The 57671-nt window shown below is 42.2% G+C and carries 51 protein-coding genes (1 of these 51 running past the window's edge); 2 read left to right on the forward strand and 49 right to left on the reverse strand.

Annotated features, from left to right (window positions below; translation table 11 throughout):
* Window positions 1-748: 748 nt before the first annotated feature.
* Window positions 749-1594 carry a hypothetical protein gene (locus tag V7R39_RS11895; RefSeq protein WP_334030901.1) on the forward strand — a complete coding sequence of 282 codons (846 nt, stop codon included), beginning with the start codon at window positions 749-751 and terminating at the stop codon, window positions 1592-1594.
* 182 nt (window positions 1595-1776) lie between these two features.
* On the opposite strand, the gene V7R39_RS11900 is transcribed toward V7R39_RS11895, so the two are convergent.
* Genes V7R39_RS11900 through V7R39_RS11910 form a run of 3 tightly spaced genes read right to left on the reverse strand, consistent with a single transcriptional unit; the run spans window position 1777 to window position 5957 of the window.
* Entirely contained in the window at window positions 1777-3216 is a 1440-nt protein-coding gene (locus tag V7R39_RS11900) for a TolC family protein (RefSeq protein ID WP_334030902.1), read from the reverse strand.
* Window positions 3213-4262, reverse strand: coding sequence for an HlyD family secretion protein (locus V7R39_RS11905; RefSeq protein WP_334030904.1), 1050 nt, complete (start codon window positions 4260-4262; stop codon window positions 3213-3215). The genes V7R39_RS11900 and V7R39_RS11905 overlap by 4 nt, the downstream gene beginning before the upstream one ends.
* Complete coding sequence (locus V7R39_RS11910; protein ID WP_334030906.1) at window positions 4263-5957, reverse strand: ABC transporter ATP-binding protein; 1695 nt, start codon at window positions 5955-5957, stop codon at window positions 4263-4265.
* Window positions 5958-6064: 107 nt separating this feature from the next.
* Between V7R39_RS11910 and V7R39_RS11915 the strand changes: the two genes are divergently transcribed.
* On the forward strand, window positions 6065-6964 hold the full coding sequence (locus tag V7R39_RS11915; RefSeq protein WP_334030908.1) for a LysR family transcriptional regulator: 900 nt from the start codon (window positions 6065-6067) through the stop codon (window positions 6962-6964).
* Window positions 6965-7004: 40 nt separating this feature from the next.
* Here the strand turns inward: V7R39_RS11915 and V7R39_RS11920 are convergent, their stop codons facing one another.
* The 46 genes from V7R39_RS11920 to rnr form a co-directional block, all read right to left on the reverse strand.
* The gene (locus tag V7R39_RS11920) at window positions 7005-7187 is read right to left on the reverse strand and encodes a hypothetical protein (RefSeq protein ID WP_163106917.1); all 183 of its coding nucleotides are present in this window, start codon (window positions 7185-7187) and stop codon (window positions 7005-7007) included.
* Window positions 7188-7399: 212 nt separating this feature from the next.
* Window positions 7400-8587, reverse strand: a complete 1188-nt coding sequence (locus V7R39_RS11925) for a nucleotide sugar dehydrogenase (RefSeq protein ID WP_334031082.1) — start codon at window positions 8585-8587, stop codon at window positions 7400-7402.
* Between the two features lie 181 nt (window positions 8588-8768).
* Window positions 8769-10442: a glycosyltransferase family 2 protein gene (locus V7R39_RS11930; protein ID WP_334030911.1), complete on the reverse strand. Its 1674-nt coding sequence runs from the start codon at window positions 10440-10442 to the stop codon at window positions 8769-8771.
* Between the two features lie 87 nt (window positions 10443-10529).
* Window positions 10530-11612, reverse strand: coding sequence for a dTDP-glucose 4,6-dehydratase (gene rfbB / locus V7R39_RS11935; RefSeq protein WP_334030913.1), 1083 nt, complete (start codon window positions 11610-11612; stop codon window positions 10530-10532).
* A 59-nt stretch (window positions 11613-11671) separates the two neighbouring features.
* Window positions 11672-12535 (reverse strand): dTDP-4-dehydrorhamnose reductase, encoded by an 864-nt coding sequence (gene rfbD / locus V7R39_RS11940; RefSeq protein WP_334030914.1) that lies wholly within the window; start codon window positions 12533-12535, stop codon window positions 11672-11674.
* Between the two features lie 29 nt (window positions 12536-12564).
* Entirely contained in the window at window positions 12565-13119 is a 555-nt protein-coding gene (rfbC, locus tag V7R39_RS11945) for a dTDP-4-dehydrorhamnose 3,5-epimerase (RefSeq protein WP_334030916.1), read from the reverse strand.
* Window positions 13120-13149: 30 nt separating this feature from the next.
* Window positions 13150-14034 (reverse strand): glucose-1-phosphate thymidylyltransferase RfbA, encoded by an 885-nt coding sequence (gene rfbA / locus V7R39_RS11950; RefSeq protein WP_334030918.1) that lies wholly within the window; start codon window positions 14032-14034, stop codon window positions 13150-13152.
* Between the two features lie 245 nt (window positions 14035-14279).
* The gene (locus V7R39_RS11955; protein WP_334030919.1) at window positions 14280-15593 is read right to left on the reverse strand and encodes an alginate O-acetyltransferase AlgX-related protein; all 1314 of its coding nucleotides are present in this window, start codon (window positions 15591-15593) and stop codon (window positions 14280-14282) included.
* Between the two features lie 21 nt (window positions 15594-15614).
* On the reverse strand, window positions 15615-16334 hold the full coding sequence (locus V7R39_RS11960; protein ID WP_334030921.1) for a hypothetical protein: 720 nt from the start codon (window positions 16332-16334) through the stop codon (window positions 15615-15617).
* 112 nt (window positions 16335-16446) lie between these two features.
* Window positions 16447-19251: a glycosyltransferase gene (locus tag V7R39_RS11965; RefSeq protein WP_334030922.1), complete on the reverse strand. Its 2805-nt coding sequence runs from the start codon at window positions 19249-19251 to the stop codon at window positions 16447-16449.
* A gap of 3 nt (window positions 19252-19254) precedes the next feature.
* Window positions 19255-21222, reverse strand: coding sequence for a glycosyltransferase family 2 protein (locus V7R39_RS11970; protein WP_334030923.1), 1968 nt, complete (start codon window positions 21220-21222; stop codon window positions 19255-19257).
* Window positions 21223-21369: 147 nt separating this feature from the next.
* The gene (locus V7R39_RS11975) at window positions 21370-22110 is read right to left on the reverse strand and encodes a glycosyltransferase family 25 protein (protein ID WP_334030925.1); all 741 of its coding nucleotides are present in this window, start codon (window positions 22108-22110) and stop codon (window positions 21370-21372) included.
* Window positions 22111-22309: 199 nt separating this feature from the next.
* Entirely contained in the window at window positions 22310-24148 is a 1839-nt protein-coding gene (locus tag V7R39_RS11980; RefSeq protein WP_334030926.1) for a DUF6492 family protein, read from the reverse strand.
* A gap of 34 nt (window positions 24149-24182) precedes the next feature.
* Window positions 24183-26549, reverse strand: coding sequence for a glycosyltransferase (locus V7R39_RS11985; protein ID WP_334030928.1), 2367 nt, complete (start codon window positions 26547-26549; stop codon window positions 24183-24185).
* A gap of 58 nt (window positions 26550-26607) precedes the next feature.
* Complete coding sequence (locus tag V7R39_RS11990) at window positions 26608-27306, reverse strand: glycosyl transferase family 1 (RefSeq protein ID WP_334030929.1); 699 nt, start codon at window positions 27304-27306, stop codon at window positions 26608-26610.
* A 160-nt stretch (window positions 27307-27466) separates the two neighbouring features.
* Window positions 27467-28597, reverse strand: coding sequence for a DUF2264 domain-containing protein (locus tag V7R39_RS11995; protein ID WP_334030931.1), 1131 nt, complete (start codon window positions 28595-28597; stop codon window positions 27467-27469).
* 68 nt (window positions 28598-28665) lie between these two features.
* Complete coding sequence (locus tag V7R39_RS12000) at window positions 28666-30315, reverse strand: hypothetical protein (RefSeq protein ID WP_334030933.1); 1650 nt, start codon at window positions 30313-30315, stop codon at window positions 28666-28668.
* A gap of 12 nt (window positions 30316-30327) precedes the next feature.
* The gene (locus V7R39_RS12005; protein WP_334030935.1) at window positions 30328-31020 is read right to left on the reverse strand and encodes a hypothetical protein; all 693 of its coding nucleotides are present in this window, start codon (window positions 31018-31020) and stop codon (window positions 30328-30330) included.
* The gene (locus V7R39_RS12010) at window positions 31017-32558 is read right to left on the reverse strand and encodes a glycosyltransferase family 2 protein (protein WP_334030936.1); all 1542 of its coding nucleotides are present in this window, start codon (window positions 32556-32558) and stop codon (window positions 31017-31019) included. The genes V7R39_RS12005 and V7R39_RS12010 overlap by 4 nt, the downstream gene beginning before the upstream one ends.
* A gap of 1 nt (window position 32559) precedes the next feature.
* On the reverse strand, window positions 32560-34545 hold the full coding sequence (locus tag V7R39_RS12015; RefSeq protein ID WP_334030937.1) for a hypothetical protein: 1986 nt from the start codon (window positions 34543-34545) through the stop codon (window positions 32560-32562).
* The gene (locus tag V7R39_RS12020) at window positions 34538-35902 is read right to left on the reverse strand and encodes a hypothetical protein (RefSeq protein ID WP_334030939.1); all 1365 of its coding nucleotides are present in this window, start codon (window positions 35900-35902) and stop codon (window positions 34538-34540) included. Before V7R39_RS12020 ends, V7R39_RS12015 begins: the two co-directional genes overlap by 8 nt.
* 646 nt (window positions 35903-36548) lie before the next feature.
* The gene (locus V7R39_RS12025) at window positions 36549-37955 is read right to left on the reverse strand and encodes a mannose-1-phosphate guanylyltransferase/mannose-6-phosphate isomerase (RefSeq protein WP_334030941.1); all 1407 of its coding nucleotides are present in this window, start codon (window positions 37953-37955) and stop codon (window positions 36549-36551) included.
* Window positions 37956-38148: 193 nt separating this feature from the next.
* Window positions 38149-39609 carry a phosphomannomutase CpsG gene (locus tag V7R39_RS12030; RefSeq protein ID WP_334030943.1) on the reverse strand — a complete coding sequence of 487 codons (1461 nt, stop codon included), beginning with the start codon at window positions 39607-39609 and terminating at the stop codon, window positions 38149-38151.
* Window positions 39610-39818: 209 nt separating this feature from the next.
* A complete protein-coding gene (locus V7R39_RS12035) occupies window positions 39819-40370 on the reverse strand; it encodes a flagellin (RefSeq protein WP_334030945.1) in 552 nt (183 codons plus the stop codon).
* A 274-nt stretch (window positions 40371-40644) separates the two neighbouring features.
* Window positions 40645-41046 (reverse strand): 50S ribosomal protein L17, encoded by a 402-nt coding sequence (rplQ, locus tag V7R39_RS12040; RefSeq protein WP_032094882.1) that lies wholly within the window; start codon window positions 41044-41046, stop codon window positions 40645-40647.
* 41 nt (window positions 41047-41087) lie between these two features.
* Window positions 41088-42077: a DNA-directed RNA polymerase subunit alpha gene (locus V7R39_RS12045; RefSeq protein ID WP_032094883.1), complete on the reverse strand. Its 990-nt coding sequence runs from the start codon at window positions 42075-42077 to the stop codon at window positions 41088-41090.
* Between the two features lie 19 nt (window positions 42078-42096).
* A complete protein-coding gene (rpsD, locus tag V7R39_RS12050) occupies window positions 42097-42717 on the reverse strand; it encodes a 30S ribosomal protein S4 (RefSeq protein ID WP_032094884.1) in 621 nt (206 codons plus the stop codon).
* Window positions 42718-42741: 24 nt separating this feature from the next.
* Window positions 42742-43134, reverse strand: coding sequence for a 30S ribosomal protein S11 (rpsK, locus tag V7R39_RS12055; protein WP_013786215.1), 393 nt, complete (start codon window positions 43132-43134; stop codon window positions 42742-42744).
* A gap of 14 nt (window positions 43135-43148) precedes the next feature.
* Window positions 43149-43505, reverse strand: coding sequence for a 30S ribosomal protein S13 (gene rpsM, locus V7R39_RS12060; protein WP_032094885.1), 357 nt, complete (start codon window positions 43503-43505; stop codon window positions 43149-43151).
* Between the two features lie 174 nt (window positions 43506-43679).
* Entirely contained in the window at window positions 43680-43793 is a 114-nt protein-coding gene (rpmJ, locus tag V7R39_RS12065; protein ID WP_013786217.1) for a 50S ribosomal protein L36, read from the reverse strand.
* Between the two features lie 37 nt (window positions 43794-43830).
* The gene (gene secY / locus V7R39_RS12070; protein ID WP_032094886.1) at window positions 43831-45150 is read right to left on the reverse strand and encodes a preprotein translocase subunit SecY; all 1320 of its coding nucleotides are present in this window, start codon (window positions 45148-45150) and stop codon (window positions 43831-43833) included.
* Between the two features lie 5 nt (window positions 45151-45155).
* Window positions 45156-45590: a 50S ribosomal protein L15 gene (gene rplO, locus V7R39_RS12075; protein WP_032094887.1), complete on the reverse strand. Its 435-nt coding sequence runs from the start codon at window positions 45588-45590 to the stop codon at window positions 45156-45158.
* 4 nt (window positions 45591-45594) lie between these two features.
* The gene (gene rpmD / locus V7R39_RS12080; protein ID WP_032094888.1) at window positions 45595-45774 is read right to left on the reverse strand and encodes a 50S ribosomal protein L30; all 180 of its coding nucleotides are present in this window, start codon (window positions 45772-45774) and stop codon (window positions 45595-45597) included.
* A gap of 6 nt (window positions 45775-45780) precedes the next feature.
* Window positions 45781-46281 (reverse strand): 30S ribosomal protein S5, encoded by a 501-nt coding sequence (gene rpsE, locus V7R39_RS12085; RefSeq protein ID WP_032094889.1) that lies wholly within the window; start codon window positions 46279-46281, stop codon window positions 45781-45783.
* A gap of 9 nt (window positions 46282-46290) precedes the next feature.
* Window positions 46291-46644, reverse strand: a complete 354-nt coding sequence (rplR, locus tag V7R39_RS12090) for a 50S ribosomal protein L18 (protein ID WP_032094986.1) — start codon at window positions 46642-46644, stop codon at window positions 46291-46293.
* 12 nt (window positions 46645-46656) lie between these two features.
* Window positions 46657-47190: a 50S ribosomal protein L6 gene (gene rplF, locus V7R39_RS12095; RefSeq protein WP_163106891.1), complete on the reverse strand. Its 534-nt coding sequence runs from the start codon at window positions 47188-47190 to the stop codon at window positions 46657-46659.
* A 13-nt stretch (window positions 47191-47203) separates the two neighbouring features.
* Window positions 47204-47596, reverse strand: a complete 393-nt coding sequence (gene rpsH / locus V7R39_RS12100; RefSeq protein WP_032094891.1) for a 30S ribosomal protein S8 — start codon at window positions 47594-47596, stop codon at window positions 47204-47206.
* Between the two features lie 13 nt (window positions 47597-47609).
* On the reverse strand, window positions 47610-47915 hold the full coding sequence (rpsN, locus tag V7R39_RS12105; protein ID WP_032094892.1) for a 30S ribosomal protein S14: 306 nt from the start codon (window positions 47913-47915) through the stop codon (window positions 47610-47612).
* Between the two features lie 12 nt (window positions 47916-47927).
* Window positions 47928-48467, reverse strand: coding sequence for a 50S ribosomal protein L5 (gene rplE / locus V7R39_RS12110; protein ID WP_032094893.1), 540 nt, complete (start codon window positions 48465-48467; stop codon window positions 47928-47930).
* A 17-nt stretch (window positions 48468-48484) separates the two neighbouring features.
* Window positions 48485-48799: a 50S ribosomal protein L24 gene (gene rplX / locus V7R39_RS12115; protein ID WP_032094894.1), complete on the reverse strand. Its 315-nt coding sequence runs from the start codon at window positions 48797-48799 to the stop codon at window positions 48485-48487.
* 12 nt (window positions 48800-48811) lie between these two features.
* Window positions 48812-49180 carry a 50S ribosomal protein L14 gene (gene rplN, locus V7R39_RS12120; protein WP_032094895.1) on the reverse strand — a complete coding sequence of 123 codons (369 nt, stop codon included), beginning with the start codon at window positions 49178-49180 and terminating at the stop codon, window positions 48812-48814.
* A gap of 463 nt (window positions 49181-49643) precedes the next feature.
* Window positions 49644-51104: a DUF4397 domain-containing protein gene (locus V7R39_RS12125; protein ID WP_334030950.1), complete on the reverse strand. Its 1461-nt coding sequence runs from the start codon at window positions 51102-51104 to the stop codon at window positions 49644-49646.
* Between the two features lie 349 nt (window positions 51105-51453).
* Window positions 51454-53124, reverse strand: a complete 1671-nt coding sequence (locus tag V7R39_RS12130; protein WP_334030951.1) for a S8 family serine peptidase — start codon at window positions 53122-53124, stop codon at window positions 51454-51456.
* 797 nt (window positions 53125-53921) lie between these two features.
* Window positions 53922-54899 carry a transposase gene (locus V7R39_RS12135; protein ID WP_334030952.1) on the reverse strand — a complete coding sequence of 326 codons (978 nt, stop codon included), beginning with the start codon at window positions 54897-54899 and terminating at the stop codon, window positions 53922-53924.
* A gap of 219 nt (window positions 54900-55118) precedes the next feature.
* A complete protein-coding gene (gene rlmB / locus V7R39_RS12140; protein ID WP_334030953.1) occupies window positions 55119-55859 on the reverse strand; it encodes a 23S rRNA (guanosine(2251)-2'-O)-methyltransferase RlmB in 741 nt (246 codons plus the stop codon).
* On the reverse strand, window positions 55860-57671 hold the 3' portion of the coding sequence (rnr, locus tag V7R39_RS12145) for a ribonuclease R (protein WP_334030955.1). It continues 570 nt past the right edge of the window; 1812 of the gene's 2382 nt are visible here — the last part of the coding sequence; the start codon falls outside the window, past its right edge; it ends in the stop codon at window positions 55860-55862.

The raw sequence follows: 57671 nt of genomic DNA on the forward strand, positions 1-57671 counted from the left end.
CGTTTGAGTGAGGTGCGCATTATACGCTGGAAGTTTTTGCTGTCAACACTTTTTGAAAATTTATTTTCTTAATGCTAACTTCGAAACTCCCGTCTTTACTGCCTTAAAAAGCTAGTAGAGACTAACTTCGTGGTCACTGCCGTTTGGCTTTTCCCCCGAAGCGGATGCGCATTTTAGGGATCTGAGCGCTCACGTCAACCCTTATTCATAAAAAAGTAATAAAAAGTCGATAATAGTGAACCTAACGCCTATTTTTTAGTCAGATGTGATAATTAGTAGACAATGTGGACTAATTACTAATAGGATGAGACTTCAGATCCTATATAGTAGTTACCACTAAGTGGTAAACGATCGCTGCCGATAACCGCTTTATATATGTTATCGAACGTCGCTTTTTACATAAAAGCGATAGAAACAAATAAGGGCCGGGTGCAAAAACCAAACGATATCGAACGAATATCGAATTCGTTGAGTAACGCACACACCTTTATAGTATGTACTTGTATTGCTTGTACCTTTATACCGTTAGCTTTGTGTGTAACATGTACGGCGTGCCTCTTACAGTGACTCTTTCACAGTCAAGTGGGTAACCTGTCTAAGTTATTTACAGTAGTTAATACCTATATATGTGTACGGCTCTAAGTATGTAGTTAGGGCGCATTCATACAAGCGCTTTGCCATAGCTACTACAACAGCGAGTACAGCAGCATCGTTATAAAGCTACGCAATAATTATAAAAGGTGGATTTATGTCAAGAACGCTAACAATTCTGTCGGCATCACTGTTATCAGCTGGTTTTCTCAGTATCGGTGTTGCTACATCAGCAAATGCACAGGAAGCGTCGCAAGAAGTTTCACCCCTTACAGCATCTAACGAATCTGCGGGCCCTTCAGTAGTGCCAAAGGATGAAGTAAGTCAATCGACTAAGTTTCAAACCGCTTTTTTAAAGCGCCAAGTAGATCAGACTATGTCAGTGGGAAGAGCAATAAGCTCTATCGCTGGTCACTATCCGCAGGACATCGTGCTAGTAGTAGACATTGCATTAGACACATACCCTGATAAATACAGAGAGATCATCTTCGCTGCAATATCGGCGCAACCTTCGTCTACCGAAGAAATTGTTAAGCTTGCTATCGAGAAAGAAGTGAGTAGCTGTCCGAATATCGTTAAGCTAGCTATAACAGCAGAACCGACCTACGTGGATTTTGTCGTTCACGCTGCTGCAATGGCTACACCAGAAGAACTTGATGAAATAGTACGTGTTGCCGTGCTTACTCAGCCAGACTCTGCCGACAGTATTGTGCAAACACTTTCGCAAGAGCATCCAAACAAAATTGTCGAGATAATGACAAGTGCGCTTAACGCGGTACCGTTTGTTGGTGAGTATGTTGTTGACGCTTTGTTAGCCGTATTCCCTAATAAAGCGGAAAAGGTAGTAGAGACTGCTGTTCGCGAGTCATCGCAACAACGTGAACAGATAATGCGTATTTTAAATACTGCGAACAACTCTGGCGTATCTCAGATAAAGCTTAAAGAATATGCTCTGTCTGCAGGACTAAGCGAAAGTGACTTTGCTACTGCCGTAGGCAATTAGGTTGATATCGCGTTTGGGGCTTTGATTTATAGCAATACAGGTAACGTTAGTTACCTGTATTGCTGATAAAAGTCGTCATAACGGACTCAACAAAATTCAAAACTAGTTTTTAGCTGAAACAAATACGTTCACACACCAACACAGCGCACCTTATCCCGCTCTCATTAAAGACATTGAACGCACTATTTCATTTCATACAGCATGGCTGCTTCTTTATAAAGCATGAGTTCTGCCTTCAATAAATCCACTTTGGCCTTTATTTCTTTTATCTGCGCCTTAATTTCGTTTTGCGCTCTAGCATTTAACACAAACATGTCGCTATCACCGGCATCAAACCGCGTTCTCTCTACCCGTGACAATGTTCTAGCAAGTGACGCATTTTCGCTTTGTAGCGCAGCAATGTCTTTTGCTTGAGTCCAATATACATAAGCTTGTTCGAAGCGTTGCATGATCGACTGCTGGATTGAGGTAAATTTATGTCCTAACTCCCGCTGCTTAGATAATAACTGTGAGCGCTCCGCTTTGGCCTTTCGGTTACCAAGTGGATAAGAAAACGAAAGGCCCAGTTTCGTCTCTGTACCTTCTAGTGTTTCAGAGCCTGCCCCGACATCACGAGCAATAGACGCTTGTAAATCGAGCTTTGGCAGTAAGGCATTATTGGCTAGCGCAGTTTTGTTTTTTACCACCTGCTGCTCTAACTGCATCACATCAAGCTCTGGGTGTTGGCGCAAAGCTTTACGCAATGCCATAATTTGTGCGTCGCCCACCCAAAAGGGCCATTCAATATCATTTGGCGGAGTATCAGCATTAAACGACATCATGTCGCCTTGGGGAGAGCGCCAATAGAACGACAACATTTGAGCATGAGCGTCGCGCTTTTGCTTAAGTTCGGCAAGTAACAATCGCTGCTGCATTATATTTGCTTGAAACTCTACCAACACAATATTGGCAAGGTCGCCCTGTTCAACACGTGTGGTCAACGCTTTTTCCCGATCTTGGGCAGTAACAAGCAAATTATCTACCGCCTTAATTTGCAGCGCACTTTCATACCACGATATGTACTCAGTAACCCCTTTATAAATAAAGTTATTGAGCATACTGGTGGCTTGCGCTTCCCACTGCGCCGTAGCAAGCCCTGCATTTCGAAGCTCGGTTCTACGCTTATCTATTTCACGATTTTGTAGCAACGACATAGCAACACCAACGCTCGCCTCTCCAGCAGAAAGTGTATCGTAACCACCTTCGTAAGCAGGGAAGTCGCCAGCAGCAATACGATACTCGGTAAATACATTGGCATTATAGTCTTCAACCGGGTTTGTAAAACGCTGAGTTAAGTTCGTTCCGTCGTAAAACCCGCTCACGCGGCTTTTTGTTTTCTGCTCTATGAATGGGTCGAAACTGCTTCGCGCAATTTCCACTTCAGCGGCCGCCTGGTAATTGCCTTCGTTAATCGCCAGTACATAGGGATGGTACTGAGTCATGCTATCTATGAATTCATTAATACTGGGCGCAGGAACCTGGCTGGCTGTGTTTTCTATTGCATGTACGCTCGGTATACCACTCAATGTTAAAGCAACCACGGCTGAATTAAGAAAGTAACTGAGCTTCACTTTATTGCTCATAACTGACCGCTTCCTTTCGCAGTGGCGGTAGTTTGTGGCTGTACTGTAGGTTTAGGTGGGAAATTATTGAGCTGACGCCACATTTCGTAACCTAAGCGAACTTCTTCAAGCAATATCCACGCTCTTACCTGGCTACCCAAGCGTGCTGAACTTTCTGACGGCCAAGCTACATCATCTTTATCGGGTTTTATCCATACTTGAAACTCCCCCATGGTATTCGCCACCGGCTCTACATAGACCACTTCCCCGCCGAAGGTACCTATTGCAGCGCCAGGCCAACCACTGAACTGGAACACCGGCCACCCGTCAAATTGTATACGCGCTTTTGCGCCTGGTGTTACTAACGGAGCATCTAGCCCCCTAACCGTTATTCTTACACTGCGTTTTGCATCAGCTGGGATAAACTGACCTAAAATGTCTCCTGATTTTACGAAAGTGGATACTCCGCCAGATAACAACCTCACCACTGTGCCGTCAACCGGCGCCACTTTGGTTTGCGTAGACTGACGGGATAGCGTCATACTTACATCGTTAATTTCTGTTACCGACGCCGCCGCTTTCGCTCGCAACTCTTCCACTTTTATTTGAGCGTTCTCCACTTCTTTGCGCGACACTAGCCCCTGCTTTTCGAGGCTTATCTGACGCTGCAGGTTGTTTTCAGCGTTTCGCACAGCCGTTTCATTAGCTTGATTTTTTAAGTTGGCCGCGGCTAACTGCGACTCTAATTTTTCTAGACGCTGTGCATCTATATCAATAAGCGTAACGATTGGCGCACCCGCTTTTATCTGCTGGCCTTCCCTTACATGCCACTCCTTCACCTGCCCATCGACCAGCGCGTTGATAGGCTGCATACGATCTTCGGGGTCCAAAGAATCCACCATGCCTGTGCCGTAGGCTGTCTGGATCCAAGGCGTAAAGTACAGTGTAAAACCTGAAACTATAATCAAAAACACAATAATGCCGCATACCACTCTGTGTAATTTAGGCACCCGCAAGGCAGGCAGCGACTTCATGTTATCTAAAAAACGACGTTCAGCATTATTCATTTAACTGTCCTCCTTCGCATGCCCATCTGAAGCGCTTTTATCGCTATGATTGTAATGCGTTACTTGTGCGTCGTCATGAAGATGCAATAAGCCAGTAGCGCATTCAGGAATGGGCATATTAGAAAAGTACAGCACAGTAAAGTCGTATTCCTTTAATCGCTCGAGCAATCGTATCCTTAACGCTGGCGGTATAGCGTCGAAATGCTGATTTAAAATTAAAATTTGTGGTTTAGCGATAATCGCTGCGGCTAACTTTAATAACAAAAACTGTAATGGCTGTAACGGCGCCCCCATCACAGACACTTGAGTTCTTAAGCCATCAGGTAACGCATCGATGGCCGTTGTTAGCTCCACCACTTCAAGAGCCGCACGGATATCAGCATAACTTGCCTTTGGCTGAGCAAGCTTTAGATATTGCTCAATCGACACTTCGATAATTAATGAACGGTCGAGAATGGTCACCGCTTGACGAAGTTCGTGAATATCGTAGTCATTCAAACTTAAATTATCTAACGTGATTTCACCTGAGCGCACAGGCTCGTAACGCTTTAATAGCCCCAGTAACTCTCGCTGTACCCAGCTCTTTTCTGTTGTAATAAAATACTGCGTTCCGGACTCAAGCGTAATGTCGATGTGACAGTGATCGTCACCATGTTTAAGCATTAGTTTATTAAATGTAAGCTTGGAAGACTCTGGTATATGCTCGGCATTCGAATGAAGTGATTCCTGCGGCATAGCAAGTGCACTGCCCAGCTTTTCAGCTGCACCGTAGAGTTCATAGTACAGCTTTAGATATTGAGTGAAACGAGATAGGCCAAGGAACACTGCCGACATTATCAACTCTGCAGCAACAAGCTGACCGATAGAAAGCTGCCCCTGCACGACTAATACACCGCCAATGCCCAGCAATGACGCACTGGCCACTGCATAAAGAAGCAAAAACATAACAACTTGCGAGAAGGTATAATGAAAGTGGTTTTTATGTTTTTGAATATAATCGCCAATATAGCTTTCGGTAGTCTTTCCTGCATATTCAACGTGATCGGCAGATTTGAAGAACTCGTGAGCACTTGCAATATCGTGTAGCCATTTAGCTGAATTGTATTTTGCAGTGGATAATTGAATTGCCGTGCGCTTAGCGCCCCGCCCCCAAATTTTCCAAACCGCATACATCACAAGAATAAGTACCACGTTAAACGCCAACAAAGTGGGATGATAAAAAGATACTAAGGTAAAGCCCACCAGCATTTGCAATACCAGTGCAAAGCCATCAATCATGAGCGAGGGAATGTTCTTTTGTAACGTCATTATGTCGAAATAACGTTGGGTCATACTGATGTTTTGGCGACCTTCGAAATAGCTATGAGGCGCCATAATAGTGCGTAACCCAATATCGGATGTAAGGCGCGCGTATACCTTGCGCTCGTAATACTCCATTATTCGCATGCGAAGGGCACTGAACACGCCAGAGGTGAATAGTGTGAAAAACAGCACCATGGCCAGTATCACCACGGCGCGCGTTGAACCGATATTAGCGATACTGTTTATCAGGGTTTGCACCGCAATAGGTACTGCTAGTGTCATTAAACTTATTGCCACGCCATAGGCTATTGCTACTGAAAAGAAGCTGGCTTCAGGTTTTAACAACGAAAACAGCGTTTTCCTTGTTTTACGTAGATTAATTACTTTTCCCATAATAGTATCTTTTATGTACCCGCAAGCTTATTTTCTATAGTGTAATTTAATATTTAATAAGATTAAATCTGTTATATTCTTCTAAGTTCATCGACAAAAGCTTGGTTATGCACCATTTAAACTATCATCACCTCTACTATTTTTATCTAGTGGCTCGAGAAGGCAGCATTGCGAAAGCTGCAAAACTTCTCCACGTTACTCCTCAAACGGTAAGTGGGCAACTCAGTACATTTGAAAATCAGTTAGGCTATTCGCTTTTCGACAGAATAAACAAACGTTTATATTTGAACCCCAAAGGTAAAATGAGCTATCAGTATGCCAGTGAAATATTTCACAAAGGCAACCAACTTGCTGAAATTCTTAATACAAATGACGAAATTAATACGAAAGAATTCGTAATTGGTATTACTAATGGTATTCCAAAAGTGCTTTTTTACGACTTTGTGCACAATACCATGCGCGAGTTCGCGAATGTGAAGTATGTAATAAAGGAAGACAGCTTTGAAGGGTTATTAAAAGAATTAGCGATTAATGCTGTCGATTTCATTATGGCCGATAGAGGTATTGCGCCGGGTACCCAAGTGAATGCCAAAAGCTACTTTCTGGGTGAAAGCTCGCTAAGCTTTTTCGCTAAACATCCGCTGAAGCATAGCGAACGCTTTCCTGGATGTTTAAATCATATGCCACTACTTATGCAAGGTCATACTTCCGGCATAAGGCATGCTCTTGTTAGCTGGCTTGAAACTGAGCAGCTTTATCCAAAAATTGTGGCGGAGTTTGATGACAGTGCACTACTTAAACTATTTGGTAGCGAAGACTTTGGCGTGTTCTGCGCACCCTCAGCTATATCGACTCATGTAGAGGTGCAATACGGCGTACATTGTATTGGCAACGCCAAAGCGCTTAACGAACGTTACTATGCTATCACCGGAAAAAGTCGGGCTGATTACACTATTTGCGAGCACATTGTCGATAATGCAAAGGCGCTGTTTACGCAAAATGAGTGAAACACTGACCTTTTGACCATCTAAACTGCTTGAGGCTTTCTTACCCTTTGCATCGCTCTACGCATAATTCTACCTGCGCTTCGCCAAAACGGTAATCTAATGCATCGTGGGCGTCTTTTTGAACCTTACTCCAATCAAATCGCCCTCTGCCTAAATAGGCACATTCAGCAAACGCTTCCACTGCTTCAAAGCATTCTCGCACTATCAAATCTTCAGTCATCATTGAAGGTATCCTGCTCTTCAAAACCTAACTAAATAATATCTTATTAACTAAATATCAGCCTGTGGATTTGCGTATTGCGCCAAAAGGCTTTGTATATCGCGGGATAACTTTGGGAGTGGGGTTTACAATAGAAGAGCAATAAATGGGGTCAGAACCGCATAAAAGCTTTAATGCGGTTTTGCCCCCCTTTTATTCAGTTTACAAAAAAGAGTTTAGTCGGCGTTGAACAGGTCGCGGCTGTACACTTTCTCTAGTACGTCTTCGATGTCTGCTGTGACGCGGTTCGCCACAATAACATCAGACTCTTTTTTGAAGGCTTCTAAGTCGTTGACTACGCGAGAGCGGAAAAACTCATCTTCAGTAAGTACTGGCTCATACACGATTACTTCGATGCCTTTCGCTTTAATACGCTTCATAATGCCTTGAATAGCACTGGCGCGGAAGTTGTCAGAGCCCGACTTCATGATAAGACGGTATATACCAACAATTTTTGGATTGCGGCTAACGATAGAATCGGCAATAAAGTCTTTACGAGTGCGGTTAGCATCCACAATGGCCTGAATCATGTTGTTAGGCACTTCGCTGTAGTTAGCTAGCAACTGCTTTGTATCTTTCGGTAAGCAGTAGCCACCGTAACCAAAACTTGGGTTGTTGTAGTGCCCACCAATGCGGGGGTCTAAGCTAACGCCTTCTATAATTTGTTTTGTATCTAATCCGGCACGTTCTGCATAGCTGTCTAGCTCATTAAAGTACGCCACTCGCATTGCTAAGTAGGTATTAGCAAAAAGCTTAATCGCTTCTGCTTCAGTACTGTCAGTAAATAGTACTTCAATGCCTGTCTTAATAGCGCCCTGCTCTAATAGCTTGGCGAAAATTTCAGCTCGCTCTGAACGCTCACCTACAATAATACGGCTTGGGTGTAAGTTGTCGTAAAGGGCTTTACCTTCTCGTAAAAACTCGGGTGAGAAGATAATGTTATCGCTGCCGTGGCGCGCTTTAGCCTCTCGTGTAAACCCAACAGGCACGGTAGATTTAATTACCATCACCGCTTTTGGATTAACTGCCATTACGCTTTTGATAACCGCATCAACACTGCTAGTATTAAAATAGTTAGTTTGGGCATCATAGTCTGTCGGCGTGGCAATGATTACATAGTCCGCGTCGCGGTAAGCTAGGTTAGCGTCTAGCGTTGCTTCTAAATCAAGCTCTTTGGTCGCCAGATAATCTGAAATCTCGATGTCTTCAATAGGAGACTTACGGCTATTTAGCATCTCAACTTTTTCAGGTACTAAGTCAATAGCCTTCACTTCATTGTGTTGCGCCAACAGAACCGCGTTAGATAAGCCCACGTAACCCGTTCCTGCAACAGCTATTTTGTACTTTTTCATCGTACCTTCCATTAAGATTTTCTCCACTATTAACAACTGTTTTATCGCACTATCAAGAAGTGCAATGTAAAATTTTTTAGTCAATGCGCACGCAAATAAACTCTGCTAGCCTCAATCGCGTTACTGCTCTAACATAACTCAAAATATGTGCCGTACAATATGGCAGTTATGCAGATTCAGTGCCCTTTTGTAATTAGCCTATTTCTTCTTTTATTCTAACTGAAAAATTTTCCCGCTTTAAGGTTAAATTAGGGCTGTAAGCAGGATCATTCTCAATAGTTTTTGACCATTTGGTTTTTAAATAAGTCAGCTCTTTATTGAATCGCGCTGCCTTTTCTTGGGAAATATCTAAGCCTCTACTTACAGATTCATGATGAAAGAGTTCAGCCTCAGCACAATAGACGTTTCTTACACCTAACTCCTCTACTCTTAAACAAAAATCGACGTCGTTAAAGGCAACAGCCAAGTCATTTTCATTTAAACCGTTAACAGCATCGAAATGCGATTTTTTTACTAAAAGGCATGCAGCGGTTACGGCGCTAAAATTATTAGTAGCGCAAATTCTTTTTAAATAACCAGAATGAGTACGCGGAAAGTTTTTATGAGCATGACCAGCGCCACCGCCATAGCCTAATACAACACCAGCGTGCTGAATACGTGTATCGGAATATAGCAACTTTGCACCAACACAGCCCACGGATTCCCTTTCAACATGTCCCACTAAATAAGTGAGCCATTCGGGTGTTATTACTTCAATATCATTATTAACCAAACCAACCACACTGCCCATGGCATGCTGTACACCAAAGTTGTTGATAGCTGAATAGTTAAATACACCAGGATATTGCAAAACCCGTATTTTGGGCAGAGTATTTAGGTAGTCAAAATAATCTAAGCTCTCTTTTTCGTCTGAGCCATTATCTATCAACAGTATTTCATAGTTCGAATAGGTTGTTTTTTCTAAGATAGATTCAACACAGTCTTGAACAAGCTGTTTTCCGTTTTTGGTTGGAATAATTAAGCTAACCAGCGGCGACGTATTCTTCCACATCACCTTGTTGACATTCTGCTCATGGCTTAATGTTGTTGTTGCGTCACCGCTACTCTCTATTTCATCACGTATTACAGCTAAGTCTCTTGCCGTTTCGTTATCATCAAAACACGAATGTACAAGAGGAAGCGAAATGTGCTTTATATTTAAGTGCTGACCACTTAATGTTAGCTTTGCTAAAAGCCCAGCTATCGACGTTAAACAATCAACTGTTTCGAGGTAATCAGCTTTTAACATTACCCCCGTACGAACATAGCCAGTTGATAACTGAAGCTCGGGGTTCCAATCTGGCAAAAAACGCGGCGCGGTATACTCGCCATTTTCTAACGCTTCATCTGTATCGCTGAACACAATGCCTGCGCTTTTAAGTGCATCAAGAAAACGCGCTATCGCACCAGCGTGCACTGTATCGCCGCTTTTCAAGAGCAGAATAGGTAAGTTGATATCGATATTATCTTTGTGTGGCAGAAAACCGCCTTTATCTTCATCATTGATAAAAAATACGCTTGCCGCACCTAATGCTAAAACATTTTGCTCGGTTTTAGAAAAGTTCTCAGAGCTACCTACAATAATCACTTGCCATGACTGCAGCGCTTCATTGTTTTGCTCACTCAGCAAAGAATGATGCTCGTGTAACCACGCTTGGTAGAGTTTGTGAGTTTGCTTAGGTGTAGGCGCATCAAAAAAAAGTCCCGACTTTCTAACAGACTTAATATAGAAGCCGGTTAAGCGTTCGTTTTGCTTTAGCTTGTTTTTTAAACTTTTAGGCACAAGTTGAAGAGCAGCGCGCACAGCTCGCATTACAGTTTTTTTCATTATGGCTATTTGCTAGTTGTAGGAATAAAAAACCGCTTCGACAATCAAAGCGGTTTTAAAGTGTACCACAATAGGGGTAAAAAAAATTTAACTGCCTGAACCTAATCGCTCGCCTTGGTAACTGCCGTCCAAAACCGCTTTCCACCAGCCCTCGTTATTCAAATACCATTCCACGGTTTTACGGATACCACTTTCAAACGTTTCCTTTGGCGTCCAACCAAGTTCGCGCTCTATTTTGCTAGCATCGATGGCATAACGCATGTCGTGACCTGGCCGGTCTTGCACGTAAGTAATTTGCTCTGCGTACTTGCTCTCCTTCGGCTTAACATCATCTAAAATAGAACAGATAGTGTGTACAACTTCTAGGTTTTGCTTTTCGTTGTGTCCGCCAATGTTGTACGTTTCGCCTATTTTGCCTTCAAGAGCCACTAACACTAGCGCACGGGCATGGTCTTCAACATACAGCCAGTCGCGTATTTGATTGCCCTTGCCATATACAGGCAATGGCTTACCCGCTAAGGCATTTAGAATAACTAGCGGAATGAGCTTTTCAGGGAAATGATAAGGGCCGTAGTTATTAGAGCAATTAGTAACAAGCGCAGGCAACTTATAAGTGCGTAGCCAAGAACGGACTAGCTGATCGGAACTGGCTTTACTTGCGGAATATGGTGAGCTTGGCGCGTAAGGCGTTGTTTCAGTGAACAAAGGCAGCGCTGTGCCTGGCTCTACTTCATCAGGGTGCGGTAAATCGCCATACACTTCATCAGTAGAAATATGATGGAATTTAAAACCCGCTTTTTTATCGCCTTCGAGTGAAGACCAATACGCTCTTGATTGCTCTAATAGTGTGTAAGTACCTACTACGTTTGTTTGAATAAATTCGCCGGGCCCATCTATAGAACGATCAACATGCGACTCTGCAGCCAAGTGCATAACAATATCGGGTTGATATTGAGTAAGTACGCGCTTAACTTCTTCAGCATCGCAAATATCTACTTGCTCGAAGCTGTAACGGTCGCTGCTTGAAATTGACGTTAACGACTCTAAGTTTCCCGCATAAGTTAGCTTATCTAAATTAACTACCGTGTGATCAGTATCATTTATAAGGTAGCGTACTACTGCAGAACCGATAAAGCCTGCGCCACCTGTAACTAAAATTGTATTGCTCATTTATCTTTTTCTCGAATAGATTCTGTTCTGGCTATAAATGCTGCTCACCCAAGCAAGAGTTAGTTGCTACTCAATTCGTCCATCATAGCCGAAAGCTGCTTACGCCAGTGAGTTGGTGTGCAATCGGCAAATGCTTTACGGGCAGAGGTTTTATCTAACACGCTGTAGTGGGGGCGCTTCGCTGGCGTAAGGTATTCACTAGTAGGAATAGGCAACACCGAAATAGCCTTATCCAACAAGCCCTTTTCAAGTGCTAATTCCTGAATAGCAAGGGCAAAGTCGTACCAACTGGCTACACCTTCGTCTGTCCAATGAAACACACCTGCTGTTTTATTCTTAGCCGCACTAATACACGCCTGCGCTAAGCCTTTGGCCCAAGTAGGCGTACCTATTTGATCGTCGATTACCGTAAGCTGCGGTTTGTCAGCCATTAAGCGCAGCATGGTTTTCACGAAATTATTACCATAGGCCGAATACACCCATGCAGTGCGAATCAAGCAACTTTGTTTTGGAACAAGCTCAAGCACCGTCTTTTCGCCGTCGGCTTTCGTTTTGCCGTAGGCGCCTTGAGGCTCAATAGGGTCATCAGGCAAATAAGGCGAACCTTTGTGTCCGTTAAATACATAGTCGGTAGATACATGAACCAAAAACGCACCAGAGCTTTTACAATACTTCGCTAAATTTTCTACGGCAGTAGCGTTAATTGCATGGCACAGCGCTAAATCGTCTTCGGCTTTATCAACCGCTGTATAAGCAGCTGCGTTAATAATCACATCTGGAGAGAGCTGGGACAGAGTTTTCGACAGCACGTCTTCTTTAGTAATATCGGTATCTTCAGGGCCTAAACAAATAGTGTCTTCGCCTAAAATCCGAACCAGTTCATAAGACAGTTGCCCCGCATTACCAATAACAACAATTTTCATGGCTATTCTTATTCCTAATTTCGGCGGGGTTAAACGCCGGTAAACGTTGGTGCGTTAATGAACGCAATGCCGTTTTCATCTTTACCGGAAAGCGAAGGCTTCTCGCCATTCACTAGAGGCCAGTCGATATTCAACGTAGGATCGTCATACTTTACCGAAACCTCAGACTCTGGGTGATAATAGTCTGTGCATTTATACACAAACTCAGCCGACTCACTAGTTACGTAAAAACCATGGGCGAAACCCGCAGGCACCCAAAGCTGGCGTTTGTTTTCAGCAGACAAGGTTACGCCAACCCACTTCCCGTAGGTGGCAGAATCTTTACGCATATCTACCGCAACGTCATATACTTCACCACTTACTACGCGAACTAACTTACCTTGAGTTTGCTCTAGCTGGTAATGCAGCCCACGTAAAATACCCTGGCTTGATTTTGAATGATTGTCTTGAACGAAGTCGACATTGGCACACTCTTTTTTAAACCAGTCGGTACGAAAAGTTTCTAAAAAGAAGCCACGTTCATCGCCAAATACTCTTGGTTCGATAATTTTTACTTCAGGAATATCGGTAGTTATTACTTGCATGCAGGGTCCAAATAAGATGGTGGGTTTATGCTACGCCTTTACTCTGTCGCTTATTACTTTCAATAGATAATCGCCATAACCACTTTTTCTAAGCAGCGCGGCAAGCGAAGCTAACTTTTCGGCATCAATATACCCCATTCTGTAAGCCACCTCTTCTGGGCAACACACTTTCAATCCTTGCCGTTTTTCAATCGCGGCAACGAAGTTTGCTGCATCAAGCAAAGAGTCTAGCGTACCAGTATCCAGCCACGCAGAACCACGGCCCATTAACTCCACTTTTAAACTATCGTCCTTGAGATACAGGTTATTCAGGTCTGTAATTTCAAGCTCGCCGCGTTGAGAGGGCTTAACTTGTTTTGCAAAGTCTACAACGCGGTTATCGTAATAATACAAACCGGTTACCGCATAATTAGATTTAGCTTTAGTCGGCTTTTCTTCAATAGAAAGCGCGTTCCAATCGTCGTCAAAATCTACAACCCCGTAGCGTTCGGGGTCGTTAACGTGATAACCGAATATGGTTGCGCCATGAGTTTGGCTGTAAGCGCTTTGAAGTGAGCGCTTGAGGTCGTGACCGTAATAAATGTTATCGCCTAAAATTAGCGTACAGCTGTCGTTGCCAATAAAGCTTTCACCTATCAAGAACGCTTGAGCTAGCCCATCGGGTGTAGGCTGCACGGCATACTGCACGTTAATACCTAAATCGCTTCCATCGCCAATAAGCTCAATAAAACGTTGCTGCTCAAAAGGCGTTGTAATGATCAGAATATCTCTTATTCCTGACATCATTAGCGTCGCTAGGGGATAAAAAATCATTGGCTTGTCGTAAACAGGCATAAGCTGCTTACTCACCACTTTGGTTAATGGGTGGAGACGCGTGCCTGAACCGCCTGCTAGTATTATTCCTTTTCTGTGCATCTTCTTCCTTATTAATCTGTTCGATTTATTCTCGTAAGGTCTTTATAGAGTTCAGCATCAAGCATTTAAACACCATTATTGCATAGGTTAAATGGCAGAATGACTATTGCAAACTTCTTCTTGAAGAATCACCGACGCTATCTGACGTGGTTACTCTCACGAGTAATGTTAAAAAAAATCCATAGCTAAATATTAAGCACTTTTTAGTTAATCTTTATTAGTGAGCCGTAAATCTAGGCCACATATTAAACCAAGATTTGCTTGAAATAGTCGACGTATGAAACACACTCGTCTGGTAATTTTTCAGCTATAAATGAATCACCCAAACTTCCATTTTCTTTCTTCTGCGCTATGTAGTTATTAACTGAGTCATTGTATTTAGGGGCCTTAACTACGAACCGAGCATTTGTCTGAGCGCAAATATAATTTGGTTTTACAACTTCAATGATTTTGTGATCAATATTCCCAGCTGAGTGAACAAAAACTACCGAAGAATACAAGCGACAGAGGTAGTGAAACATTGTGTATGAAGACGAGGAGCCGAATATTAACAAAGTTTCCTTAAAAACTGCGTGTTTATGATACATAACGATAATCCGACCAAAGTTATCGACATTGTTATCAAAAACTACGCAATGTCTGTAGTTAAAATTGGTCAACCTATCTTCTTCGTGACGTTGAGGAGGAAACAACTTTGAGCCCAAGTCACCGCTTACTTCTCTATTCTGATAAACGTCTCCTTCGAAGACATTGAGTTCATCAATATTTCTAGACATTAATTTACTTGTAACTAATTGCGCCGCGAACCTCGCTCCATGAAGCGTCCAGTGAGTGTCACAAACTCTGAACGAACGGTCGTCTAAATTACGAAGCTCTTCAATTGGTAAAATAAAATTAAGTGTTTCGGGCACTAACTCTTTGAGTTTTTCGATAGGCGCTTTTTTTGAAAAGTTATAAGGATAATATTCCTCATAAACCATTTCCTTCGAAGGCGCTACAAGTAAACACACTGGTATTTGTGCTGAAAAAGAAAAGGTGTTTAACAACTCTAGATATTCTTTCCACTCAGCTTGAGCTGTGCGGGATAATTTTAGTTTCCCAGTATATTGTTCGATACTCTTGTTAGTATCATTATCAAGAAAAAGCCAGCCATCTTTCCCTTCCAAAATCTGAAATTTGCCCTCAACAGATCCACTTATTATTTCAGTGAATGTGCCATTCTCAACAATCCCCAAGGTAAACGCTGAATGTTTTAGTTTAATTCGCTCTGAAAACCCACAACTAAGTAAATCGTGATTTTCTGGAGCTTGGTTTAACACCTTTGAAATAACATCTGGCCGAGCGCGATTCAGTGGTATTTTTTTCACCTCATCACCATTTACAATAACTAGCGATGTTGGCGACGCCTCGTCATTTAATAACCAACCTTGGAACAACAAGCCCTCGCGAATTAGCTCTCCGCCATCTATGCTTTGACCATTGCACGGAAAGTCAAGATGCCATCGAGCATTGGAGGTTGTACTCTCTACTCGTTGGGTAATTATGGAATAAACTGCCACTAAAGTTCCTTTCTTACGGCTTTATAAAAAGTCGCCTACGATTTTATATTCATGAAGTAGATGTGATTCAAGCCGCTTAATACCACTTGGAAGCTGATATGTTTGGCTAGTTCGTCTGTTGACCTGCAGTGTTTTTAACTCTATCTCGGTCAAATCCGACAATTGCTTTAAACCTTCTTCGTATTTATGTTTTGAGCCTACAAAGCTAAATTCGTCAATCGGTACGGCATTGAAAAATCGGCTATAAGTATTTGTAAAAGCCTCAATGGTATTATTAAGAATCAGCTCATTAACTATGCTTTCTTGTGACTTTAGGCTAGCTTTTGGCAGCTTTGCTTTCAACAAAATATAATGCGGATGCTTCTCTTTAAGCGCCAAGAGATGGCCTACAAACGACCATATTCGTTCTAGCGGGTCGCGAACCCAAACGGCTCTGATAGCGTTTGGAAAGGTTTTAATATGATTAATATGCGGCTTAAAGTGTCCGTGAAGCACCTTGGCTTTCGACGGCAACCAAACCCCCTCACCTTTCGACATGGCACTGGCACCTGTATTTGCATAAACACCATAAACATTCCTAACCCCGAGCGCTTGTTCAAAAGCCACTCTAAGTGAACTTCCAGCAGTTTTTGGAATGTGATGAGACAGTACAGAAACATTAAGATGAGGCTGGCATTGAGAATTTTTAGCCGGCGCTAACAATTTTTCCACACTCCAAAACGGATGGGTTTTATAAGACATAGGTGACTAATCTTCTACAACTGAGGCCACTACGCCACGCTAACATGTGAGTAAGTGGCAAAATGACAAACTGGGGCGTCTAACATGCTATCGATAGCATAAAAATCAAAAACTAAAAGCCCTTTAGTTTAGCAGATTTCTTAGAAACCTTAACTATCTCGTTTACTAGCTCTTTATCAAAAATGTCGCGAGAGAAAAGCGCTTCAGCTCTTTTAGCAGCAAAGTTGCCCATCGACGCCAGTAACTCAGGATTACTATTCAGAGTTAGTATTGCATTCACAATCCCCGAAGTGCATTTATAGTCAACTAGCATACCGGACTGCTGTTCAACAAGTTCACTTACCGCTCCCCAGTTGTAGCCAACTACAACGCGCCCTAAAGACATGGCTTCTGCTACCGTTCTGCCAAAAGATTCTTTAAAGTGAGAAAGTGCCAACACAACATGGTGTGCAACCATAGCCTCTTTCGGTTTCTCCACATAGCCTGCAATAGTGACATTGTCATCACCAAATCGCTTAGCAGCCATAGTAACTTCGTTGGTGATTGGCCCGAAAATAGTAAATTGAATATTACTATTTCCTCTACATAAGCTTGCTACTTCAAAAAAGTCTTCCACACCTTTCTTTTTCACATTACTACTCAACATACATACCTTTAACGAGGCTGAGGGCATAGGAATAAGTGAAGTGGGAATATCTACACAGTTATAAATAACTCTAGTGCGCGCTGGCTCGTTGAGCCAACGGGCTGTTTCTTGAGAGTTAGCAACAAAATAGTCACTGCTCGAAATTACTCGTTCATGAGTAAGCCGAGGAGGCTCTTGAAGTAAATTAGCTAAATCATTATCAAACTCAACGAGCTCTCGCACATGCGTAATGCTCGGTATATTGGCTCTCTTGGCCGCACTCAGAGGCTCTATTAATGTGAGTGTATTTACATAAACACAATCATAACCAATGCGTATAAACTCTGATTCCAAATATTGCGCTATTGGCTCAATTGGCTCTTCTCTTCCGTTTGCCCAAGGTAAAGGCAAGAAGACGATCTTGCTTACGTATTGTCTTATCTCTTCAATATAGAAAGTGTTAGCGCAAGACGGTAAGTATAGAGTTACGCGTATATCAAACTTAGACATTGCCTTAGCCATATCAACTAAGCTTCTTTCTGCGCCGAAGACGGTTTCAGAGACAGCGTGCCCAAAAAGACCAACATGTCTTTCTCCGTAGCGCTTTGCAAAGCCTGTTATTGATACAGGAGCAGAAAAGTCCCAACTGCTGCTATTTAGCGCATGCCACGTGGGTGATGTAGTATGTGGTATTTCAAATTTGTACGCATAAGCTTGCGGATTAAATAATGAAGATGGATAGCGTCCTTCCTTTTCTCCTTTTTCCCAAAAGTGATCATGAATATCTAGCCCCATCGAACTCACATCGTCGTAAATCTGCCCATACCAATTTTCGTCTAGCGCTTTTCTCCATTTAAGAAAACTCGCTTCGTTTGCTCTTACAAATGAAGGTTTAAAAGAAGCCAACAGCATACTAGGAGGAACAGGAAAAGGACGCTGGTCATCTCTTAAAAGCTTCAAATCTGGGCTATTCTTGTGCCATGCTCGAGCGAAATCCATGTGCTGCTTTCTTACGCCACCATACTGGGTGACCAAGTGCGTTTCTGCATTTTGCGTAAGTGATGACGCATGCGTTCTTCCAAAAGAGAGAGGAACATCAGGCATTACCTCTTTTATCGCGGCTCGACCGAACCTAGCAAGACACCTTTCATAAAACTCAGTATCAGCATTTACTTTAACCTCGTCCCAACCTCCCAGAGTGCCAACAACATCTTTTCGAACGAGTAGAGAAGACACATTTCTGTGTATCCATGAGCTTCCAGCCCTTAACTTTGAAAATTTAAGGTCCTCCGTGCATCTAACCCAATAAGAAACAGTTCCTTTTAGCGAGCGATTAAAGAGCAAAGGAGTAATTTGCTTTTCGATTTTCTGGGGGTGAGCCCAATCATCAGCGTCCATGACGGTAAGGAAGTCACCGTTAGCCATAGACATTCCTAAGTTTCTTGTAGCGTATGCGCCTTTATTTTTGTTATTTTTGAAAACCCGTACACGTTCAATCCCGCCATACAAACGCTTCAAATCGGTATAGCTGTTATCAGTGGAAGCATCATCCACCGCTATTATCTCAATGTTTTTCCATGACTGATTGAGTAGAGAGTTGATACTAGTAGAAATGACTTTCGCTGCATTAAAGACCGGGACTATAATTGATACTTTCGGTTTGCTCACAAGTGCTTTAAGCCATGTAAAAGCAGAGACAGATGTTAGTGCTGTTGAAAGAACATCTAACGTTGCTTCTGCTTTATTCGTAGTTAGCTCCTTTAACCCAGTATTCTTATAAAGCTTATTAAGCTCAACAATCTTCCGCGACTCCGACAGCATACTGGCAGCGAGCCACTTTGAAGAATTTGACCAATGAGGGTCTTTCACAACCTGCTTAGCTTCAGCTTCTAAACCTGCCCCAAACAAAGATGAAAACCTTATCAGCGACAATTCATCTCTACTAAAAAGCTTTTCTGATAGGCTGCTGTTGATAACAAGTTTATCCGACTCTTCTTTTGCTAAAAGATACTGTTCTGTGAAGAGGTAGTAATCGACAAGTACTTTAGCGGCATATATTCCGTTGATGCTTGAGTATTCTGCAGCGCTGTGCAAAGAATCGAGTATTACGTCACAGTTTTTTGCATTTCGCCATAAAGCCTTCTCAAAGGATAGCGAAGGAATATTGCATGGCAAACGCCCTTCTCGCCTTCCGTGTTTGTCGAAGTGTAGTTTAGGGTCAATCCCTGCAGCTGCAACATCGGGGTACTGTTTAAGATACCACTCGGGATCAAAGTACTCTTTATTCATCATTCGCTACGACTTCTTATCTTCTAGGTACGCTAGCAGTAAGTCCAAACTATCTGTAGTTTTTACTTCCACCGATTCATGAGCAGTAACAAAGCTCAACGCCATTTTAATACTCTGCGTTTGCCCTCTTTTATCATAAACGACCACTTTATTAGTGGTAAGTATCGCTAACTCCTCTTGTATTTCAAGTAAAAGAGCTGGGTCTAAAAAGCACACATAATCAACAGATATAGTCATGCCGAACACACATGCTTCTGCATTATCCCTGGACAATAGTTCAAAAAAAGCGCTAGATAATTGCCTCTGAATTTCCCGCGGTCGTGGTAAGTGATATAGGAAAACTTTTTTACCGCTGCTCATAGTAGCAGCTATAGCTTCATATAGTTCAATCTCTAGCCTGCCTTCACTAAAATCACCAACAAAAACTGTATCGCCAGCCACTTCATAAAGGTTCTTAGAAATCATTGTAGGGGGAGCAGGAAACTTACGATCACCATCAATATCTACGAACAAGTTAGACGGCTCTTTTGAGTGCCACCACTGACATGCCTGCCGATAGATATGGCGCATACCTTGATACATTGTTTTTATATGAGTTGCTTTATTCCTAGTTAGCGAGTTTTCATCGTCCAAAGCAAATGCCAAAGGAATGTCTGAGTGAATTTTCTTTACGGAATGAAAACCGAAGTGTGACTCTACGCGCCAAATATATTCTGTATCACCGCCCACTAAAACTGAATCCCAATAGCCCAATTCATCGAAAACTACGCGTCGAAACAAAAAAGAAGAGTGGGACCAATGAATCAACCTAGGGTTGAGCCGCCAGTTATGCTCTAAATTAAGCGTAGGCGTAGCTCTTACCCACTGAGTACAAACTCCTACTACAGCTTCATTTTGAGAAAGGTATTCCATTTGTAACTGTATTTTCTGTGGGTGAGACCAATCATCAGCATCATGCGTAGTGATAAAGGCGCCCTTAGCAACTGAAAGGCCTGCGTTGCGCGCACGATAAGCACCTCCATTTTGAGATTGTTTAAGAAGTTTTATTTGCGGAAATTCTTTAGACAGCGATTCTATTACTGATACCGCATTATCTTCACTGCAATCGTCAACTACGATTATTTCTAAGTTTTTCCATGACTGAGATAAGAGCGACTCTAAAGCAGTTTTGATTGTTTTTCCCGCATTGAAGCAAGGAACAATTACGCTTACAAGTTCCGTACTTATACATTCATCTTCTTCACTATCTGTTGCCAAATTTTTGAACGAGAGTTCCTCGTCGTGACTTTTTATAGTTAGGCCTCTTAAACCATGCCTTTGGTAAATTTTATTAAGAATAGAAAGTTTTTCATCAGCAGAACCAGCGCAATTGGATAACGCCAAGAGTATATCTTCATCTAAGTTACTATCTTTATAGTGAGCTCTTATAAAGGTTTCAGACTCTAAATACTTGCCATTCTTTTGTAGACACAAAGCATGCATAAGAGCGCCACTTTTACCATAAACGTCAGGCGCTATTTGTTCGACCACAAGGCGCGACAAGCTGAGAGCCTTTTTAAACTCTCCTAAATAATAGAACCATCTAGCAGTATGCCAAATGGAAAAGAACCTGACGGTCTCCTCCACTGAAGGCGTTGAGTAGATTTCTTTGAGTCGAATTAGAGATGATTCAGACAATCCACGCCACAACAGCTGCGGTATATGTTCTTTATCCGCGCCAAGCCCATTTATTTCTTGCGAATGAAATTGAATTCTGTTGGTTGCACGCCCCTCATCACGCCCATGCTGGATATAATGTACAAAGGGGTTTAACCCACTATTCGACACATCTTCGAAGTTCGTTCTATACCATTTTGTGTCGAACCACTCGTTTGGAAAATATCCTGCCCCCCCCCCTACCTGTAAATAATGGCGTACAGTATTAGCGTTGGGATTTAGGTTGTAGCGGCGCAGATAGTAATTACTATCGAACAAGTTACTTCGCCTAATTAGCTGCTCCATGCGGAGCAATCTCACAAGAGAAGCAAGTTCGCTTTTTTTTCTAGATAGAAAATTTTTCATTATGAAATAAAGCTTAAATGCAAGCTGCGGAAGTCTAATTGAAACAATTCAACATTCTATTTAGTTAGCTTTATTTTCTATTATTCTTCGGCTTTGAGTCGGTGCGTGTGCAACAATCGGTTTTCCTAGCACACCACCTTTGAGGATAGGCTCTAATAAGTCGTAAGTACCTTTGAAAAATGATAATTTCCTGTGGAAAGTTCGATTTTCGCGAATTTCGTCTAAGTTATTATTTGCCACAGCACAATAAAATATGAACCAGTCTACATCATTGAATACCCCTTTGGTTTTAACGAGTTCAAGAAGGCGTTGGGCACCAGCTTGTGACAAATAATATCCGTCCCCCCCACAGGCTATCTGGTTTCTTTCTGCCCTCGCTAAAATTTCCTGCTTCAAGGAGTTTATACAATTCCTCTCATCGCTATCTGCACTCGCTTCACCACACATCCTGTCGTTTACAAAAATCAAGTCATAAGCCTGCATTTCTGAAGCCAACTCAGAAATAGTATCCATATTTTGAAAAATGATATCATCTTCAAATACAAAACCGCTTCCTTCTTCAGCTATTTTTTCCCACGCCCTAGCATGTGAAAGAAAACAGCCGACGGTTCCCATCTGGAGATCTATCTCATGATTTACAACCGTTTTTTCTACTATAAATCTAGGAATAGAGCTTCCTCTGATACCTGATATTCTTTCAATATTGAAAGGGAGCCCGCTAGCAATGCTCTCGACTTTTTCAAAGTTCTGAATATCACAGTCAAGATTAATAACATACGCCTTAATAGCACCTGAATTCATCGTCTTACCTTCTTTACCAATTATTCTGCCGAAAATATTATTGTAAATTTTATTGCTTGAGCTTTTGAAAACCCGCTAACCATTATTGACTAGACATTCATGGTAACTCAGGGTCCAGTGGCTAAAACAAAGGTTTTTGTCATACTTGTTTATTTATGCCAATGCATTTGCCACAATTTTATTTTTTAAACGATTTAAATCACACTTTCGACAATGAAAGTATTTCCTCATAAGATTTGAAGTCGCCTCCCTTCTCATTGGCAAATTCTAGCGCAGACTTATCAAATATATCTTTCGGCGTATAAATCAAAAAGCGTTCGGCCATAAGCGAAATAACAACATTTGGTTTAAATACATCTAGTGCATCATGTTCAATTAGCGGGCTATGAACTATGTATAGTCTGCTAAATGACTCGGCCAAAAAGCGCTGAATCTTCCATCCATAAGAATCAGTGAAGAGAACGCAACTCGGCAACGTTTGATCGGAATTCACCCAAACCGACATGTGACCCCGGTTTGTCACACCGTTGTTCCAAATCTTGTTTGCTTTTCCATTCTTGACAAAACATTCGGTAAATTTGGCAATGCGAGGTGGATCAAATTTCTCGCCTAGATCACCGCTTCCCTCTTTCTCGATCAACTCAATATCTTCTTCCTTCAATACAGGAATATTAATTTTCAGATCTTCTATTATTCGCCTATAACATATATATGCGCCATAAGCGGTATAGTGGGAGTCAACTGGATGGTAAGATTCCGCTTGTTTAGACGCGCCGATCAACTCTTCTAGCGGATAGGTAAAACTTGAATGATCATACAGTTCTGAGCTTATTTGGTGTATGGGTCGTATAGCATCAATATTGTCTAACTGTGGCAGGTCACCCTTATGCACAGCGTGCGCATCAGGGACCACCATAAGCCTATACTGGGCACCCCTGCTAGAACAAACTGCTTTTCTCGTTTCAATCACTCTACGCCAAGCTTTTATTTGATTGATACCTAGGATTTTCTCGCCACGATGCTGCTTTATTACGTCGTTAGAATCATTTGCGATGAAAAGGCGTTGGTTTCTTCCTTCAACAACCTTTCCATCACCAGCAGGGTGCCCTTGAACCTCTGCGAAAGTAGCTGTTGAATTACCCTTTTGAAGAATAAACTCTTTTGCAAATGCTGTGTTGTCAAACAAACCTCGCTCAGCCCAAAGATTAGCTATAAAATCTATTTCGTTATTTTTTAACTGAGCAAACCGTTTGGCGCGGACAGAAAACATCCAAACACTGTCGTTTGACGTGCTGTTTAAAACTCGAGATATATCTTTGTCAGATTCAGGCCATTTGGTAAACAATGTCGCGTATGGTTTGGTGCTAATAGAATAAAATTTTTCAGGCCCACCACGATAAGTTAAATATGCAAAATAGATTAAGAACTCTGCAAGCTTCTCATTCTCCGATATAAGATTATAAATCCCGGCGCCTTCTCGCTTTTCAATTTCAGCTAGCAAATCACGAACTAAAGCAGTAATCACCAAGTAAGGTGGCACTGTTGGTAAGGCAGGCTTATCAAGGTCGACATCAACATCAAAGTAATTACATGCTTCTTTCAAGCAAGCCTTTACATACCCACCATGAACCTGATGATGAGACACTGGCTTTTCGTCTTCGTTAAATAAGTCTCTTCGTTTAAGTTCTCGAATGAAATGGCATTTAGCATCTAGAACCAAATAGTGACCTTTATCTGACATAGTCGCTATAGACAATTTCAGTGCTTGCTGTGACAAATAAGGGTTGGCACCTTTTGAAAGGTTAATTCCTAGTTTATCCGCGTCTATGATACGAACATTGTCTTTGAACTTATCGAAGAATGGTAGAACTTCCGTATCGAACGCTTTACGACCCGCTGAAGGATTGACGGCATTATTAATTAGGTAAATTTTATCTACTAAGCTAGTGTCACAATATAGCTCGATAGACTTCGCAAGTAACCCTAACGTGTCAACCTCGTTCTCATAGAAAACTACTGCTAAATCAACTTTTTCCATTTTTTAATACCGTATTCCTATTACGCCCTAGTGACTAATTACTAAGAAGAAAACTGATTCTTTTAACCAAGTTTGTCCAATCATAAATGTCTAGCGCTTTATCAAATTGTTGAGCTTTAGAGAGGCTGACTTCCCCATTGGCGGTCCTTTCCATTTGATCTTGCATATCATCAAAAGAATCAAACAAGAGACCGATTTCTGGATTAATCACCTCAGGAAGAATTCCAATTGAAGGAGCGAGAACTGGGCAACACATAGTCACACTGAGCATTGCCGCTCCAGAAGTTAAAACTTGTTCATAAGGCAAAACGCACAAATCAGCACTGGAAAAGTAATCTATAACCTCATCATTTTGGACGAAGCCTGGCCTAAACTGAATATTTGCATCTATCGTTTGTTTAGTTAGCTCCGGCATAAGCTCTTGGTCTAACACTCGCCCTGCTATTATAAGGTAAATATCATCACGCTTTTCACGGAGATTATTGAAGCGAGACAGAAGGTTAAATATGCCTTTATAACCTTTTATATTTCCAAAAAATAGGAAAACAGTAGATTGTGCTGGGATGCCGAACTTCTCTTTCGCTTGAATTTTATCTATCTTCTCGCCGTAGAAATCACCATAGGTACCGTGAGGAACAATTTCGATACTATCTTCAGGCACCTCAAACTCTGTTATTAGGCGCTGTTTTGCTACTTCACCGTGTGCTAGCGAGTGGTCTACAAACGAAAGTATCTGCTCTCTATAACGTTTTTCGTCTTCGGCGTTTTCAGAGTCGTGCGAGCAGATGTTATGTGCAGTATATATAACCTTAAAACCATTTTGTTTTGCGTAACTCAACGCTTCTAAAGTGTTCGAGAGTACAGATGGATCTTCAAAGTCAAAAAAGTTATGTAACCAGTGAAGGTGAATATACTTAAATTTGCCTTTTTTTCTGTCGATTAGCTCTTTGCGAAGACCTTTTTGATCATAGCCTTCAATTGCTAAGTCAAAATTTTCATTCAATGCTTGATAGAATAGTTTTTGATATGGATTATTTGTTAACCAACAAGGAAAAAACATGATGCCCGCGTTTTTTCCTTCAAGCTGGTAGCGAGGCGTAATTAATTGTTCGACTGTCTTTGCTTTAACGGCTTCTTCTTTCTCTTTAAGATATGCTTGCACATCCTTTGCGCTATGATCGCGTACTTTCAAAAACTCTTTGTATAGCCACCATTTTTGATTCTGCACGCAATAGTCTTTAAATGAAACCGCATCCACGTCTGTAAAAAGTGATTTTACTTTTGCAAAAACGCCATCAAAATATTCATCGCTCACCATCTTTAATGTATACATCAGCGAGCTCACAAGCTTAGTATCTATAGTTGCGTAGTAATAATCGGCAACGTTGTTCTCATTAGCCCATGCTCTTACATTCGAGAACGCCTGAAACTCAAATTCACAGTTCGAATTCTTACGATGAGCTACCGTTACTGATGATTCTGACTCGCGTCTGTAGTTGTAACCAATGAATTCATCGTTAAAAACAACGTTGGCAGCATAGTAATAAGCTGCGAATACAAAAGGTACATCTACAGCAGCTTTTGTTTCGCCCAAGCGAATATTGAACATTTCTAACATTGAGCGCTTAAACACTTTATCCCATATCATAAAACTATCATGGGTTTTAAATCTTGAGCTATTCGGGTCGTCAAACCCTTCTGCGGTATAGGTTCGCTTACTTACCCTTCCGCTTGCTTCATGATTATTAAACCCACCAGTAAAGGCGATATCGGCATTACTTTCTAGCGCCATACTCATTAATTCTGAGTAAAAATCTCTATTGATCCAATCATCGCTATCGACAAAACCAACATAGACGCCTTTTGCTATAGACAATGCCTGATTTCTAGGCGTGCCTGGGTTTCCGGATGATTGAAGATTAGTTAACACTATAATTCGAGAGTCTTCCGCTGCATGGCGCTCAATAATCTCCGCAGAGGAGTCTGTTGACCCATCATTGATTAATATGAGTTCAAAGTCAGCAAATTCTTGTTCACGTATAGATTGAATACAGAAATCTAAATATTGGCCAGAGTTATGGATAGGTACAATTATGCTTAGTAGCGGGGAATCTTGATGACTATCCAGCGCTGGAAGACCTTTTGTAGTGGTTATAATTGTATCGTGCGGGTCTGCTGCTTTGTACTCATACATCAGGCGTTCTACGTAATCTATATCCCCCTCGAAGGCTAGCGAATATAAATAGTTTCTATAAACATGCTTTAAAACAGGTTTACCCACTAAGATGTTTGCAAGTTCTTTTACATTCGATGGGAAGCACCCTTCATACATGGCGCGTGCATCGCTAAAGTTTTGTTCTGAAAACGCTTTGTTGGCTGAAAGCAGCACGTCATTAACCACTATATTATCTCCATGGTTCGTTATATCTGGGGTGCTTGATAAAAAATGCCTGAACTTACTATATAAGAACTCGGCCTTCGGCTTTACCATGTTTTATATAATGAAGAAGAGGATTAATGCCCGAGTTTTTGACGTCAGGATTCATCGCAAGGTATGATTTAGCATCAAACTTTTCAGAAGGTGAAAGCTCAAGCTCTGCTCCAAAAGAAACGAAAAACTCTACGGGGTCTTTTACATGAAGGCCTAACTGTTTTAATTGACTAGCTACGTACTCCATATCGAAATACTCACTTTTCGTTATCAAGGTTTTATCTTTTCTTGCACGTTTAGATTTAGAGATTGATAAACCTATTCTTCGACTCGTTTCGGATTCCATCGCATTAATCACTTTAATTAACGCTGACGATAAACTTGAATCACTTTGCGAAAAGTTAGATTCAGGCTTTACTTTTGAAGGTTTGAAACTCCTTTCATCCGCTTTATTTCTAAGCCAACTTACTTTTTCTTCTAAGTAGTCATTTCGCTCTTTAATGCTAGTCAATTGATCTTCTGATGCCAAGGCATCTACTTGAAGGCTTGTGATATTTTGAAGTAATACTTCCGTTGTGAAAACGGATTGTAGTTCCTGACCGCTATTTGAATTCTCAGACTCTAGCTTCAAATGTCCTAGTCCATTTTTTCTAAACAAAGAATTGATTTCCTCAATTTCTTTTGTCGTTAAAGATAAATTTTTGTCTGGGTTAATTCTTAGTCTCATAATTCTTGTTCGCAAGTGTTATCGAGGAGTAGCAAAAAGACATCAAAAATAGCTAAAGTTTCAAAGTAACAAATTAGCTGGATGTAATACAGTTAAAATGAAACAAGTCGTTTAGCAGTTTTAGAGTAAACAGTAAGCAACTAAATTAAATGAAATGAAATCAAATCTCAGCCTTGTCAGCTTTTATATCTTCCTTGTGCCACCAGAGCCTTCTCTGTGTCCAGTCCAAATTAGGGGCGCTCCAGTATTCACTGTCTCTAGCTAACCCTAACGGTAAAAAAATAGTTGATGTCAAATATAAACTTCCAGTGGAAATGTACTTCTCTCCTATTGATGGTTGAATACCATTCAGACCTATCTTTAACCAACCATTTTGATCGTAGTTTGCGCTACTTTCCAGAGTTTGCTCTATTACTGCAGTCAATGCGCACCTGACTAAGTTTGGCGGCAAAGAACTTGGAAGTAATCCTTTTAAAGCGAGGAGGCTCAGTATGTGAAAAACCCCCGCACGATAAGCTAAACTGCGCCCAATCAGAGGGAAGGTACCATTTGGTGAAATCATACGCTCTAATGTTTCGGAATAACGTTGCGCTCGAGTCAAAAACTTCAGCGACATCCTGTCCCACTCTCCATTGACGCCTTTCACGGCTTCTACAATTTCTAAAATGAAGGGATGTATTACAATGCTATTATAGTAGTCTGTCCTATGATGAGGTCCATCAGAATATATACCGTCGGATAAATACCATTGCTCATGCTGTCTTAAAGCATAATCAATCCGCATAGCATCATACTCTTCCCCAACAGAATAAAGAAATGCTTCAATTAGTGCAGAGAATAATAACCAATTATTATAGTGTGGCTTGATCTTTCGAGTTAACTTGAGACTATTAATCACGTTACGCTTGCCATCGTCAGACATTTTTTGCCAGAGTCGATTTTTACTACGAAGCAGTGCTAATGCTAAAAAAGAAGCGTCTACTAACGGTTGGAAACCTTCGCTAAAATTCAAGTATGTATTCGATTTAGGGTTGCAAGCATTTTCTACTGCTTTTTGGATTTCATTTATCGAAATGCCCAATTTGTCGCTTAACCCGTTCTCTATCATTGGCGCAATACCTGATAAGGTTCGCGCGAGAAATTCTAAATGAGTGCATTTTTTATAGCGTTCAGATGAGTCACTACCGTAAATAGGCATATCATGAATATAAGTCCCATTAACCAAGCTTTTCAAAGGTAAACTAAAACTTGCTTTTGCTTGCGATAACCAACTTTCGTGCGTTGAAAACATACTTTTTTCTTAGCCCCTTTAAAACGCGAGCGTCGCCATGCTTAGAAATGGACATTGATTAAAGAGCGTCATTGAATCAAACTCATCAAAATCTCTGTACTAATAAGATGAGTTGTTTTGCGGTAGTTGTGACTCAAGCTACCTCTTTTATTTATCTCACTTTTACAGAGCCTCAAGTCATCTTCTTGAAACAACTTCAACCCTTTCGCTCTATTCGCTCGATAATAGAGAGTCTCTAGAATGTCCTTAATTTCTTCATGATCGTTACTTATATTTAGATTGACTCCTAAAAAGTCACTTTCAAAGTCTTCAATGTAAGGCATGCCATACACAACATATTCTTTTGAAAAATCAGGACTTATTCTCATCTTCTGAGCAAGTTTTATTAGTTCAGTAGAAAATGCTCGATCTGGAGTTTCGAATGGCTCTTCTAAAGCCCAGTTACCAAAAGCAGAAAAGAAATCAGCAAATACTTTTTTAGGCTCGAAACCATTATTAGCATTTAAAAAATCCAGCTGAATAAATTCTGTCTGCATTAAAGGGGTAAACAAGAAGTCAGAACCTTGCGATTTGTACCAATTTCGCCCACAGTGAAAGCGTGCACGAATAGCGCTATAGTGAGCGAGCATTGCGAATGGCGACTTTGGGTCAACATCTAGTACATCGAATGTGGACATGAAATCGTCAGCTACTGCTGCACCGTGCACTCTCGTTTTCATTTCATCAATAATATCAGCGCGAATTTTATGTGCAGTACCATTAAATTTAGCGTTTCCAGCAAAATGACTCCAGCCTGTGGGCTGATCTCCCGTCAGCCTAACATTGAACCTTTTGAATTGGCGATATGCACTGACCGGGTACATTGGCAAGTATGTCGAGCCACAACTAGCGAGATACATTCGAAGAGACTCGCTGCTAGAGATACCAAACTCTCTATCAATCTTGGTAGGTTGATTTAGCTTTAGACCAAGCCTTTTTGTTAACCTTTCCGCGACGACAAAATCTTCCTTTTTGTGAATATGACTCATCACATTTAGAGAGTCGTTTGGTTTTCCGTCTGCTGTTAGTAAGCCTAAAACTAACCTACTATCATAGCCCCCAGAAAGAAATAGGTTCAAATTGGCAAAATGTTTTTTAATGGCAGAGAGAATACCCACACCCTTACTAATGGCATTTGACAAGATCTCTTCGTATTTAGCAGACGGATCATTCAGTTCAAAATGCTCTTCATAAGAAATAGTGTGTATATGCAACTGTTTACTCTTCCGGCATATTCGTAAATGCGCATTAACAGGTAAAACTTTTATTTCTTCGACACAAGTATTGTGAGAAATTAGTTGCTCACCGATATGAGTCCCTCTTTTAAGATGAAACGCTTCAACTGAAGGCTCATATAAATTCAATGAATGCCTTTTTTTGACCTCTGCAACTAAGTAATAAAAGGAATTCGATACACTCCAATCATCACCATTTGTATAATAGTAGATGAGTTCTTGGCCAGTATTATCAGCTCTGATAATAACATTATCTGTATCTACAAAAACTCCTGCAAATCTTCCCTCTCGGATATTAATTGAACCAGACTTCAACAAATAACTTTGCAGCCCTTTAGTGCCAAAAATAACTGCGGTGTCAGTCAAGGCATAACCATAAAGTTGAGACTGTAATGCCTCGTTCACATCGCTTTTAGAAAAAACGAAACTATTTTGTGGATACATAAAAACTCTATATTAGTTGGGCATGTAGAATAAGCGGGAATAGCCAGTAATTTCTTGAACTTCAACACTCACGTCGACCGGCCATTTTTTGGTAAAAGAAGAAAATATAGATTCACCATGCTTTATTTCTTGTAACCAGTTTTCGGAACGAGAAATACATACTATAGGTAACTTACTTCGCATGCAGTGCACAGCAAATCTGACATCTACAAACTTCTGCGAGCCTCTCATAAAACTATGATTTGGCCTGTTTTTAGCTTTTACGGCGACAGTACCTGTACCAATTTGATTGACTAGCCTATCTTTGTCTAAAGCCCTAGGGAATGAAAAAACTCTTCTCAAGCCTACGTCTCCATCATAGGCATCTGGATAAATAACACCATGAAGCCCATATACAGCACTATCATTTTCCACTAATTTTTGACACATCACCGATGCATAATTTTCTGGATAAATAATGTCATCATCAACATACAAAATAATATCTTCATCATCTGCATCGATGTCTAAAAACTTCCCTACATCTCTTTGATCGGTATCTGGAATTATTGCATCTAACTTTTCATATTTATCCAGGAAAGAAGGAATTTCAGTGTACTCATTAAGACATAGCCGTATTTTATCAACTTGGTTATAAAGGGAATCAATTGCAGGTAAAATCGATTCTCCTCGCGCCGGAAAAGTACACATACATGCAATAATCATATCGGCTCTCCTTCAATCTCAACACCGCAGTATTCTCTATATATTCCCTGTTCTCGTAGAACATTGTCGACGTCTTCGTCAGAAATTATTTGACTACCTATGACCCTTTGTCTCGCCGCAATATCTGAATAAGCTCTGCGCCTAGGTGCTACAGAACCAGTATTTTCAGCAGCCAAGCCAGGGCGCTTTGTTAAAGAACCATCTCCCCACAACCCTAGAATCAGCGGTTCATCTATCACTCTAACGTTTTCGGCACCAAGCATAAACAAGCATAATTCATGGAATTCTGTATCAGCTGCAACAAGGGATTGTCTAAATTTCGGCAATATACTAAAAACTTCCTTTTTTACCATTGTAGACACTACACAAAACCTATTGATCAATCCGTCTGGAAAAAATATCAGTTCACCCTCTGGTGAAATTCTTATCCAACGACAACTAGTTACGAGCGAGTCAGAGAATTCTAAATCAACTATTTGTCGCTCGATTCGGTGGGGAATAGCAACATCATCTGCATCTTGAAATGTGATGTACTCTCCTTTACAAAGAGGAATTAGTGCATTTCTTATATTGTAAGTACCTTGATTATCCTTTGATGAGAAAACCCTTACACGCTTGTCTATAAGCGCTAGCGACTTAATAATGTTCAAAGATTCATCATCGCTCTTGTCATCGCACACTAAAATTTCGATATCTTGGTAGCTTTGATTCAATAGCGAACGAATAGCATATCCAACCGTTTTTTCCGAGTTAAAGCATGACATTATGACTGAGACCAACGGACCTCTTTTATTGCTTGGTCGCTCAAAAACTAACGAATCCAAAACGTTATCATTGAGTTCTAACGACACAACTTTCGACAAATTATAGTGTGATAGTAAACCGTTTAATGCTGTAAGGTAATTTTCACGGTTTTCAAGTCTCGCTTTGTTCAGCCCTAGCCCGAATTTGTGCTGCAAATGGTGATATGAGTCAAGGTTTAGATTTCTTAAAAAATCTTTATTGTCGAAATTATCGAATATAACGTTATTTATCTGCTCTTTTTGCGAGAAGTCAGCCGAAGAGAACTTTGTGAGATTGTTAGATATTTTGGTTGGTATCGAAAGCATTGATAGAACTGAGGAGTGGTTAGCCCGCACAACCTCAAGCAACTCTTCATCTTGGCTTAGCATAAACGCGTTTCTCACATGCTTAGCAAAATGATTTTTCTCATCTTTATCTAAATTAGTGAAGTTAATAGCGAATGACTTTACTTGGTTCAAGTATGTCTCTGACATTTGTACAAAGCGAAGTCCATCCATATACTTCAGTAAATTTTTTTTCTCTTGAGCTAAAGGCCCTCTGCACAGCTCGTAGGCTAAAGTTTCAATATTGATATATTTGGCCACTTTAGGCTCAAAACCATTTAGTACGGATTCCGCCTGTTGTAACAAATTCTCTTTGGTGTAGTGATTTAATAAATACCCAAGAGCTCCGAAGTCTTGTCCGTATTTCTTTACCTTTTCAAGCAAATTCAGAACTGTCACTGATTTATTCACTTTAAACTTCTCTTTTTCCAACTTTTATAATTGCCAAGCCTTTTTCCGCCGACAACGACGTTACATTAAAAGGTCTCTCATAAAATACAGCATCTTTCTCCCACATTTCCACGCACTCCTTTTCATCAATTCTTGCATAATCATCCATGAATACAGTTAAGTTCGACTGCTTAAAGATATTCATTATTTTGGGAAACGCTGGATAACGAGCATGTCTGTTTGTCGAGCCAGGTGGTCCGTCTACAAGTACAAGGACATTCGCAGGCTTGATTTCGTCATACACTTCTTTGAGTTTCTTCTCACACGCGTAGTGCATATACTTAGTGCCAGCCGCCTCATAATTACTAAGTGGCGCGTGACATAAATCTACAAACTCTTCAACACCATGCTTTTTGAGCATGGTCAAAGTGCTGTTATAATATTTTTCCAGATGATCGAAGCTTACAAAACGACTTTGATTTGAGCTTGTCTTGGCAAGAGCACTACTCATGATCAAGGTAGATGTTCCACTGCCGAATTCAATGATCAAATCGAATTTTTGAGTGGTTATCATGTCGATAAGGCGTACACCTATGTCTGGACTCACTGGCCAACCATGAAAATGAACTGGAATAACACCATACTGCAGAAAACGCTTAATAGTATCGTACGCTTCTAACTGGGTAACTACGTTAGCCGCTCTACCCTTAACAATGATATCAATACTTTGACTTAGTGCCTTATTGTTTGAGAGTAGCTCTTCTCTTATGACACTTGGCAGGCTTTCAAAATTGATTTTTGAGTCTTCGACTAGACTACTTAGGGAGGTTGAATTAGTGTTTAGTAACGTATTTACATCTGTTAAAAGTTCACTAACGCCCCGCCATGCTTCATCCATCTGCTCAAATTTTACTGTTGAGCTTTTCTCTAAACTAATGAACGAGTTTGAGGTTGAGTCCTTCATTTCATCAGCCCGCAATGCAAGTGCGCTCAAGCCTTTCTCAACCCTATCTAAATGGGCATTATTTTGTTTTACGATTTCAGCAAGCTCACTTAGTGTCTCTGACGTTGAGTTTTTAATTAAATCAGCTTGCACCGCGAGAACACTTAAGCCCCTCTCAACTTCAACTGTACTCTTACCGTTTTCTTTTATTTTTTCAGTCAAACTAATTAAAGAGCTCGAAGTTGAGTCTGCCATTCTATCAACTTTAGAGAAGAGTTTATTTAAACTATTTTCAACACGATTGATACGCTCTACGTTGTCTTTTGAATTTTCTATTAAAGTTTCAAAATAGTTTGAACTCTTTTCTGATATCTCCTCAGCCCGCCCGATAAGCGTGTAAAGGCCTTTCTCTAATTTATTAATTTTTTCAAACTTTTCACTAGACTCAAGTGCTTCTACTGCAAGTTGATATTGTTCTTTACTGAAAAAATAAAGGGTACCGAAATCTTCTTCGAGTAATTCAGCAACACTGAAACCAAATGACCGCATCAGGTTCACATAGTGATAAGGTTTACTTTTTGCTCCTTCCGCCCTTGAGAGCCGCACTACGATGTACAAGAATTTATTACTTATAGGGCTTTCAAAAAAGTTTGTGAGGAGGGCCGTGCTCAAACCATCGAAGTCGATGATTAAGCAGTTCGAATAAGTTTCAAATTCTAAACCCGATTCGTTAATTATTTCTGAGATCCCCTTAGGCGCCATCTCAAGGGTTTCTAGATGTTTGCAACCCGGTAATATTTGAAACACCCTCTCCAGTTCAACGCTCGTTGAAAACTTAGAGGGTGAAATCAGATGGAACTTTTTGGTTTGTGATTCTGCGACAAAAGAATTTTTTCTATAGACCTGAGACGCAACTACATTCTCACTCAACGGGTTATAAACTGCGGCTTCGAAAGCATCTACCAGAAGTAGATTTTCACAATATAACGTTAACTTTTTATTGATAGAGCAATCACCACAACCCAACCAGATTACGTTCTCTAACTCTAGAAGGTTGTTAGCCATTTTTATTGCCATCATTTAATTCTAATAAGTTACTTTGGTAAACCCGTCCTTCCTTCTTACCACACTTTAAATAATGGATTAGTGGGTTTACGCCTTGCTCTGCAACATCAGGGTAAGCTTTTAGATAGGAAAGACCATCAAAGTGCTCACTTGGTTGTTTACCTTCAAGGTAACCGAGAGTGAGGTAATGTTCTTCTGGTGTTTCATGGGTCTTCTGAAAATCTGGATAATTCTGCAAATACCACTCTTTGTTGAACAATGCTGAATCTTCTAAGAGTCGAATATTAGCCTTCAACTCTCCCTCAGAATTATTTAAAACTTTTGAGAATATTGATTTAAGAGATTTTGAAGCCTTCAATGCTTTGTTATTTTCAAAAGAGCGTAATGCGCCTCTTGCATTCAAGATTACTATCTCTTTCAAATCCAGTTGTCGCCTCAAACTTTCATTGTTTTTGCGTTCTCTATCTAACTGAATACTAACAGACCTTGAGTCTTTACCGAGCTCCTCAATTGTAGCCTCCAGCCGAGTGATTGATATACTTTTAGCCTTCACGCTACTCTCTAGCTCTTCTATCTTTCTTCTTAGGTACGCTTCCTTCTTATTTGCCTCTGACAAGGCCAATTGAGCTTGCTCATCTTTAACTTGGAGTTCTTCGTTAAGCTTTTTCGTATTTTCTAATTCTTTTTGCAAATCCTCTAGATGCTTCGCCGCAGATAATTCGGATTCCGAATTTTTGGCACGGAGCCACTTAACTTTCTTTTCCAGTTCAACCTTTTGTAGCTTCAAGGTTTCAAGTTCTGTAGAGCTCTGTAAACTTTTGTCATACAAGACTTCATGTTTAAGCTGAAGGTTCTCAAGCTCTCGTAGAAGTGAGTCTATCTGCTGCTTGCTTTCAGTCTTAACTGAGTCTATATCTTCAAACCAGTCAGAGTTTACAATGAAGGTTCGAAATTCCAGATAATCAGTTTTTGTATTTTGCTTTACAATAGTATTGAATAAGTTGGAAGCTCTACTAAGTTCTGGCGACGAATAGGTTTTCGCTAATAAGACGCTTATCCCTGCAAGCTTCACTGGACCTTTTTTCAAGATTTGCTGTTCAAAATCGAGAGATTCGAGTCTCACTTGATAAGAGTTAGCTTTATAGAGGGAATACAGGGCTTCCGTGTAATCGCACCAAATTTCTTCGATTTCTGCTAGCGAGCGGTTATTCAAGATAGAATAGAAAAGACAACCTTCGAATGGCAGAACTTTATAATATGTTGTTTCTTCCATGTTTACTGAAACATTTTCCATAAACATAACATCGATATTTGGAACATCAAAAGTTAATGTTGATGGTAGTAAAAGCTTTTCCATTTAATTTACTCTTAAATTGCAAAATTTCTGACAACGACCGAACTTTTGTCGCAGGGAGAAGTGCAGATATTTTTCTTGTGCTGTTACGCTATAGATTCATTTCATCAGCACACCAATTGTAAACTTTTAGTACAAGTAATTACAATGGTATGTGTAAAAATGCATAGAACACTAGTATCTGTGTTTATCTAAGCAAATATCACTCAGTGGAAGACTCTAGAATGCAGGAGGAAACCCAAATTGGACTATTTTTATTCTTTCAAGTTCAACAAACCTAAAATATACTATTTATTCGATTTTGCTTATGCTCGCAAGAAAATAGTTGCTTGCTCTACAATTTGAATCTGCGTAAAAGTTGCGGTGTATGAAGCTACTCAGTGTCAAAGATTTGCAAGCAGTCTACCTTCAAGCGCTCTAGCATACGGTCATTTATTTTAGCGCCAATGTCGTTAGATTTATTTTTGCACATTTAAAGCATGCATCACGCCCGCATACGCTTGTTCATCACCATTTTGCTTTAATAGCTGTATAAAACACCCAACGTGCTCCAATCAACTTACAGCTTACCCCACAGTAAGTAATTCAATTGCACAAGTCTCTCTACCTTCGTAGCTTAGTACCGTTAATCAAAGAAGAAATTTCTAAATCACTTCGCTACACGCCCATACCTATCAGAGAACCTGACAATGTCGTCTTCACCCAAATATGCACCAGACTGAACTTCAATTAGCTCTAGTGCTATCTTTCCTGGATTTTCAAGTGCATGAACTGCACCAATAGGAATGTAAACGGATTGGTTCTCTGTAACCAATGTAGTCTTTTCATCAATGGTGACGTTGGCACTACCCGATACTACAATCCAGTGCTCTGCGCGGTGATGGTGCATTTGAACTGAAAGCTTTTCACCTGGCTTAACGGTAATGCGTTTTACCTGGAACCTATCACCATTGTCTATAGAGTCGTAGCTTCCCCACGGGCGGAATACTTCGCGATGGAATTCAAACTCTGGGCGCTTTTCGGCTTTAAGTTTGTTTACTACTGTTTTAATGCTTTGTGCGTCGTCTTTGTGGGCCACCATTACGGCGTCTTTGGTTTCTACAACTATTACGTCTTCTAGCCCGATCACAGAGACCAAACGCTGTTCTGCGTTCACATAACTGTTTTTCGTGTTTTCTAAGATAGTGTCGCCAACGGTCGCGTTGCCGTTATCGTCTTTTTCAGCCGTTTCCCATAGGGATGTCCAACTGCCTACGTCGCTCCAGCCTGCATCTAGCGGTACCATGGCGGCGCTATCGGTTTTTTCCATTACGGTGTAGTCGATAGAGTCGTCTGGGCAGGTTGCAAATATATCGTGATCTACGCGAATAAAGTCTAAATCGGGCGTTTCGGTATCGATGGCGCGCTTACATACATCCAGCATTTCAGGGTTGTATTTGGCGAGCTCTTCTAAGTAACGGCTAGCCTTGAACATAAACATGCCGCTATTCCAAAAATAACTTCCGGAATCTACATATTCTTTGGCTGTTGCCAGTTCTGGCTTTTCAACAAACTCGGCTACTTCAAACCCATCACCTAATTCGCTGCCTGCTTTAATATAGCCATAACCGGTGTGGGGTTGGTCAGGCACTATACCGAAGGTTACTAGCTTGCCTTCTTCTGCCAGCTTCTCTGCTTTTTCAATAGCGTTATGAAAGGCTTGGTTATCTTGAATAAGGTGGTCTGCTGCTAGTACAAGTAGCACTGGATCTTCGTTATTTTTAATTGCATGAAGGGCGGCAAGCGCAATAGCGGGGGCAGTGTTTCTACCAACAGGCTCAAGTAAAATGCCACCGTGATGGATATCTTTTTGGCGAAGCTGCTCTGCCACTAAAAAGCGGTGTGCATCGTTACAAATGAAAATGGGGCTTTGAGCTTTCGTGCCATTTAAGCGGGTTATGGTGTCTTGCAGCATGGTGCTGTCTGATGTTAACGACAAAAACTGCTTTGGAAGTGCGGCACGAGATTTTGGCCATAAACGGCTGCCTGAGCCGCCAGCTAATACTACTGGTTTCATTGTAATATCCTTTATGTGTGGGTGATGTACCCACTTCCTGAAACTTGAACGTATTTGAGGAGTATACAAAGGTTTGTATTACGATGAAATGGCAAATGTGGAAATGATAGGTTGGAGTAGCAATTAATAAAAAAGGGGGCTTGAGTTTTCACTCACGCCCCTTTTTAGTTAAGCACTGCATGGCCGAAAAGATTTACTCGGCACGAATAAGCGCAAGTACTTCTTTAGTTTTTTCTTCCATTAGCGGTATATCGCCTTTACTTTCTACGTTTAGGCGAATTACTGGCTCGGTGTTCGATTTACGCAGGTTAAAGCGCCATGTGCCAAATTCTAGCCCAAAACCATCGGTAGTATCAACAACGCTTGCTAGCGGTTGATATTTGCTGATTACACGCTCTAGTGCAGCATCGGCATCGTTAAGCTTGCTGTTGATTTCACCTGAAGAAGGAAACGCTTTTATACGCTCTTTTACCATGCTGGCTAAGGTTTGTTTTTTCACGCACACAAGCTCCGCTATGAGTAACCAGGGGATCATACCTGAATCGCAATAGGCAAAATCTCGGAAGTAATGGTGAGCACTCATTTCACCTCCATATACGGCGTCTTCTTTGCGCATACGCTCTTTAATAAAAGCATGGCCTGTTTTAGATTTAATAGGTGTGCCGCCTGCATTAGCCACAATATCTTCTGTGTTCCAGTATACGCGCGGGTCGTAAATGATTTTGCTGTCGGTATTCTTTTCAATAAACGCTTCGGCAAGTAGCCCTACTATGTAATAGCCTTCTATAAACTCACCGTCGGCATCGAATAAAAAGCAGCGGTCGAAGTCGCCATCCCACGCAATACCAAAATCGGCGCCTGACGCTTTTACTGCATCGGCCGTGTCTGCGCGATTCTCTGGTAGCAGTGGATTAGGAATACCATTTGGGAAGGTGCCGTCAGCGTTGTGATGCACCTTAATAAATTCGATAGGTACGTTGTTAGCAAGCATGGCCTTTTCAATCGCATCTAACGCTGGGCCGGCGGAGCCATTACCTGCATTAACTACCACTTTAAGCGAAGTGAAGTTATCTAAGTTTACGTAAGAAAGCATGTGCTCTACGTAATTGCTCATACAAGAGCCTTCTTCATATTGGCCAGTGCTTGATAGCAAGTCTTTGTGTATTTGCGCTTTGCCATTGAAGAACGCGTCAGCGTCTACGGTTTCATTGTTGAAGTAATGCACCAATCTGCCGTTTACAAATTTATCGCTTAATGCTTCGGCACGCTCTTTAATCGCATTAAGGCCGGTATCGCCACTAATAGGAATAGAGCCCGCTTTTACAAGCTTCATGCCGTTATAGTTGATGGGGTTATGACTGGCTGTTACTTCTATACCGCCATCTACGCCAAGGTGTTTTGTGGCAAAATAAATTTCTTCTGTTCCCGCCATACCGATATCAGTTACGTTTGCGCCTGCATCAATTAAACCCGCACTTAGTGCTAATTTTAATGGTGTAGAGGTTAAACGAACATCGCTGCCCACTACTACGGTTTTAGCATCGAGTTCTTCTGCAAATGCATAACCAATACGGTAAGCCACTTCTTCGGTTAATTGAGAGTTAAGTTCGCCACGAATATCGTACGCTTTAAAACAGGTAATTGGGTTGGCCATTGCTGGGTCTCTATTCCTTTATCGGGTGGGAGTAAGTTTTTCCACGAATACTAGTGGTTAAGGCGTATATTAAATCACTTAGAGAATAATATTACTATGCGAATTATGTTCTCAGTTTTAAGTTTGCTAACGAATAACTGGCTCAGTGATTAATGAAACAATAAATGTTGTTGTGACCCTATTTATGAGTAGTGTGGACCTAACCCCATTTATGCTGTTTGTTCTGCAATACCGTTTAGTAGGCCTAATACTTGATTTTCGCTCGACTGAGCCTGAGCCCGCACGCTAATACTCGCTTGTTCTACAATTTGACTTTGTGTGAGTGAAGCTGTCTCTGCTGCGAAATCAGTATCGGTAATTCGTGAGCGTGCTGCGCTGATATTCTCATTGGCAATGGCGTTTACGTTTAAGGCTGATGTCATCTGATTGAGTTTCGCGCCGTAAAAAGCACGGCTATCACTCACTGTGTTTAAAGCGGCATCAATTTGACTAAGGGCAGCTTCAGCATTTTGTTCGCTGTTGATAGAAGTGCTCTCTAAACTTAAGTCTTCCAGCGTAGCGGGTGTTTTTGTTACTTCTATGTATTCGGTGCCCTTACCCAGCCTATTAGTGGCAGTGATATACGCTGGCCCTAAACTAAACGCCCGTTCATCCCCACCGCCTAGTGAATCCCATGTGGCGGTAACATTGAAAACTCCGCTCCCGATAACTGAAATGACCAGCGGTTGTGAGTTACTTGAAATTGTTAAAAATTCGTTCAAGTTTGGCGGGGTTGCGCCGTTTTGATCGCCGCTGAATGAAATAACGTTTCCATCTATTGTATCGCTACCGCTAGTAATAAGGCGCTTCAGAAGATGAAGTGAGGGAGTTTTAGTGGCGTGAAGAACCTTGACGAGACACGTTGGTTTAGTTTTAATTTTATGTGGCTTGAGCCTTTTAGGCCTTACGTGTAAACTTGGTTCTGACCCTATTTTATTTTTGATAAAAAAAAGGGTCAGAACTTTCGTTCTGACCCTTTTTCTTTTCGAGTATTACTTACTCTTCAGTTGCTTCTACTACTTCTTCTTCAGCTTCAACAACTGGACGGTCAACTAGCTCAACATATGCCATTGGGGCATTGTCGCCAGCACGGAAACCACATTTTAAAATGCGAGTGTAACCGCCTGGGCGTGCTTCGTAACGAGGACCAAGCTCGTTAAACAGTTTACCTACGACCTCTTTATCACCTGTACGGGCAAAAGCTAGACGGCGGTTTGCAACGCTGTCTTCTTTAGCCATAGTGATTAGTGGCTCGATTACGCGACGTAATTCTTTCGCTTTTGGTAACGTAGTTTTGATCACTTCGTGCTTGACCAAAGAACCGGCCATGTTTTTGAACATAGCTTGACGATGGCTGCTGTTGCGATTCAACTGACGACCACTCTTACGATGGCGCATAGTTTTATCCTTCTCTACAAATCAGTTTGATAAAAACCTGATTAATCTTTTTCAGCGATGCTCTCTGGCGGCCAGTTTTCTAGGCGCATGCCTAGAGACAAACCACGAGATGCTAGAACATCTTTGATTTCAGTTAGCGATTTCTTACCAAGGTTAGGCGTTTTAAGTAGCTCAACCTCAGTGCGCTGTACCAGGTCACCAATGTACTGGATAGCTTCTGCTTTTAAGCAGTTAGCAGAACGTACTGTTAACTCTAGGTCATCAACTGGGCGAAGTAGAATCGGATCGAATTCCGGCTTCTCTTCTTTCGCTTCAGGCTCAGATACATCACGTAAGTCTACGAATGCATCAAGCTGTTCAGCAAGAATGGTAGCAGAACGGCGGATCGCTTCTTCAGGATCTAAAGTGCCGTTAGTTTCCATGTCGATGATTAGTTTGTCTAAGTCTGTGCGTTGTTCAACACGGGCAGACTCAACAGTGTACGCAATACGCTCTACTGGGCTGTATGAAGCATCAACTAACAAACGACCAATTGGACGATCATCTTCTTCAGAGGAGCGACGGGTAGAAGCTGGTACATAACCGCGACCCATTTCTACTTTAACGCGCATGCTGATTTCAGCTTCGCCTGTTAAAGTACAAATTAAGTGATCAGGGTTAACAATTTCTACGTCGCCATCATGCTGAATATCACCAGCAACAACAGGGCCAGCGCCAGATTTCACTAGAGTTAGGGTTGCCTCAGTTTTACCTTCAAGGCGAACCGCTAAACCTTTAAGATTTAGCAAGATTTCGATAACGTCTTCTTGTACACCTTCTTTGGTGCTGTACTCGTGAAGAACGCCATCAATTTCTACCTCGGTAACTGCACATCCTGGCATAGATGACAGTAATATACGACGTAGGGCGTTACCTAGAGTATGGCCAAAGCCGCGCTCTAGTGGTTCCAAAGTTACTTTGGCACGAGTAGGAGAAACGTTTTCGATCTCTACTAATCTCGGTTTTAGGAATTCAGTCACAGAACCCACAATGCTTCCTCTTTAGTTGGCTTTACTTAGAGTAAAGTTCGACGATCAACTGTTCGTTAATTTCAGCAGACAAATCAGTTCTTTCTGGAACGCGCTTGAAAGTGCCTTCCATTTTAGTGCTGTCTACTTCAATCCAGGTTGGCTTCTCACGTTGGTCAGCCAGTTCTAAAGCAGCAACGATACGCGCTTGCTTTTTCGCTTTCTCACGAACAGAAACCACGTCTTCGGCAGAAACGTTAAACGATGGAATGTTCACAACTTGACCATTTACCATGATCGCCTTGTGGCTTACTAGCTGACGTGCTTCAGCACGTGTACTAGCAAATCCCATACGATAAACCACGTTGTCTAGACGCTGCTCTAAAAGCTGTAGCAAGTTTTCACCTGTGTTGCCTTTTAGACGCGCAGCTTCTTTATAGTAGTTGCGGAATTGCTTTTCCAGTACGCCGAACATACGACGAACTTTTTGTTTCTCACGCAGCTGAACACCGTAGTCAGACAAACGGCCACGACGGGCACCATGCTGACCAGGCGCTGTATCGATCTTACATTTAGAATCGATTGCGCGAACGCCGCTTTTAAGGAACAAGTCAGTTCCTTCGCGACGGCTAAGTTTGAGTTTTGGACCCAAATATCTTGCCATGATCTTTCTCCAACTGTCCGTCGATTAAACGCGACGTTTTTTCGGTGGACGACAACCGTTGTGAGGAATAGGTGTCACATCGGTAATATTTGTGATCTTATAACCAGTAGCGTTAAGAGCACGGATCGCAGACTCACGGCCTGGACCTGGACCTTTTACGAACACTTCTAGGTTCTTAAGACCGTATTCTTGTGCAGCTACACCTGCACGCTCAGCAGCTACCTGCGCAGCAAATGGGGTAGATTTACGTGAACCACGGAAACCTGAACCACCAGATGTCGCCCATGCTAGTGCATTGCCTTGACGGTCTGTAATAGTCACAATTGTGTTGTTGAAAGACGCATGGATATGAGCCATACCGTCTGCAACCTGACGTTTAGCGCGCTTACGCGTACTACGAGCTGGTGCTTTTGCCATAACTTACTCCCCGCTTACTTCTTAATTGGCTTACGAGGACCTTTACGGGTACGCGCATTAGTTTTAGTGCGCTGACCACGTAGAGGCAAGCTACGACGGTGGCGAATACCACGGAAGCAACCCAGGTCCATCAAACGTTTGATGCTCATAGAGACTTCACGACGTAAATCACCTTCAACAGTAAATTTCGCCACTTCGTCACGAAGCTTATCGATAGTCGCTTCGTCTAGCTCTTTGATTTTTGTATCTTCTGCAACACCAGCACCTGCACAAATGCTTTTCGCACGTGTGAGGCCTACACCATAAATCGCTTGGATAGCGACTACAGCATGCTTGTGCTCAGGAATGTTAATGCCAGCGATACGGGCCATTAACAGCACTCCTCTTGTTTATTTGTCGACGACCTAAAAAGCCCGATAGGATACTCATCCGTCGACCAAATTGCAAATAAAGGTTCAAAACACCTATAAACAAAACTAGCAGAACCCGATAAGTATGCTTCGGATTCTGCTTAGTAGCTTTGCAAGTATTCTGTACCGCTTAGATTAACCTTGCCTTTGCTTATGCTTTGGCTCTGTACAAATTACACGCACAACGCCGTTGCGCTTGATAACTTTACAGTTACGGCAAATCTTTTTAACTGATGCACGAACTTTCATTACATCACTCCCCTATCTTTAATATTAAGGGGCTAACTTAACGGCCGTAGCCTTTAAGATTAGCTTTCTTCAGAACAGACTCATATTGACTACTCATCAAATGCGTCTGCACCTGTGCCATAAAGTCCATGATAACCACTACTATGATTAGAAGCGACGTACCACCGAAGTAGAACGGAACATTCCAGGCAATTAGCATGAATTCAGGCACCAAACAAATAAAGGTTATGTATAGTGCGCCAGCCAGTGTGAGGCGAGTCATTACCTTATCAATATAACGCGATGTTTGTTCACCCGGGCGGATGCCAGGGATAAACGCACCAGACTTCTTCAAGTTATCTGCTGTATCACGCGGGTTGAAAACCAACGCCGTGTAGAAGAAGCAGAAAAAGATAATAGCTGCTGCATATAACATTACGTACAGCGGTTGACCTGGAGATAGCATTAACGCTACGTCCTGCAACCATGCTGTTGATTCATTCTGACCGAACCATCCTGCGATAGTTCCTGGGAACAGAATAATGCTGGAAGCAAAGATTGGTGGAATTACACCAGCAATGTTGACCTTCAGCGGTAAATGCGTGCTCTGCGCTGCAAATACCTGACGGCCTTGCTGACGTTTTGCGTAGTTTACCACAATTCTGCGTTGTCCGCGCTCAACAAATACCACAAGGTATGTAAGCGCAATAACAATCACAGCAATCAACAGGAGGAATAACAAGTTAATGTCGCCCTGCCTTGCTTGCTCTGCCGTTTGACCGATTGCTGTAGGTAAACCTGCAACAATACCAGCAAAAATCAAGATAGAAATACCGTTGCCGATACCTCGTTCAGTAATTTGCTCACCCAACCACATAAGGAACATAGTCCCTGTGACCAAGCTCACTACCGCTGTAAAGTAGAATCCGAAGCCAGGGTTCAATACCAATCCATTAATTAGGTTTGGCAGGCCAGTCGATATTCCTATCGACTGGAAAATAGCAAGTACAAGCGTTAGATAACGTGTGTACTGACTGATTTTACGACGGCCTGCTTCGCCTTCTTTTTTAAGCTCTACCATCGGTGGGTGAACCACCGAGAGCAACTGCATAATAATGGATGCAGTAATGTATGGCATAATGCCCAAAGCCAGAACGGATGCACGCTCAAGCGCACCACCAGAGAACATGTTAAACATTTCTACAATGGTGCCTTTCTGTTGCTCGAACAAGTCAGCAAGTACAGCTGGATCGATGCCCGGAATAGGAACATAAGAACCCAATCTGAAAACAACAATCGCACCAAGTACGAACAACAATCTTGCTTTAAGCTCACTCAAGCCGCTTTTAGCGCCTGAATCCAATCCTGGTTTAGCCATCTAGCTTATTCCTCTACTTTACCGCCAGCAGCTTCAATCGCTTCTTTAGCGCCTTTAGTAACCTTTAAACCGCTTACTGTAACAGCACGTGATAACTCACCGCTCTTAACTACTTTTACAAACAACATTTCTTTCTTAACAAGACCTGCTGCTTTCAAAGTTTCAAGAGAAACTGTATCACCGTCTACTTTTGCGATTTCTGCAAGCGTTACTTGATCAGTAACAAAGCTCTTGCGTGAAGTGAAACCGAATTTCGGAAGACGACGCTGTAAAGGCATCTGACCACCTTCGAATCCTGGCTTAACGCGGCCACCTGAACGGCTTTTTTGACCTTTGTGGCCTACACCACTCGTTTTACCAAGACCTGAGCCGATGCCTCGACCAGTACGCTTACCAGATTTATGAGCCCCTGGTGCAGGAGCAATAGTATTTAAACGCATTTTCTTACTCCTCCACTATCTCGACCATGTAATGAACACGGTGGACCATGCCACGTACGGCTGGGGTATCTTCCAGTTCACGAACATGGTTGATCTTACGAAGACCTAAGCCTTTAAGCGTAGCTTTGTGCTTAGGCAGTCTGCCGATAGCACTTTTAGTTTGCTTTACTTTAATCGTTGCCATGTCTGATTACCCCAAAATTTCATCTACAGACAATCCACGTTTCGCAGCAACTTTCGCTGGAGAATTCATCTCTGTCAGCGCGTTGATTGTTGCACGAACAACGTTGATTGGGTTTGTAGAGCCGTAACATTTTGAAAGTACGTTTTGTACGCCAGCTACTTCAAGTACTGCACGCATTGCACCGCCGGCGATGATACCGGTACCTTCTGATGCAGGCTGCATGTAAACTTTAGAGCCAGAGTGACGACCTTTAATAGGGTGCTGTAACGTATTGCCATTTAGGTCAACGTCAACCATGTTGCGACGTGCCTTTTCCATAGCTTTCTGGATTGCAGCAGGAACTTCACGTGCCTTACCATAACCGAAACCTACGCGACCGTTACCGTCACCCACTACTGTCAATGCAGTGAAACTAAAGATACGACCACCTTTAACCACTTTAGATACGCGGTTAACGGCAATCAATTTCTCTAACAGTTCACCGTTCTGAACGTCTTGTTTAGCCATTATAAACTCCTAGAACTGAAGACCAGCTTCGCGAGCTGCATCAGCTAATGCTTTAACGCGACCGTGGTATTGGAAGCCACTACGATCGAAAGCCACTGCTTTAATGCCTTTCTCAATAGCGCGCTCTGCGATTGCTTTTCCGACTACCGTCGCTGCTTCAGCGTTACCTGTAGATTTAAGATCCTTTGCAAGATCCTTTTCAACAGTTGAAGCCGCCGCTAATACTTCAGAACCGCACGGGGCGATAAGCTGAGCGTATATGTGGCGAGGTGTGCGGTTAATAACCAAGCGATGCGCGGCCAGTTCACGAATTTTTGCTCGTGCGCGAGTTGCGCGACGAATGCGAGCTGTTTTCTTATCCATCGTATCACCCACCTACTTTTTCTTAGCTTCTTTACGACGTACATGTTCGTCAGCGTAACGTACACCTTTGCCTTTATAAGGCTCTGGTGGACGGTAACCACGAATGTTCGCCGCAACCTGTCCTACCATCTGCTTATCGGCGCCTTTGACGACGATTTCAGTTTGGCTAGGAGTTTCAACGGTAATGCCCTGAGGCATTTCGTATACTACAGGATGAGAGAAACCTAGCGTTAGGTTAAGCTTGCTACCCTGTGCTTGCGCACGGTAACCAACACCATTTAGCTGAAGCTTTTTCTCAAAACCTTGTGAAACACCTTGAACCATTGCGTTAAGAAGTGAGCGAACAGTACCAGCCTGTGCCCAATTGTTAGCGAAACCTTCACGAGGAAGTGCTTTCAATTGGTTCTCTTCTTGTACAACTTCAACAGCGTCGTTAAAAACGCGGCTCAATGTGCCTTTACTACCTTTTACAGTAACTTCTTGACCAGAGATAGATATTTCTACGCCTGAAACCAAGTCTACTGGGGCTTTTGCTATACGTGACATTTCAACTCCTCCGTTATGCTACATAACCGATGATCTCACCGCCCATGCCAGCGTTACGCGCTGCACGGTCAGTCATCACACCTTTTGAAGTCGACACGATAGCGATACCCAAGCCACCCATAACCTTTGGAAGCTCATCTTTTTTCTTATAGATGCGCAGACCGGGGCGACTTACGCGCTCGATAGTGTCAATTACTTGCTTGCCTTCGAAGTACTTAAGCGTAACTTCTAAAACAGGCTTAACGTCACCTGATGCTGCAAAGTCTGTGATATAACCTTCTGACTTCAACACTTCGCATATAGAAACGCGAACTTTTGAAGAAGGCATAGTTACAGAAACTTTCTGAGCCATCTGGCCGTTACGGATGCGTGTGAACATATCCGCGATAGGATCTTGCATACTCATTATCAGCTACTCCTTACCAACTGGCTTTCTTAAGGCCAGGGACTTCACCGCGCATCGCTGCTTCGCGAAGCTTAATACGGCTAAGGCCGAATTTGCGTAGGTAACCATGTGGACGGCCAGTTACGCGACAACGGTTACGTTGACGTGAAGAACTAGAGTCACGTGGTAATTGTTGCAGCTTCAGAACAGCGTCCCAACGCTCTTCTTCAGAAGCGTTAACATCGCTGATAATCGCTTTAAGTGCCGCGCGCTTTTCAGCATACTTCGCTACTAGCTTAGTACGCTTCGCTTCGCGTGCTTTCATTGATTCTTTTGCCATAACCCTACACCCCTACTTTTTGAATGGGAAGTTAAACGCGTCCAGCAGAGCACGTGCTTCGTCATTAGAATTCGCACTGGTAGTGATAGTAATATCCATACCGCGAACCTTATCCACTTTATCGAAATCGATTTCAGGGAAAATGATTTGCTCACGCACGCCCATGCTGTAGTTACCACGCCCGTCGAATGATTTTGGGTTCAAACCACGGAAGTCGCGAATACGCGGAATAGCGATTGAAATCAAACGCTCTAGGAATTCCCACATACGCTCGCCACGTAGGGTTACTTTACAGCCAATCGGATAACCTTCACGGATTTTAAAGCCCGCTACTGATTTTCTAGCAACTGTAACAATCGGCTTCTGACCGGCGATAGCCGTCATGTCAGCTTGAGCATTCTCAAGCACCTTCTTGTCAGCAACTGCTTCACCTAAACCCATGTTTAGAGTGATTTTTTCAATCCGAGGGACTTGCATGACGCTTTTGTACCCGAACTGCTTAGCAAGTTCAGCTACTACTGTTTCTTTATAGAAATCATGCAGTTTCGCCATCGTACTCTCCAATATAATTAAACAAGTTCGCCGTTAGATTTGAAGAAACGTACTTTCTTCTCATCTTCGAAACGGAAACCAACGCGATCTGCTTTACCCGTTGCTGGGTTAACAATCGCAACATTAGAAACGTGAATAGAAGCTTCTTTCTCAACAATACCACCAGCAACACCCAATTGAGGGTTAGGCTTAGTGTGTTTCTTGACGAGATTAACGCCTTCTATAATTAAACGGTCATCAGCCATAAGCACTTTAAGGACTTTGCCTTGTTTGCCTTTGTCTTTACCCGCTAATACGACTACTTCATCATCACGACGAATTTTATTAGCCATTATCGTGACTCCTTATAGTACCTCTGGGGCCAATGAGATGATTTTCATGAAGTTTGAACTTCTCAACTCACGGGTTACCGGGCCAAAGATACGCGTACCAATTGGTTGCTTGTTTGCGTTAAGCAAAACAGCCGCGTTACCGTCAAAACGAATGGATGAACCATCAGGACGACGAACGCCTTTTCTAGTACGCACCACCACTGCATTCAGTACGTCACCTTTTTTAACTTTACCGCGAGGAATTGCTTCCTTGACAGTAACTTTGATGATGTCACCGATACCTGCATAACGGCGATGCGAGCCACCAAGAACCTTAATACACTGAACCCTGCGAGCGCCGCTGTTATCTGCAACGTCCAGGTTAGTTTGCATTTGGATCATGTTAGTGCTCCGCTCTAAATTAAGACTCTCCCGAGTCGTTATTGTGCTGCTAAAAACAACTGGATATCGCTGCTTTTATGTACATACCCCCATAAAAAGGGCGCGAAACTATAACAGAATTATTAGCTAAGCGATAGCAGTAAATTGAATTAATTTTAGACGGGGTGGATAAAAAAACCCCAGCTTAAAAACTGGGGTGATGATAACCACAGAGGAGGTCATCAAGCAGGAACTATAAGAGCTGCGCAGTGTGAATTTACTCTCAAAACACTGCACGTACTAATAAAGATAATAGATATTGGGAAATATGACAGTTTTTAGCCTAATCATTTTGTACAAAAATACACTTTGGTATGAAAATAAAGACAATTTAACTGCGCCTCTTTTACACTTCCTGTTTTATAGAGCGGCATAGCGCTAGTAGGCTTTTGCTATCGCTTATTAATAGATATGCGTATCGCGATTAGAACAGTATGTTTATTTCGTAACCCGTTGCTGTATTAGCCGGTTCAATGGTCACAATGTAGTTTTCTTCTTCTGTGAAGCCAAATAGCGCCGTACGGTCTAACAATACTTGTTCATCGTTATCGTCTTCATACACTGCGATAACTTCGTAAAAATCAGAAGGCAGCACTTCGGTGCTGGTTTCACCAAACTCTAGATTATTCACTCTGTACTCTGCGGTATCGATAGTTTCATCGTGACGTACAAGGAAAATTTCAACGTCGTCATAGTCGCTAACAAGGTTAATAAAGTTAACGGTTTTGTCGTAGGCCTGTGGTAAACCACTTTCTTCGAATGTCGATGCACCTAGTTTGCCGTCTTTCTCATAGATAAGTATCGCCTTACTTTCACCCTGATTCAGGGTAATCAATTTATTGCTAAGATTGGCAATAGAACCAGAAGTGTCTTCTACCGACACACGGTAGTCACCGTAGCGAATTGCAGTAAAGTCGGAAAGCTCATCAGCCGCTAATGTAAATGCAACGTCTTCTTCGTCTGTGTTGCCACCGAAGGTAACGGTTACCGGTGTGTCTAAATTGGTAGAATTGTAAATACGGTATTGCGCATCAGCTTCTACATCGGTTAAACCAGACACAGTAGAAGAGTTGAGTATGGTGTCTACGACAAGACCTTCTTGAATAGCGCCACTCACATCGCGAAGAGCCATAACGTATTCAGTTTCATAGATGAAATCTAACGTTTGAGATTCAAAGATGACGTCAGTGCTGCCAGGCGCGGTAAGATATACGGTATACTCACCTTCGTCAAAGTTGTCGCTGTCGTCATCACCGTCCCAGTAAATCAGCTCTCCTAAGTCGTTTGGCGTAATGGTGCCAAGAAAGTTTGCTGCTTCAAAGGGGTCGCCCGCATCACTCATGTAGAAATCAAAAGATTCGCTATCCATAGTGACTGAAATGGCCAGCAGTCTGAAGTGGTCCTCTAAGGTCTCTCGTTCATAGCTGTATTCGTTGAATGAGGGGCTATTGAAGTCGCCACTCATAACAATCATGGTTTTCTCACCTTCTTTTAGGTTTACCGTTATTTCGTCTATGTAGACTTCTTGATCGTCAGAGTCTGTGCGAATGAACTCTAAAACAAGCTCACCGCTTTCCATTGAATACATAGAAGTCGCATCACCGAATTGCGCAGAGCCAAAACTATCTCCATCCACTTCCCGCATTTCTACATTGGCCCCATTTGGCGATGCGTTATAAAACTGAAGATATGCAAATTCATAATCTGACTCGCTACTGTCTGAACCTCCACATGCGGCAAGGGCAAATAGCGCAACCAGACCTAGCGCAACTGTTCTACTAAAGTGACAGGCACGAACCCAAGACAGACGAGGGCCACTAATGTGACAGGCATAATAAGAGTTACTAATGTGACAGGCACGAAAAAGGGAGGAGAATGCTTGCATAAACGGTGTTTCCTTTAAATTTGTTTCAAATAGATTAATTGGATAACAACACAGACGGGAAAACCTGCGCCGAACGCCGTTATGGCACAAAGTTTTGGGGTAGGTTCATAGCTTTACGCTGTCTTTACAAAACTGACAATTCATTGAAGAAAATGACGGTGAATTTATATAGTTTTTTAGACTGTCTTGTTTGAGGAGCTGTCTTTTTTGAGGAGCCAGTTTCGAAAGGCCAAGCTTGCTGGGCTATTAATGCTAAGCATTTATTTCATTGTCGGATAAAAAGGTAAAAAAAGCCTGCAGAGCTGCAGGCTTTTACCTATCAATCTTATTTATGGTTATTCGCTAAAGATTACTCGTAAGAGTAAGACAGGGTTACGTTGCTGTATCTAGAGTATGCACGTATACCGATATGCCAAGTACCTGCCGCTGGCGCGTCGAAGGTACATTCTTCGTTGTTACCATTGCGATAAGGACGGCAATCGAAGTCACTCGTCTCAGGTTGAGAGCCGAACTTCATATATAGGTCTGCATCGCCAGAACCACCTGCAATACTTACTGTCATTTGGCTTACGCCTTCCGGAATAGTCCACGTGTAGCGGTTCCAGTCGTTACGAGATGCAGATAAGCCGGGGACTTGACCAGATACTGGCTCAACGGTGGGGCTACCGCCATTGTCAGTTCCGCCGCCGTTTCCATCACAACCGTTGGTATTTAGCTGATTGTAAGCATCAGCCAATTTCATTAGACCAAAACCGTAGAAGTTATCGCGACCCGCACTGCCTTTATCCTGCGCAGTTACATTCAACGCATTTCGAATCTGATTATTTGTACACTGAGGGAAATAGCTCCATACCAATGCCGCACCACCTGCTACGTGAGGTGTTGCCATTGATGTACCGCTAAGGGCTGCATAGGTGTTAGTTGGGTAAGTAGACTGTACCGCACTACCAGGCGCAGCAATCTCTACTTGGTCGTTATACTGGCTGTAGCTGGCACGGTTTTCATTTGAATCTACTGCAGCAACTGACATAACCGCATCGTAAGACGCTGGATAAGATTTGCCACTGTTTCCATCGTTACCCGCAGCGGCCACTAACAGCATGCCTGCATCGGTGAAGCTTTGCATAGCATCACGCTCTGTTGCTGATGCACTGCCGCCACCTAAACTCATATTAACAACATTTGAACCTGCATTTTGACACTGAGTGATAGCGTCGATAAGATCTGAAGCGTACGTCCACTGACCGTTGTCATTGAATATTTTCACAATGTGAAGGTCGACGCCAGGATACACACCTACAACACCTTCGTTGTTGTCATAAGCCGCAATAGTACCAGCGACATGGGTTCCATGGCCGTTTCCGTCGTTATACCAGTTACCCACTGCAGCATTATTTGCATTACCTGTTACACCGTTATTGGTATCAGGTAAGTCGGGGTGGCCCAAGTTGTACCCTGTATCGATAACACATACTTTACGCGCGGTGGTATCGGCTTGGCCAAACTGATTAGCCTGAACCATGGTGTAACCGTATGGTGTGGTTTGTGCCATAGGCTTACGCTTAGCATCTATTTCGATGCTTTCAACGTTTGGATTTTTACGCAGTTCATTTAATGCTTTACGATCGAGCTTCGCCGCCATCATGCGATGTTTTTTCAATTCTTTTTTAACTAAGCCCCCAGCACGGGTAACATCATTTTTTGCAGCTTGGATATTGAACGCTTTCTTCTGTTTACCGAATTTTAGCGCTCCTTTTCCTCTTAACGACACATCGTCGGTTCCCATAAGAACTTCAGATGTCATTTCATCTTTGAATTTTACAATGTAGCGATCGCCAGGCTCTTCAAGAGAGCCAAAACCGACTTTTTTGAATCGTTTATCTAGGCGCTTGTTTAAGCTTTTGTTCAATTTTGAGGAGAAAGATTTTTTCTTTACTTCTACTTTTACCGGAGCATTTTCTTCAGCTATTGCACTTTGACCAGCGAAGGCTAAAGAAACTGCGATGGCAGCAGCAGTCATACATGTGTGTTTCTTATTTTTTAAAATCAAAATTTATTTCCTGTTTATCTGTCTTGTTGTTTCAACACTTTTACTCTCGTGCTTTAGAAACTTTTGTTATGTTTTGACATACAGGTTCAACCATTACCTCATACGAAACGCCTATCCATGACTTTCAACGCAACTGCGTTGCAACGACCCCCCCGCGTGTCAGTTGGCGTAAATAAAACGTATCTACACTTCATCTACAAAATCCATATTAATTGGCAAATCAGCATGTTGAGTATACAACCTCAGTCCTGATAAGTTTTTTTCATACCTATTGGACAGTCATTAAACGGAGTAAAAAAACATAATGCCCCGTTAGCCCTGCCCTATGGACGGATTCATATTAGGAATATATTTTTATAATTAACAATTACTTTACAATCGCAAATGTAACAAAATGTGAGCTGTATCTTTCTGAGAATGATTGGCAATTACCTGAGATCGCTTGAAAGGCGCATGACCACTTGGTTTGGTGAATTAGGTGGTGGAATTGTTGGGTTTATTAAATTTAGACAGGCAGTTTGATAGATACGCGAGATAACTTATTAAGACAGGCATAGTTAAAGACGAAAATTGTGACAGGCATAGTTTAAAATGGGAAAAATTTTGCCTTAGTCTATTTGCTAAGTATAAAACGGGCTTGAACAAATTTTTGTTAATTCTTCTTGTTGAAAATTAGAAGCTGTCGAGCAAATGAGTTTCGCTGTCGAAAAAGAAATGGACAGCCACATTGGCTGTCTTGGCATGATATCAGTTAACTTAGATTAAAATCATCCCAGCAAACGTCTGGCATTTGTTTGCCCATGCACCCGTACTTGATTTTGATTGTGCGCGTACTGCTCTAGATGCAGCACTTTTCCTGCTGCATGCTTAAACAGGGTTTCGAATTGTGTGGTTAACGTTAACCAATTTTCGCTTTCGATGTTGAGCCTTTTTAAAATGTGTAATTTGTTAGCGTCTACTTTCCCTTCTTTGGCTAGATAGATGTTTCGACTTGTTGCATCAACGGCCTGAAGATATTCAATAAGAGTAAAGGGCAAACCGATTGATAAATCTCTTTTTGATTTACTTGAAAAAGGCATGAGTCGCTTTGGTGTCTTCCCTGCCCTAGCTGCGCGAATACGATACTGTATACTCGTGTGATTGGAACTTTCTGGCGTTTTTGCCATATTTGCCCTTACTGGGTTTAAATCTACATAAGCCATACAAGCCGCTAGGGCCGATTCATCTAATAGCGCTTGCGATTTAAATCGCCCCTCCCAAAAATGTCCTGTGCACTCATCTTCTTTGTTTGCAGCTCGAGCAATATACTCATTCAGTGCTCGCATAAACCAGCTAATATCGTATAGCCGTTTTCGCCACACTTCTGCCGTACATTCAACGGTTTTAATCTGCGCTTCACTTAGCTCTTCTCGAGTCGACGGCGTCAGATACTGCTGTGTCAACAAGGTCCCTTTATACAGTGTATGCCAACGCTGAAGTACTTCCTCGAGGGGAAGTGACTGCGCTTTTTCCTTATTTATATGTAACACCAAGTGGGTATGATTACTCATGACCGCATAAGCACATACACCAATTGTGAAAACTTCACTCAACACATGTATGCGGTCTTCTACCCATTGACGGCGATGTTCAAAGCTTTTTCCATTTTCTTCCCCGCACAAAAATGCACGTCGAACACAGCGTGAAATGCAGTGGTAATAGGGTGTATCGAAAAGACTAATTTGCGATTTTCTGGCTTTAGGCATCCAAGCTGTCACACTGTGAGTTGTGTTATCAATAGTTTGAGTATTCATCGAGCTTAAAGAAAGTGTATCGAGGTACAGTTTTACTAGTGTTTTATGCCTGTCTCATTAGTTGTTATGCCTGTCTCATTAGTTGCTTCGTTAGTGCGTAGGGACAAAAAAGGGGCAATACAATTGCCCCTCGTAAATGCACTTATTTCATGCGCAGTGGTGTTAGCGATGCTAGCTTAGTCGTTGCCTTACAATTTCATATAAGCACACGCCAGTAGCAACTGATACGTTTAAACTTGAAACACTGCCAGCCATAGGTAGCTTCACTAACTCGTCGCAGTTTTCTCTCGTGAGCCTGCGCATCCCCTTTCCTTCAGCGCCCATCACCAATGCTGTAGGGCCTTTTAGATTAACATCATAAAGGGTTTTATCAGTTTCACCTGCTGTACCTACAATCCAAATCCCTTTGTCTTGCATGTGCTTTAAGCTTCTAGCCAAATTTGTCACTTGAATAAGCGGTATCACTTCCGCTGCACCACAGGCCACTTTACGTACAGTGCCATTTAAGCTAGCTGATTTGTCTTTCGGTACCACAACAGCATGTACACCAGCGCCATCAGCGGTTCGTAAACACGCACCTAAATTATGCGGGTCGGTAATTCCGTCTAACACCAATAAAAAAGGTTGTGACTCTTTCTCTAAAATGCGGTCAAGATCGGCTTCATCGAGCACTCGTGCAGCTTTCGCTCTAGCGACAACGCCTTGGTGTTGCTCGCCGTTAACTTTGTCATCTAAGGTTTTGCGCTGACAAAACTGTACAGAAATACCAAAACGGCGGGCTTGGTTAACAATGTTGACTAGTCGCTCGTCGGTTCTACCTTTAAGCACCATAACTTCAACAACACGCTCAGGCTCGTTTTTTAATACCGACTGCATAGCATGTAGACCGTATAACCATTCTTGCTGCGCCATTTAACGCTTTCCTCTTCTGCTCGTTTTATCTGATTTACCCGCTTTGGCAGGGCTTTTTGCCCCGCCCTTGGCTGGCGTCTTCGCCGGTCCCTTTTCTTGCCCAGTGCCACCACCTCTATTTGATGCAGGTTTAGGACCTCGCTTCCCTTTTCCAGCGGATTTCTTAGAAGGTTTCGCTTTGCCCTTCTTGCCACCAGGGCTGCGCAGCATAGACTTATCGAGCAATAAATCAATCTTTCTTTCATCTAAATTAACAGCAGCGACTTGTACTAAAACGGTGTCGCCCAATCTGAATTGATTGTGGCCAGACTCGCCAACTAGCGCCATTTTCACATCATCAAACTGATAATAGTCGTCATCTAATGAAGTGATGTGAACAAGCCCGTCTATATGATATTCGGTAAGGCGGATAAACAAGCCGAAATTAGTCACCGAACTCACCACGCCTTCAAAGGTATCACCAACGTGGTCGAGCATAAATTCACACTTCAACCAATCGGCAACGTCGCGCGTCGCATCATCGGCTCTGCGCTCTGTCATAGAGCACTGTTCGCCTAATTGCTCTATTTCATCAACCGTATAGCTTTTACTGCCGCTTACCGACTTTTTGCCCTGTTGCTTTGCAATAATGCTTTTCAGCGCTCGGTGAACCACCAAATCTGGGTAGCGACGAATAGGTGAGGTAAAATGCGCGTAAGCTTCTAGCGCCAATCCGAAATGGCCTACGTTGTCGCCGTCATACACCGCTTGCTTCATTGAGCGAAGCAACATGGTTTGTATTAGCTCTTCATCAACGCGACCTTTGGTTTTAAGCACCACGTCGGTAAACGCAGAAGGCTCTGCATCATCAACAATGCGATGAGTAATCCCTATCTCGCTGAGGTAACTCGTAAATGCAGTAAGCCTGTCGGCGTCAGGCTTATCGTGTATGCGATATAACGCCGGTGCTTCATGCTTTTCAAGCATAAGTGCAGCGCTCACATTCGCCATGATCATGCACTCTTCAATAAGCTTATGCGCGTCATTTCTCACAAGAGGAACAATGTTTTCTATCTTGCGCTGTGCGTTAAACACAAATTTTACTTCTTGCGTTTCAAACTCAATAGCACCGCGTTTGGCGCGAGACTTTTTAAGGCCTCGATACAAGTCGTGTAAATTACGCAAATGAGGCACATGCGCTTCGTAGCGCTGATGCATTTCTTTTTCGCCCTGCAGAATTTTCCACACCTTGTTGTATGTAAGGCGAGCATGAGAATTCATTACAGCTTCGTAAAACTGGAACTCTTCAAGAATGCCTTGCGCACTGATGGTCATTTCACACACCATGCACAAACGATCTACTTCTGGGTTAAGCGAGCACAAGCCGTTTGATAGTACTTCAGGCAGCATTGGAATAACTTGGTCAGGGAAGTACACCGAATTTCCACGCTGTTGCGCTTCATCATCAAGTGCCGAACCTGTTTTGACATAATGGCTCACATCGGCAATGGCTACCCATAGCTGCCAGCCGCCATCGTCTAGCGGCTCACAATATACTGCGTCGTCGAAGTCTCTGGCATCTTCACCATCAATCGTTACCAACGGCAATTGACGTAAATCTACCCGTCCTGCTTTAGCATCATCTGGCACTTGGTCGGTTAGGTGTGATACTTGTTTAGTCACGCCCTTCGGCCACTGGTGAGGAATATCAAATGTGCGCAGGGCCATCTCAATTTCCATACCTGGCGCCATATGCTCTCCAAGTACTTCAACAACTTTACCTACTGGGCTCATTTTTCTGCGTGGTCGCTGAGAAAGCTCCACAACCACAAC

The organism is Alteromonas sp. P256, assembly GCF_036864455.1.
In the GTDB taxonomy this organism is placed as follows: domain Bacteria; phylum Pseudomonadota; class Gammaproteobacteria; order Enterobacterales; family Alteromonadaceae; genus Alteromonas.

Coding starts and splice junctions, on each gene's coding strand:
- V7R39_RS11895 (WP_334030901.1), top strand. CDS start 749: ATGTCAAGAACGCTAACAATTCTGTCGGCATCACTGTTATCAGCTGGT.
- V7R39_RS11900 (WP_334030902.1), bottom strand. CDS start 3,216: ATGAGCAATAAAGTGAAGCTCAGTTACTTTCTTAATTCAGCCGTGGTT.
- V7R39_RS11905 (WP_334030904.1), bottom strand. CDS start 4,262: ATGAATAATGCTGAACGTCGTTTTTTAGATAACATGAAGTCGCTGCCT.
- V7R39_RS11910 (WP_334030906.1), bottom strand. CDS start 5,957: ATGGGAAAAGTAATTAATCTACGTAAAACAAGGAAAACGCTGTTTTCG.
- V7R39_RS11915 (WP_334030908.1), top strand. CDS start 6,065: ATGCACCATTTAAACTATCATCACCTCTACTATTTTTATCTAGTGGCT.
- V7R39_RS11920 (WP_163106917.1), bottom strand. CDS start 7,187: ATGATGACTGAAGATTTGATAGTGCGAGAATGCTTTGAAGCAGTGGAA.
- V7R39_RS11925 (WP_334031082.1), bottom strand. CDS start 8,587: ATGGAAGGTACGATGAAAAAGTACAAAATAGCTGTTGCAGGAACGGGT.
- V7R39_RS11930 (WP_334030911.1), bottom strand. CDS start 10,442: ATGAAAAAAACTGTAATGCGAGCTGTGCGCGCTGCTCTTCAACTTGTG.
- rfbB (WP_334030913.1), bottom strand. CDS start 11,612: ATGAGCAATACAATTTTAGTTACAGGTGGCGCAGGCTTTATCGGTTCT.
- rfbD (WP_334030914.1), bottom strand. CDS start 12,535: ATGAAAATTGTTGTTATTGGTAATGCGGGGCAACTGTCTTATGAACTG.
- rfbC (WP_334030916.1), bottom strand. CDS start 13,119: ATGCAAGTAATAACTACCGATATTCCTGAAGTAAAAATTATCGAACCA.
- rfbA (WP_334030918.1), bottom strand. CDS start 14,034: ATGCACAGAAAAGGAATAATACTAGCAGGCGGTTCAGGCACGCGTCTC.
- V7R39_RS11960 (WP_334030921.1), bottom strand. CDS start 16,334: ATGTCTTATAAAACCCATCCGTTTTGGAGTGTGGAAAAATTGTTAGCG.
- V7R39_RS11965 (WP_334030922.1), bottom strand. CDS start 19,251: ATGATGAATAAAGAGTACTTTGATCCCGAGTGGTATCTTAAACAGTAC.
- V7R39_RS11975 (WP_334030925.1), bottom strand. CDS start 22,110: ATGAATTCAGGTGCTATTAAGGCGTATGTTATTAATCTTGACTGTGAT.
- V7R39_RS11980 (WP_334030926.1), bottom strand. CDS start 24,148: ATGGAAAAAGTTGATTTAGCAGTAGTTTTCTATGAGAACGAGGTTGAC.
- V7R39_RS11990 (WP_334030929.1), bottom strand. CDS start 27,306: ATGAGACTAAGAATTAACCCAGACAAAAATTTATCTTTAACGACAAAA.
- V7R39_RS11995 (WP_334030931.1), bottom strand. CDS start 28,597: ATGTTTTCAACGCACGAAAGTTGGTTATCGCAAGCAAAAGCAAGTTTT.
- V7R39_RS12000 (WP_334030933.1), bottom strand. CDS start 30,315: ATGTATCCACAAAATAGTTTCGTTTTTTCTAAAAGCGATGTGAACGAG.
- V7R39_RS12005 (WP_334030935.1), bottom strand. CDS start 31,020: ATGATTATTGCATGTATGTGTACTTTTCCGGCGCGAGGAGAATCGATT.
- V7R39_RS12015 (WP_334030937.1), bottom strand. CDS start 34,545: ATGGCTAACAACCTTCTAGAGTTAGAGAACGTAATCTGGTTGGGTTGT.
- V7R39_RS12020 (WP_334030939.1), bottom strand. CDS start 35,902: ATGGAAAAGCTTTTACTACCATCAACATTAACTTTTGATGTTCCAAAT.
- V7R39_RS12025 (WP_334030941.1), bottom strand. CDS start 37,955: ATGAAACCAGTAGTATTAGCTGGCGGCTCAGGCAGCCGTTTATGGCCA.
- V7R39_RS12030 (WP_334030943.1), bottom strand. CDS start 39,609: ATGGCCAACCCAATTACCTGTTTTAAAGCGTACGATATTCGTGGCGAA.
- rplQ (WP_032094882.1), bottom strand. CDS start 41,046: ATGCGCCATCGTAAGAGTGGTCGTCAGTTGAATCGCAACAGCAGCCAT.
- rpsD (WP_032094884.1), bottom strand. CDS start 42,717: ATGGCAAGATATTTGGGTCCAAAACTCAAACTTAGCCGTCGCGAAGGA.
- rpsK (WP_013786215.1), bottom strand. CDS start 43,134: ATGGCAAAAGCACCAGCTCGTAGTACGCGTAAGCGCGCTAAACGTCAG.
- rpsM (WP_032094885.1), bottom strand. CDS start 43,505: ATGGCCCGTATCGCTGGCATTAACATTCCTGAGCACAAGCATGCTGTA.
- rpmJ (WP_013786217.1), bottom strand. CDS start 43,793: ATGAAAGTTCGTGCATCAGTTAAAAAGATTTGCCGTAACTGTAAAGTT.
- secY (WP_032094886.1), bottom strand. CDS start 45,150: ATGGCTAAACCAGGATTGGATTCAGGCGCTAAAAGCGGCTTGAGTGAG.
- rplO (WP_032094887.1), bottom strand. CDS start 45,590: ATGCGTTTAAATACTATTGCTCCTGCACCAGGGGCTCATAAATCTGGT.
- rpmD (WP_032094888.1), bottom strand. CDS start 45,774: ATGGCAACGATTAAAGTAAAGCAAACTAAAAGTGCTATCGGCAGACTG.
- rpsE (WP_032094889.1), bottom strand. CDS start 46,281: ATGGCTAAACAAGACGTTCAGAACGGTGAACTGTTAGAGAAATTGATT.
- rplR (WP_032094986.1), bottom strand. CDS start 46,644: ATGGATAAGAAAACAGCTCGCATTCGTCGCGCAACTCGCGCACGAGCA.
- rplF (WP_163106891.1), bottom strand. CDS start 47,190: ATGTCACGTATAGCAAAAGCCCCAGTAGACTTGGTTTCAGGCGTAGAA.
- rpsH (WP_032094891.1), bottom strand. CDS start 47,596: ATGAGTATGCAAGATCCTATCGCGGATATGTTCACACGCATCCGTAAC.
- rpsN (WP_032094892.1), bottom strand. CDS start 47,915: ATGGCAAAAGAATCAATGAAAGCACGCGAAGCGAAGCGTACTAAGCTA.
- rplE (WP_032094893.1), bottom strand. CDS start 48,467: ATGGCGAAACTGCATGATTTCTATAAAGAAACAGTAGTAGCTGAACTT.
- rplX (WP_032094894.1), bottom strand. CDS start 48,799: ATGGCTAATAAAATTCGTCGTGATGATGAAGTAGTCGTATTAGCGGGT.
- rplN (WP_032094895.1), bottom strand. CDS start 49,180: ATGATCCAAATGCAAACTAACCTGGACGTTGCAGATAACAGCGGCGCT.
- V7R39_RS12125 (WP_334030950.1), bottom strand. CDS start 51,104: ATGCAAGCATTCTCCTCCCTTTTTCGTGCCTGTCACATTAGTAACTCT.
- V7R39_RS12130 (WP_334030951.1), bottom strand. CDS start 53,124: ATGACTGCTGCTGCCATCGCAGTTTCTTTAGCCTTCGCTGGTCAAAGT.
- V7R39_RS12135 (WP_334030952.1), bottom strand. CDS start 54,899: ATGCCTAAAGCCAGAAAATCGCAAATTAGTCTTTTCGATACACCCTAT.
- rlmB (WP_334030953.1), bottom strand. CDS start 55,859: ATGGCGCAGCAAGAATGGTTATACGGTCTACATGCTATGCAGTCGGTA.